Source organism: Streptomyces sp. NPDC052687, assembly GCF_040678395.1.
Lineage (GTDB): Bacteria > Actinomycetota > Actinomycetes > Streptomycetales > Streptomycetaceae > Streptomyces.
In genome coordinates, this window is the sequence record NZ_JBFATR010000058.1 from 1 (window position 1) to 41043 (window position 41043).

37 protein-coding genes are annotated in these 41043 nt (G+C 72.8%); 19 read left to right on the forward strand and 18 right to left on the reverse strand.

All coding sequences use genetic code 11. The features are described 5' to 3' along the window. Positions 1 to 86: 86 nt before the first annotated feature. Positions 87 to 254: a hypothetical protein gene (locus tag AB0K92_RS29840; RefSeq protein ID WP_165994956.1), complete on the reverse strand. Its 168-nt coding sequence runs from the start codon at positions 252 to 254 to the stop codon at positions 87 to 89. Between the two features lie 369 nt (positions 255 to 623). On the opposite strand from AB0K92_RS29840, the gene AB0K92_RS29845 reads away from it, so the two are divergent. Then, entirely contained in the window at positions 624 to 1391 is a 768-nt protein-coding gene (locus AB0K92_RS29845) for a DUF6585 family protein (protein ID WP_365928000.1), read from the forward strand. A gap of 343 nt (positions 1392 to 1734) precedes the next feature. On the opposite strand, the gene AB0K92_RS29850 is transcribed toward AB0K92_RS29845, so the two are convergent. From AB0K92_RS29850 to AB0K92_RS29900, 11 genes are all read right to left on the reverse strand, one after another. Beyond that, positions 1735 to 2427, reverse strand: coding sequence for a response regulator transcription factor (locus AB0K92_RS29850; RefSeq protein ID WP_365928002.1), 693 nt, complete (start codon positions 2425 to 2427; stop codon positions 1735 to 1737). Positions 2428 to 2431: 4 nt separating this feature from the next. Further along, positions 2432 to 3661: a histidine kinase gene (locus AB0K92_RS29855; protein WP_365928004.1), complete on the reverse strand. Its 1230-nt coding sequence runs from the start codon at positions 3659 to 3661 to the stop codon at positions 2432 to 2434. 15 nt (positions 3662 to 3676) lie between these two features. Further along, positions 3677 to 4630, reverse strand: a complete 954-nt coding sequence (locus AB0K92_RS29860) for a CPBP family intramembrane glutamic endopeptidase (RefSeq protein ID WP_365928006.1) — start codon at positions 4628 to 4630, stop codon at positions 3677 to 3679. Positions 4631 to 4822: 192 nt separating this feature from the next. Then, the gene (locus tag AB0K92_RS29865) at positions 4823 to 5656 is read right to left on the reverse strand and encodes a hypothetical protein (protein WP_365928008.1); all 834 of its coding nucleotides are present in this window, start codon (positions 5654 to 5656) and stop codon (positions 4823 to 4825) included. Further along, complete coding sequence (locus AB0K92_RS29870; protein ID WP_365928010.1) at positions 5653 to 5979, reverse strand: DUF1048 domain-containing protein; 327 nt, start codon at positions 5977 to 5979, stop codon at positions 5653 to 5655. The genes AB0K92_RS29865 and AB0K92_RS29870 overlap by 4 nt, the downstream gene beginning before the upstream one ends. 1 nt (position 5980) lies before the next feature. Further along, positions 5981 to 6337 (reverse strand): DUF1048 domain-containing protein, encoded by a 357-nt coding sequence (locus AB0K92_RS29875; RefSeq protein WP_365928012.1) that lies wholly within the window; start codon positions 6335 to 6337, stop codon positions 5981 to 5983. Beyond that, the gene (locus AB0K92_RS29880) at positions 6334 to 6660 is read right to left on the reverse strand and encodes a PadR family transcriptional regulator (RefSeq protein WP_365928014.1); all 327 of its coding nucleotides are present in this window, start codon (positions 6658 to 6660) and stop codon (positions 6334 to 6336) included. Before AB0K92_RS29880 ends, AB0K92_RS29875 begins: the two co-directional genes overlap by 4 nt. 457 nt (positions 6661 to 7117) lie before the next feature. Then, positions 7118 to 10672, reverse strand: a complete 3555-nt coding sequence (locus AB0K92_RS29885) for a tetratricopeptide repeat protein (protein WP_365928016.1) — start codon at positions 10670 to 10672, stop codon at positions 7118 to 7120. 1 nt (position 10673) lies between these two features. After that, positions 10674 to 11096, reverse strand: coding sequence for a trypco2 family protein (locus tag AB0K92_RS29890; protein ID WP_365928018.1), 423 nt, complete (start codon positions 11094 to 11096; stop codon positions 10674 to 10676). A gap of 1018 nt (positions 11097 to 12114) precedes the next feature. Continuing rightward, complete coding sequence (locus tag AB0K92_RS29895) at positions 12115 to 12285, reverse strand: hypothetical protein (protein ID WP_365928020.1); 171 nt, start codon at positions 12283 to 12285, stop codon at positions 12115 to 12117. 180 nt (positions 12286 to 12465) lie between these two features. Continuing rightward, positions 12466 to 13776, reverse strand: coding sequence for a SpoIIE family protein phosphatase (locus AB0K92_RS29900; RefSeq protein ID WP_365928022.1), 1311 nt, complete (start codon positions 13774 to 13776; stop codon positions 12466 to 12468). A 470-nt stretch (positions 13777 to 14246) separates the two neighbouring features. On the opposite strand from AB0K92_RS29900, the gene AB0K92_RS29905 reads away from it, so the two are divergent. Beyond that, the gene (locus tag AB0K92_RS29905; RefSeq protein ID WP_365928024.1) at positions 14247 to 14525 is read left to right on the forward strand and encodes a hypothetical protein; all 279 of its coding nucleotides are present in this window, start codon (positions 14247 to 14249) and stop codon (positions 14523 to 14525) included. A 447-nt stretch (positions 14526 to 14972) separates the two neighbouring features. Here AB0K92_RS29905 and AB0K92_RS29910 read toward each other — a convergent pair whose 3' ends face one another. The 4 genes from AB0K92_RS29910 to AB0K92_RS29925 all read right to left on the reverse strand — a co-directional run bounded on the left by AB0K92_RS29910 (position 14973) and on the right by AB0K92_RS29925 (position 19904). Further along, positions 14973 to 15581, reverse strand: coding sequence for a peptidoglycan-binding domain-containing protein (locus AB0K92_RS29910; protein ID WP_365928026.1), 609 nt, complete (start codon positions 15579 to 15581; stop codon positions 14973 to 14975). A 168-nt stretch (positions 15582 to 15749) separates the two neighbouring features. After that, positions 15750 to 16280, reverse strand: a complete 531-nt coding sequence (locus AB0K92_RS29915) for a peptidoglycan-binding domain-containing protein (protein WP_365928028.1) — start codon at positions 16278 to 16280, stop codon at positions 15750 to 15752. A 170-nt stretch (positions 16281 to 16450) separates the two neighbouring features. Next, positions 16451 to 18121, reverse strand: coding sequence for a HEAT repeat domain-containing protein (locus tag AB0K92_RS29920; protein ID WP_365928030.1), 1671 nt, complete (start codon positions 18119 to 18121; stop codon positions 16451 to 16453). A 250-nt stretch (positions 18122 to 18371) separates the two neighbouring features. Further along, positions 18372 to 19904 (reverse strand): HEAT repeat domain-containing protein, encoded by a 1533-nt coding sequence (locus AB0K92_RS29925; RefSeq protein WP_365928032.1) that lies wholly within the window; start codon positions 19902 to 19904, stop codon positions 18372 to 18374. A 337-nt stretch (positions 19905 to 20241) separates the two neighbouring features. On the opposite strand from AB0K92_RS29925, the gene AB0K92_RS29930 reads away from it, so the two are divergent. Next, positions 20242 to 21486 carry a serine hydrolase domain-containing protein gene (locus tag AB0K92_RS29930; protein WP_365928034.1) on the forward strand — a complete coding sequence of 415 codons (1245 nt, stop codon included), beginning with the start codon at positions 20242 to 20244 and terminating at the stop codon, positions 21484 to 21486. Positions 21487 to 21506: 20 nt separating this feature from the next. On the opposite strand, the gene AB0K92_RS29935 is transcribed toward AB0K92_RS29930, so the two are convergent. Next, positions 21507 to 21695, reverse strand: a complete 189-nt coding sequence (locus tag AB0K92_RS29935; RefSeq protein ID WP_365928036.1) for a hypothetical protein — start codon at positions 21693 to 21695, stop codon at positions 21507 to 21509. Then, positions 21692 to 21994 (reverse strand): hypothetical protein, encoded by a 303-nt coding sequence (locus AB0K92_RS29940; RefSeq protein ID WP_365928038.1) that lies wholly within the window; start codon positions 21992 to 21994, stop codon positions 21692 to 21694. The genes AB0K92_RS29935 and AB0K92_RS29940 overlap by 4 nt, the downstream gene beginning before the upstream one ends. A 429-nt stretch (positions 21995 to 22423) precedes the next feature. On the opposite strand from AB0K92_RS29940, the gene AB0K92_RS29945 reads away from it, so the two are divergent. The 16 genes from AB0K92_RS29945 (at position 22424) to AB0K92_RS30020 (ending at position 40959) form a co-directional block, all read left to right on the forward strand. Then, the gene (locus AB0K92_RS29945; RefSeq protein ID WP_365928040.1) at positions 22424 to 22915 is read left to right on the forward strand and encodes a hypothetical protein; all 492 of its coding nucleotides are present in this window, start codon (positions 22424 to 22426) and stop codon (positions 22913 to 22915) included. After that, positions 22912 to 23283, forward strand: a complete 372-nt coding sequence (locus AB0K92_RS29950) for a peptidase inhibitor family I36 protein (RefSeq protein WP_365928042.1) — start codon at positions 22912 to 22914, stop codon at positions 23281 to 23283. Before AB0K92_RS29945 ends, AB0K92_RS29950 begins: the two co-directional genes overlap by 4 nt. Before the next feature lie 335 nt (positions 23284 to 23618). Then, positions 23619 to 25529, forward strand: a complete 1911-nt coding sequence (locus AB0K92_RS29955) for an AfsR/SARP family transcriptional regulator (RefSeq protein WP_365928044.1) — start codon at positions 23619 to 23621, stop codon at positions 25527 to 25529. 581 nt (positions 25530 to 26110) lie between these two features. After that, positions 26111 to 27748: an acyl-CoA carboxylase subunit beta gene (locus tag AB0K92_RS29960; RefSeq protein WP_365928046.1), complete on the forward strand. Its 1638-nt coding sequence runs from the start codon at positions 26111 to 26113 to the stop codon at positions 27746 to 27748. Continuing rightward, a complete protein-coding gene (locus tag AB0K92_RS29965) occupies positions 27745 to 27993 on the forward strand; it encodes an acyl-CoA carboxylase subunit epsilon (RefSeq protein ID WP_365928048.1) in 249 nt (82 codons plus the stop codon). The genes AB0K92_RS29960 and AB0K92_RS29965 overlap by 4 nt, the downstream gene beginning before the upstream one ends. Beyond that, complete coding sequence (gene fabD / locus AB0K92_RS29970) at positions 27993 to 28997, forward strand: ACP S-malonyltransferase (RefSeq protein WP_365928050.1); 1005 nt, start codon at positions 27993 to 27995, stop codon at positions 28995 to 28997. Before AB0K92_RS29965 ends, fabD begins: the two co-directional genes overlap by 1 nt. Before the next feature lie 72 nt (positions 28998 to 29069). Beyond that, positions 29070 to 29483: a phosphopantetheine-binding protein gene (locus AB0K92_RS29975; protein WP_165994934.1), complete on the forward strand. Its 414-nt coding sequence runs from the start codon at positions 29070 to 29072 to the stop codon at positions 29481 to 29483. Then, on the forward strand, positions 29455 to 29961 hold the full coding sequence (acpS, locus tag AB0K92_RS29980) for a holo-ACP synthase (RefSeq protein ID WP_365928052.1): 507 nt from the start codon (positions 29455 to 29457) through the stop codon (positions 29959 to 29961). Before AB0K92_RS29975 ends, acpS begins: the two co-directional genes overlap by 29 nt. Before the next feature lie 18 nt (positions 29962 to 29979). Then, positions 29980 to 31251: a beta-ketoacyl-[acyl-carrier-protein] synthase family protein gene (locus tag AB0K92_RS29985; RefSeq protein WP_365928054.1), complete on the forward strand. Its 1272-nt coding sequence runs from the start codon at positions 29980 to 29982 to the stop codon at positions 31249 to 31251. Between the two features lie 29 nt (positions 31252 to 31280). After that, positions 31281 to 32579 (forward strand): beta-ketoacyl-[acyl-carrier-protein] synthase family protein, encoded by a 1299-nt coding sequence (locus tag AB0K92_RS29990; protein WP_365928056.1) that lies wholly within the window; start codon positions 31281 to 31283, stop codon positions 32577 to 32579. Positions 32580 to 32618: 39 nt separating this feature from the next. Next, on the forward strand, positions 32619 to 34976 hold the full coding sequence (locus tag AB0K92_RS29995; protein WP_365928058.1) for a beta-ketoacyl-[acyl-carrier-protein] synthase family protein: 2358 nt from the start codon (positions 32619 to 32621) through the stop codon (positions 34974 to 34976). Between the two features lie 5 nt (positions 34977 to 34981). Beyond that, complete coding sequence (locus AB0K92_RS30000; protein WP_365928060.1) at positions 34982 to 36097, forward strand: ketoacyl-ACP synthase III; 1116 nt, start codon at positions 34982 to 34984, stop codon at positions 36095 to 36097. A gap of 83 nt (positions 36098 to 36180) precedes the next feature. After that, positions 36181 to 37173: an aldo/keto reductase gene (locus AB0K92_RS30005; RefSeq protein ID WP_365928068.1), complete on the forward strand. Its 993-nt coding sequence runs from the start codon at positions 36181 to 36183 to the stop codon at positions 37171 to 37173. Positions 37174 to 37238: 65 nt separating this feature from the next. After that, positions 37239 to 38447, forward strand: coding sequence for an FAD-dependent monooxygenase (locus AB0K92_RS30010; protein ID WP_365928062.1), 1209 nt, complete (start codon positions 37239 to 37241; stop codon positions 38445 to 38447). A gap of 57 nt (positions 38448 to 38504) precedes the next feature. After that, complete coding sequence (locus AB0K92_RS30015) at positions 38505 to 39383, forward strand: ester cyclase (RefSeq protein WP_365928064.1); 879 nt, start codon at positions 38505 to 38507, stop codon at positions 39381 to 39383. Positions 39384 to 39714: 331 nt separating this feature from the next. Then, on the forward strand, positions 39715 to 40959 hold the full coding sequence (locus tag AB0K92_RS30020) for an acyltransferase (protein ID WP_365928066.1): 1245 nt from the start codon (positions 39715 to 39717) through the stop codon (positions 40957 to 40959). Positions 40960 to 41043: the final 84 nt, after the last annotated feature.

Below are 41043 nucleotides of genomic sequence, written 5' to 3' on the forward strand. Positions count from 1 at the left end.
GGGGGGGGGGGGGCGCCCGTTTTTTTTTTTGGTGGGGGGGGGGGGGGGGGCGGGGGGGGCGCCCCCCCCCCCGCCGAGGTGGAGGGTCAGCGTCTGCGGGCCCAGCCGGATCCGACGCCGGCCACATGCAGGGCGAGGGTCATCAGCCCCAGCAGCATCACATTCGTCGAGGAGAACACATCGTTGGTGCCGATCTCGGCCGCGTTGATCAAAAACGCGAAGAAGAACAGCACCGCAGCGATTATGCCGAGCATGAACAAGCTCCTCTCAGACAGGTGAACCCCGTATGCCCCGCCATCGCCTGTGCAGACATGCAGCGAAGGCTGTCCGTCGTCCCGGACCGTGCGGCTAAGTCGGTCGTCGTCTGCGGGGGCCCGTCCGCGGTCCGGAACCGCCGGCTCAGAGCCGGGGCTGCGAGCTGGTAGAGCCACTCGTGTCGTGACGTCGACTGTGCACGGGCACGAACATCCCGAGGGGCGCTGCTGGAAGGCAGGGCTGGAGGGGGGAGCCGTTTGTGGAGCGGCTAGATTCGGCACGCCGATCACGAGTTCCTGGGGGACGCCATGACAGATCAACCGCAGCAACACTCCGAGCCCGGGCCGCTGTTGAACTTGGGCTGCCTGATGTTGGTGGTGGTCTTCGGCGGCCTGGTGACGATGCTGTACGGCCTGGGAGTGCTGGTCTTCGGTGACACCCCGGCCTCGTCCGCCGTCACCGTCCTCCTCGCGGGCCTGGCCGCCTCGGTCCTGGGCGTCGCCGTCATCAAGCGGTTCCCCGGTGCCGTGCAGATGAAGGGATACGCTCCGTCGGCTCGCGTCATCCGCCTGGCGGCCGAGCGTTCGCTGGGCGATCACCTCTTCACCCGCAAGAACACCAGTCCGCTGGAGATCGTGGCCGGCACGGTGACCGCCGGCGCTGTGATCGTGGGAGCCCTGTGGGGCGTGAACTGGGTCCTCGGCCAGACCGGGACCGACATCCCCGGCCTGCGGAAACTGGTGACCACCGTGGTGCTCTGTCTGCTCGCGGCGCTCGTCCTGGTGATCATCGCGCTTCCGGTCCTGTTGTGGAGGATGCCCAAGGGATTCGTTCGCACCCATCTGTACGCGGGCGGGCTCGTGTACACCTCCTACGGCCGCCCGCGCGCCGTGGCCTGGGACGACATCGATCACCTGGTGCTCTCACGGCAGGCCCGCGGTGCCAGTCTCTTCGGTGGCAAGGTGGTCGCCTACCACGTGATCACCCGTGACGGGCACCGCCTGCGGATCGACGCCCATCCCCACCTGGATTCCGACCCGCTGGGTGAGCACCTGCTCGACGCCCTGCGACTGCGCGGGCGCCCGGTGCTGGAGGGCGGACCGGCGGCGGGCGACCCCGGTCACCGGCGAATCTAGGCCGTTTCCCGCGCCGTTGTGCGGTACTTGGGCGCGACCGCTCCGATCACCTGCCGGTGATCACGCCATCGCGCCGCGACCAGCGGGGTCGAGGTGTCGCGGTCGGGCGTGTGACGCCTCACCGTGTAGCGCGTCCCGCGCCACGGCGCGGGTTGGTCCTGCTCGCGTGGAGGAGTGGTCGTGCGGGGGGGGGCGCGTATGGCTGCGGTGGGCTCGGCCGCCGCGCGGGCCGGCTGTGCGAGGTCGGCCGGGCGGTGCGCGTCGTACCGGGCGGTGCGCGTCGTACCGGGCGGTGTGTGTCGTACCGGGCCAGCCCGGTGTCCGGGTGAACGAGTGGGTGGGGTCAGCCGGTGGAGGAGACCAGGCCGAGCCGGTAGGCGAGGACGACGGCCTGGACGCGGTCGCGCAGGCCGAGTTTGGCCAGGATCCTCGACACGTAGGTCTTGACCGTCTCGGGGGTGATGAAGAGCTGTGCGGCGATCTCCGCGTTCGACAGCCCCTCGGCGATCTGCCGGAGCACCTCCAGCTCGCGCGGGGTCAGTGCCCGTAGCACGTCCTGTCCGGCCGGCCGGGACGTATCGGCCGGGCGCAGGTGCTGGGCGAAGTGGCCGATGAGGTGGCGGGTGACGGCGGGGGCCAGCAGGGCCTCTCCCCGGGCGACCGTCCGGATGCCGTTGACCAGTTCCGCCGGGGGCGCGTCCTTCAGGAGGAAGCCGCTGGCCCCGGCGCGCAGCGCGTCGTAGACGTAGGCGTCGACGTTGAAGGTGGTGACGACCAGTACTTTCGGCGGTGCCTCGGCGTCGGGGCCGGCCAGTTGCCGGGTCGCCTGGATGCCGTCGAGCAGGGGCATGCGGATGTCCATCACCACCACGTCGGGGTGCAGGCGTCTGGCGGCCTGGACCGCTTCGTGGCCGTTCTCGGCTTCTGCGACGACCTCCATGTCGGGCTGGGCGGAGAAGATGGTGACGTAGCCGGTGCGCACCAGGGCCTGGTCGTCGCAGACGAGGACACGGATCGGTGGCGGTGCGTCGCTCACGGGGTCACTCCGATGCGGGCTTGGAGGGAAGGGTGGCGTGGACCTCGAATCCGCCGTCGGGGCGGGGTCCGGCCTTCAGTTCACCATCGACCGTCCGCGCCCGTGCACGCAGTCCCGCCAGTCCGCGCCCGCCGGCCGGGTGCGGTTCGCGTGCGGGGGTGGCCGGCGGCAGGGCGGTGGGTCCGTCGGTGGTCACCTTGATGTCGATGTGTTGCGCGCCGTAGCGGACCAGGACGTGTGTGGGCCGGCCGGGGGCGTGTTTCATCGCGTTGGTGAGCGCCTCCTGCACCACCCGGTAGGCGGCCAGCTCCACGTCCACGGGCTGCGCCTGCCGCTCGCCCTGTTCGTCGAACTCGACCGGCTGGCCCGACCTGCGGGCCTGTTCGACCAGGTCGGCGAGCCGGCCCAGGGTGGGTGCCCGGTCCGCGCGCGCCGGGTCGGCGGACGCCGACCGGCCGGTCGCCTCCAGTACGCCGAGCAGGTGGCGCAGCTCTGTCAGCGCCCGGCGGCCGATGTCGCTGACGGCGGCAAGTCCCTCGCGCGCTTTGTCCGGTGCGGTGGTGAGCAGGAACTGTGCGGCGTCCGCCTGGACCACCATGGCCGTGACATGGTGGGTGACCACGTCGTGCAGCTCGCCGGCGATGCGTGCGCGCTCCGCGGCCGCGGCCACTTCGGCGGCCAGTCGCCGCCGCTGCGCCTCCCCCGCCCGCCGTGTGCGCACGGTGCTGCCCACCAGATAGAACGCGGCCACCGTCAGGTAGAAGGCGAGATAGTCCGCGATGGTCTGCGGTGAGCCGAGGCGGTCCAGGGCGAGGGCCAGTACCCCATAGCCCGCGCTGACCACGCCCGCCAGATGGCGGCGGAAGCGGACTTGGTGGGCTCCGGCCGAGTACAGCGCGAGATACAGTCCCCAGCTTGCCAGCGTCGTCGCGAAGCCCAGTGCCTGGTAGGCGGCGAACGCGCCCGCGACGACAGCCAGACAGCCCGCGGGCCACCGCCGGCGGGCCGCCAGCGGCAGGGTCTGGGCCAGGATCAGCGCGACGCTCAGCGCGCTCGCCGGCCGCTCGGGCAGGTCCCCTATCTGCCCTCCGATGGTGGACAGGGTCGGGACGAACGCCGACAGGGCCAGCAGCAGGGCGAGGACGCCGTCCTTGAGGAAGGCGTCCTGCTTCTGCCACCGCTCCAGCGGTGCCCGCGGCAGCGTACGGCGGAAAGGGGCCTGGCGGGATGTCACTGGCGTCTCCTCCGGTCAGCCGGCCTGAAGGTGTCGTGCGGTTCGGCGGGGCAGCAGCCGGCCGCCGCGGCGGGCGAGGACGAACATGCGGACGGCGAGCAGTACGCCGATGACGACGGGGACCAGCGCCGCCTCCAGGCCGAAGTCGCCGCCGGTCAGCACGGCGGAGCCGTGCGCGTCGACGGTGAACAGGCCCGTGGAGGCGTGTCCGGAGACCGGGATGCCGAGCAGCTGCTCGGTGGTGTTCCAGGCGAAGTGCAGCCCGGCGACGAACCAGATGTTGCGCCGCCACAGGAACGCGGCGCCGAGCATCACGCCCGCCTCCGAGGCGATCGCCAGCGCACTCCACGCGCCGGCTCCCGGAGCGCCCAGGTGGGCGATGCCGAAGAAGAGCCCGGTGATGACGATGGCGGCCCGGCTGCCCCACAGCTGCTCCAGCGCCTGCAGCGCGAGAGCGCGGAACAGCAATTCCTCGGTGACCGCGGCGGCGGCCTGCACCATGACCGCGGACCAGAGGACCGCCATGACGTCACGGCCCGCCCAGGAGAACGAGTAGCCCCCCAGCGCCGTGATCAGCAGGGCGGACACCGCAACGAAGCCCAGGCCGATCGCGCCGCCGTACAGCGCCTCCCGGCCGGCTCCCCGCCGGGCGATCTCCGGCGTCGAGCGTCGCGCGACACGGCGCGTGACCAGCCAGTACACGCCCACCGCGGCCACCGCGCCCAGCACCGGGACCGGACCAGGGCCCGTGGCGGTGAGGGTGGAGACCAGGCCGATGCCGGTCAGGCCGGTGAGCATCCAGCCGAGCGGAGAACGCATGATCCGGCCGAGACGGGCGCCGTGAGCGTCGGGGGCGTGGGGGGCGTCGTCAGCGTCATGGGCGTCGGGGGCGTCGGGGGCGTCGGGGGCGTCGGGGGCCGTGTCCGGGCCGGGGCCGTTGGCGTGCCGTGCGGTGGACGTCGTCCTCATGTGGCCTCCCTTGCAGCGGCCGCACTGGCTGCGACCCGACAACCAGGCTAGGAAGCCGTCGCCGTCGGCGGATCACCCGCAGATGGACAAATGCTGTAGCTCTCGCGGGGGATGCGCCCGGAAAGCGGATCGGGCACGCGGGCGGGAGGCGGACACCATGACGGCCGGTGCTCGAGGGTCGGGGGCGCAGGCTCAGCAGGAAGAGACCGGAACCGCTGTGGTGGTCCTTTGGTCGTTGGCGCCGGCGATGCGCCAGGTGAAGCGGTAGCACTGGTCGGCCATGGGGTCTGAGCTGGAGAGCAGGATGGACAGGGTGATCGTGTCTGCTGTGCGCTTCACGCTCTTGACGTCGTAGGGGCGCAGTCGTCCCGTGGGGTCCAGGGCCTTGCGTACGTTGGCGTGGGTCAGGTCCTCGGCGTACATGCTGGAGAGGCGTGTGCGGGCCAGGCCTGCCAGGCCGCCGATCCGCATGGCCGGACGGCATACTGCGGGGTCGTGCTCGGAGAGCCGGGAGGTCCAGGTGTGGCCCGGGCGGTGGGCGTAGGTGTAGACGAAGCACCGCGTCACCCGCACCGGTCCACCGCCGAGGAGCAGGGCCTTTTCGTCGTAGAGGGCGGATTGGGCTGCGGTGGCGGTGAATGCGTGGCGTGCCGGGTCGTAGGTGATCACGGGGGCTTGTGTGTGCCGCCAGATCACGCTGATGAGGGCGTCGGTGTCGGTTGCGTCGCTCGTGTCGAGGGCGTGGGCGGTGTCGTCCGCCGTGGCACGGGCGTGTTCCAGGATGGATGCGAGCGTTGCGTCTTTGCGTGCGGTGTTGGCTTTCTCGTCGTGCCAAGAGCGGTACCACAGCCAGGAGACGGGGAGGCCGAGAGCGGTGATCAGTGCGATCAGCAGGGTCAGGCAGCCGGTGGTCACGAGGTGGTTCGTCTGCCTCGTGACCGCCTCGCTGCGCGGCTTCGGGGGCGGCGGCGACGCCGTGAACCCCGTCGTGGCGGGATTGCTGTCAGCCGGTTCGGGGGCTGTCATGTGCCGGGCGTGCCGGGTTCTGCGCTGATGGATTCCTGGTAGGTGTCCGCGTAGGTGGGTGAGTCTTTGATCAGGTCGTCGCAGAATGCGGCGACGTCGGTGCCGATGAGTTCCAGGACTCCCTTGCCGTCGGCGGCGCCCTCTTCGAAGAAGTCGACGATTCCGGGGAGGAGGGAGTCGTCGGACAGGCTGACCGGGCCGACCTTGAACAGGTACTTCTGCATCTCCTTGTAGACGATCTGGTAGTCCGGCGGGAGTGCCTTGATTCGGGCCAGGTGTGCCCGCCACTGTTTCTTGCCTTCGATGATGTCCTGGATGCTCACGTCAGTCCCCCAGTCGGCTCAGTTTCCTTGCGACGTTTCTGTTCAACTGCTCGCGCCACCGGTCGCGGTAGGTCCGGGCTCCCGCTCCGCCGGCCAGCGCCGTGCAGAAGCCCGGGATGTCGTCGCCGAGGACCTCGTGGGCGCTTTGCCCGTCCGCCGCCGACACTTCGAGCAGTCCCAGGGCGGAGTCGAGGATCGGTGTCAGGTTGCGGCCGGTGAAGTCTCCGTAGGGCAGGAGGTGGGCGGTGATCTGTCCCCACGCCGCCCGGTGGTCGTCCGGCAGGGCCTCGGCCCGGGCTTCGAACGTCTTCCATTCCCTGGTGAGATCGCTGCCTGTGACCTTTTCCCAGAAGTTCATCTCCCGCCCTTCTTGAGGCTGTTGATGCGCGATGAGACGTACTGCCATTTCGCCCAGAATCGTGCGAGTTCCTCGCGGCCGGCGTCGTTGAGTGCGTAGAACTTGCGCGGCGGACCGACTTCGGAGGGTCGTTTCGTCACGTGGACGAGTCCTTTTCTCTCCAGCCGCAGCAGGATCGTGTACACCGTCCCTTCGATGACGTCGGTGAAGCCGAGTTCGTTCAGCCGGCGGGTGATGGCGTACCCGTAGGTTTCCTCTCTGCCGATGATTTCGAGCACGCACCCTTCGAGGGTGCCCTTCAGCATCTCCGTCAGGTCGTCCATCGCCGGTGCTCCTCAACCCCGTTCGGTACTACGTGGTACCGAGTACCGCTATACGGTATCACCAAGTAGTGGTTGCGGTCGGTTCCCCGGGGTGCGGAAGGCGGTGCTCACACCGTCGCGATGACGACCGCGTGTCCTGGTGAGGCACCGGTGCGGGTCGTACCGGTCCGGAGGTCCTCGCGAGCCGCCGCGCGCCTGGTTGACGGCGGCCCGCAGCGGACGGCTTCCATAGCGGGCGGGCCTGTGAACGCCCGGCCGCGCGACGGATCAAGCCCTCCGTTTCCGTCGCCGAGGACCGGCCGGCAGCGTCACCGCGCGACCCGCACAGCCGTCTGCCTCTTGATCACACAGTGCGCGCCGCCCGGGGGCCGGCACCGCGCGCAAGAACGCGCGGGGCCGGCACCGCGCGCAAGAACGCGCTCATGAGGGCGGCGGCCCGGTGTGAAAGGCGTCGGACTCATTCGTCCAGGCGTTCAAGGTCCAGTCGTGAGAGCCAGTCGACCTGGAGTCCGCCGTGTCGCAGCCACCGCTCGTTGTGTGCCGCGGCCGCCTTGTGCTGTATCAGCTGAACACGGTCGTCGTCACCGGCCAGGCGGAGCTCCTCGTAGAGGCTTTCGAGCATGGCGCCGGCGTCGACGCCCCCCGTGTCGGCCGTGGCGGGACGGTTGGGGAGAGCGGTGCGTCGCGTGTCCTCAGCGCGTTGCGATGCGGTGAGGGACCACAGCCGGCTCAGCGCGCCCTGCTGGCCCGCGGCGGCAGCGTGCAGGTAGTAGGACATGGCCTCCCGGAGACGGCCGGTTTTCTCGTACAGCACGCCGAGGTTGAACACCGCGTTGGCGTCACCGCCGTCAGCAGCTTCTCGAAACAGGTCTTCTGCCTCTTGAGCACGCCCGGCCTCGGCGAGCAGCACGCCTAGGTTGACCTTGGCCTCAAGGTGCCCGGCGTCCGCGGCAGCGCGAAGGAACACCTCAGCCTGTCTCGTGAGACCGGCTGCGGCGTGCGATGAGGCTTGGCGGCACAGGGCGGCGGCAGCTCCGTTCCGTGCCGCGGTGCTCAGGACCGTCACGGCCTCATCCAGCCGCCCTGTCTGGACCAGCAAGGCACCCAAGCGGCAGACCGCGTCGGCGCTCTCAGGGCCGCCGGTGTCTTGCAGGATGTCCACGGCGGTGGTGTAGGTGCTGACCGCTTCTTCGAACCGGTCCAGCTCCACCAGGAGCGCTCCTTTGTTGACCAGTGCTTTGCCTTGGCTGAGGCGGTCCCCGGTGTTCTCCAGGATGTCCACGGCAGTGGTGTACGTGCTGAGCGCTTCTTCCGTCCGGCCGACCAGTCGCAGGGCGTATGCCAGGTTGGTCAGTGCGCTGCCTTCACTGTGGCGGTCGCCGGTGTGGTGGAAGATCTCCCCTGCGGCGGTGAGAGCTTCGACGGCCTCTTCCACCCGCCCCACTTCCCACAGGACCAGCGCTAGGTTGTTCCGTGCCTTGCCTGCGTTATGACGGTCACCGATGTCGTGGAAGATGCGCGCCGCAGCGGAATGGATGTCGATGGCTTCATCGAAGCGCCCTAGTTTGTCCAGGACGGCTCCGTGATTGGTCAAGGCGATGGCTTCACCTCGACGGTCGCCGGTGTCACGGAAGATGCCCGCCGCGTCGGTGTGGGCGGCGATTGCCTCGTCGAAGCGGCGCACCTGCGACAGGGCCAGCCCGAGGTTGGTCAGTGCCTGGCCCTTGCCTTGCCGGTCACCGCAGTCGTTCATGATGTCCATAGCTTGCCTGTGTGCGGCGACGGCCTCGTCGAACCGGTGCACCTCGGACAGGGCCAGCCCCAGGTTCGTCAGTGTCAGGCCTTCCCTGTGTCGGTCACCGGCGTCCTGATGGATGCGCACGGCAGTGGTGTTGAGGGTGATCGCGTCTTCGAAGTGGCGGCGGTGGTCGAGGAAACGGGTGAGGACTGAGGCCAGGACAGTGCATGCGCCGGTGTCGGCGGCCGCGGCGGCAAGCAGGTTGGGACGTTCGGCGTCCAGCCAGTCCAGGGCAGTGGCACGGTCGGGGAAGCGGTCGGAGACCGGCAGGCCGGCAACGGTCTCCAGATGGGTGTCTGCTGCGGCGGCGAGAGTGACGTAGTGGTCCAGCAGGCGGGCCAGCGCGGCGGCGCGCTGGTCGGTGTCGGCATGAACCCGGCCTCGCTCGTCGGCGAACACGCGGACGAGATCATGCATGGACCAGCGGTCTTGCCGTTCCGGGTCGGGGTGCAGCAGGTGGGCTCGGGCCAGCCCGTGCAGCAGGCGTTCAGCGCCGGGGTCTGCGAGCAAGGCGGCTGCGGCGTCGGTGGAGATGTCGGGGCCCGGGGCTGAGGCGAGCAGGCGAAACGCGCGGGCTTGGTCGGCGTTCAGGTGCTGGTAGGACAGTTCGAAGGTGACCCGCACAGCCAGCGGCCGGCCTTCACTGTCCTTGCCGTCGTAAGCCAGAGCGTCCAAGCGGGTGCGGACATCCTCCAGAGCCTTGACCTGGGCGGCCACGGACCGCGTGTGTACGTCGCGCAGCAGGGCCGCGGTGATGTGCAGGGCGAGGGGGAGGTGGCCGCACAAGGCGGCCAGGCGCAGGGCGTCCTCGCGCTGGGTGGCGATGCGGTCATCGTCGCGCTCTGCGCGCAGGGCGCGCTCCAGCAGATCGAGCGAGTCCTCCGGTTCGAGGGCCTCGAGGGTGATGCGGCGGACTCCGCGCAGCGCGGACATGGTCTGCCGGGACGTGACCAGGGCACGGTGCGGGGAGCCCGGGAGCAAGGGGTGCACCTGGTCGGCGGTGCGCGCGTTGTCCAGCACCACCAGGAGCGGGCGGCCTCGGCGAGCCAGGTCGTTGACGACTGTCCGCCAGGCGTCCAGCTTTTCCTCCGCGCTGGCGGGCAGGTCATCGTCTTTGACGCCCAGCGCGCGCAGGAAGCGGTCGGCCACCGCCGGCGGGCCGACTTCGGGGTCGGTGCTGTAGCCGCGCAGGTCCGCGAAGAGCACGCCGCCGGGGAAGCGCCCTTTTTGAGAAGCCTGGTGTGCGGCGTGCAGAGCCAATGCGGTTTTGCCGACCCCGCCCATCCCGGCCACCGCCGACACCACCACCGTCCCCGTCTGCAGGCCGGACTCCGCCTCTTGGCACTGGTCAGGGCTCAGCCACGCCAGTATTTGTTGCAGCGGTTCCTGCCGTCCGACCAGTTCGGCAGGGGCTGCGGGCAGCGTCACGGGGCCGGTGCCGCCCGCTGGCGGAGCGGAACCATATGGTCGTCCGTTGTGCGTGGGGGGCCAGACCGGTTCCTCGCCGTCCGACATGACCGCGTTCTGCGCGATCACTTCTTCCAGCGCGCTGGTGGTGCCGGGATGGCCGTGCCGGGAGATGAGGTCGGCGAACTCGGTCAGCTCAAGGGCTTCATGGATGGGGACGGCGTGCAGACGGCGCCAGCCCATGGTCGGGTTGTCCTCGACCGCCACGCCGACCAGTCGGCCATGGCAGAAGATGGCCGAGCCTGAGGCGCCTGCCCACGGCCGTTCTCCGCTGCCTCCGGGCGCCGGCCAGACGGGGCAGTCCAGTACCCAGCCCGACGAGGACGTCGAAACCACCGGTAACTCACCGCGCAGGTATTCGCACTGAGTCATGCTCCCGGCGTCAGCCGCGAAGGCGGGGAAGCCGGCACCTTCGAACGGCACGGGGACAACACCGCCGGGGCGGCCCCACCGCACCGGTCCCCCGCTGATCACCACCGGCTCATCCAGCCACAGAAGCGCCACGTCCACGCTGTGTGCAGGCGGGGAAGCCTTGTGCGGATCGGGCCAGCACACGCGCGCCGACCGCTGGACCGGATCGGTCCCGTAGCGCGGGTGTCCCACTTGGACCTCGATGTGCCCGGCCCACCGCTCGTCAGGACGCACGACATGCAGCGCCGTCAAGACCAGGTGAGGACCGACCAGGTACCCGGAGCCCGAACCGCGCGGTGCCCCCGTGCGTACCAAGGCGAGACGCTGCGGATCCATCTCATGCCTCCCACGGCCGCGGCTGAGCGCTCTTCCGGGAGGCATCCGATTCGCCGTCGGTTGACTTGCCCTGGGGTTGTTGTCCCGGCCCGTCGTCACCTGGGACGTCGAGGCCTCCGGCGCTACGGCGAATGCGGGCCCGCTGCCCGCCCAGTGCCTCGTCCCGGACCTGCAACGTGAGCGTCAGCATCTGCCGCCGGGTGCTGCCCGCGCCGCTGCCGGCCTCGCCACCGATCTTGGCTCCCGGCAGGCCGACTTCCACTTTGACACCGCCGTTGGCGTCCCGTCGGAATTCCACCTCCAGCGACAGCTCCGCCTGCTCCACCTCGAAGCGGAATTGTTGGTCGCTTCCCGCGGCCTGCGCCGCATACAGCTCCCGCCGTAGCTCTCCGAGCGCCTCAGAAAGCGATATCCCCATGTCCATGGTCCCCCCTGGTCTTCGCACGCCCGGCGCAGACAGTCCGACCGTCATTTTCCCGACACGTCCCGCTCTCCGCAGCGTTTTGCACCGCACCGGCACGGGTCCAACCGACGGCCGGCCCGTTTCTTCGTCGTAGCGACGGAATCAGCAGCTGCCGAAGGGACTTCTACGGCCAGGATTCACTTCCCGGCGTCCTGCGCCCGCCGATCGCCGCCGGCCGCCGAGCGGCGTGTACGGCAAGCGCGGTGCGAGTGTCTACCCGGATTCTCGTCGGCTTCGAAAGGGCTCGTGGTGGGCGGCTTCGGGGGCGGCGCGAGGATGGCGCCGGCGATCATCCCGGATCTGGTGCGTCGGCACAGCAGTGCCAACAGCAGGGCGAATTCCAGCACGCGGCTGCCGCACCGGTCGTCGACGTGGCCGACCGCGTCCACAACGACGGCCAGGTACCGCACGAGTGCGGGCAGGCCCGGTTCGTGAGGGCCGGCGGCGGCATTCAGTCGTGTTGCGGTGGGTCTCTCGCCGCCAGGGCAGAAAGCCGTCGCGCATGCGGCTGATCGGTGTGGCCCGCCCGCCGTGAGCGACGCCGTAAAAGTCGTCCGCCTCGGCGTTCTGCAGGATCGACGCGTTGTGCTCGTGGTAGCCGACGAGAACGACGTCGCGGCCCCGGCGGCGGATCGCTCAAAAGCGGGAACGGGCCGTGTTCCAGGAGATCCCAGGTGAGGCCGAGGTCGCTGGGGCCGGCGCTGAAGCCGTCCGCCATGACCACCGGGCGCATGAGCCGGCCGTTGCCCTCGCCGTGGTAGACCCAGGCGGTGCCGGAGGAGGTGCACCGGGGCTTGTGGCGGAGCGTCGCCGCCGGGCCGATCCGGGTGTGGGGGTCCGGGCGGCCCGGCGGTACGGCGGTCCGGTCTGTCCGGCGGTACGGTCTGTCCGGCCGGTGCTGCCGTCGCCGGGCGTGGTCAGCGCGTCGCGTGCCTTTTGCCGGCGTGCGCCTCGGCTGGGTCGTCCGGCGGCTTCGTCGCTACATCACGCCGGGGAGCAGAGTGCCGCCGAGCAGCCCTTTGACCTTCTTCGCGTTGCCGACCATGTTCTCGGTGACCTGCCGGCCGGGGCCGGCGTCGATGACCTCTTCGAGGAGTTGCTTGAGGGGCTCAGCGGCCTCGTCGGGCAGTTGCTGGGAGGAATCAGCCATGCCTGGTTCCTGTCGTTCGTGCCGCGCCGCGTCTCGGCGCGGCGGGATACCCGTCGTCTGTCCGGCTGCGGTGCCGACACGCGGCCAAAGGCCGGGATCCACCCGTTCTGGTGGATTTCGAGGGGGTGCGGGTCGCCCGTCAGGTGACGGGACGTCGGGTCGGTCGTCGGTGCGGTCGGGTTACTGCTGTGGTGAGTGGCGGTGGCCGGCCGGCCCGGGCAGGGGTGCGTGGACGGCGAGGACGGCCGCGTCGTCGTCCACGCCGGTGCCGAGGGCGGCCAGGAGGTCGCGCAGGGCCGCGACGGTGCGTCGCGCGGTGGTGGGGGCCAGCCGCCGGACGAAGTCGAGGAGGGCGTCGTCGCCGTAGCGGTCGCTGCCGCCGCCGGCGGCGGTGTGTGCTTCGGTGAGGCCGTCGGTGTAGAGGAGCAGGGTGTCGCCGGGTGCCAGGTGGAGGGTGGTGGTGGCGATGGTGGCGTCGGGCAGGACGCCGATGAGCTGGCCGCCGGGGGTGGGCAGGTGGTCGGCGGTTCCGTCGGCGCGCAGCAGCAGGGCGGGCGGGTGGCCGCCGCCGGCCAGGGTGATGCGGAAGCCGCCCTCGTCGTGGGGGGTGAGCAGGCCGAAGAGGACGGTGCAGAACCGGGGTTCGGCGGCGCCGGCGTACTCGTGGACGAGGACGGTGTTGAGGTTGCGCAGGACGGCGGCCGGGTCGGGGTCGTACACGGCCGCGGCGCGCAGGGTGTAGCGGGCCAGGGAGGTGACGGCTGCCGCGGTGGCGCCTTTGCCGCACACGTCGCCGAGGAAGAGGCCCCAGCCGCCGGAGGCGAGGGGGAAGAGGTCGTAGAAGTCGCCGCCGACCTCGTCGGCCGAGGCGATGTGGTAGTGGGCGGCCACGTCCAGTCCCGGTACGTTCTCCAGGGCGGGCGGCAGCAGCGATGCCTGCAGGGTGGCGGCGAGCTGTTTCAGCCGTTCGCGTTCGCGTTCGGACTCCTGGCGGGCGCGCAGCAGTTCCTCCTCGTAGGAGCGGCGCTCGCGGGCGTCGAAGACGGTGGTGCGGATCAGCTGGGGCTGTCCGTCCTCGCTTGTTTTGACCGTCGAGGTCACGAGGACCGGCAGGCGGCTGCCGTCGGCTCGTTGCAGTTCCAGCGCGATGCCGCTGATCTCCCCTTGCATGCGCAGCAGCGGTGCGTAGTGCGTCTCGTGGTAGAGGCGGCCGCCGGCGGTCAGCAGGTCGGAGAAGGTGCGGCGGCCGACCAGGTCCGCGCGGCGCCGGCCGAGCCAGTCCAGCAGGGTGGCGTTGACCTTGACGATCGTTCCGTCCAGGGCGGTGGACAGGAAACCGCAGGGCGCGTTCTCGTAGAGGTCCTCGGTGCTGTCCTCCAGCAGGGCGGAGGGGGGCGGGGTGTCGTCCGGGGGCGGTGCGGGGGGTGGTGCGTCGTCCGGGGGCGGTGCGGGGGGCGGGCCGACGCCCTCGTCGCCGGTCCCGCTCACCATCGGAGGGCTCCGGACGGGGTGGTGATCGCTTGGGAGGGCGTGGCCTTTCCCGAGACCGGCTCGCGGCAGAGGTCCAGCACGTCCTCCACGGTAACCGTCGGGGCCGGGGGTGCGCTTCTCGGATATGGCGTCTTTGTCGTACACCGGCGGCACGCCGGCAGCCGTATCTCCATGCATACCGTCTCGGATCCGGGGCACCAGCACGTTCGAACAGCTCGGCTCCCCCTTCCGAGTACGGCGGCCCCGTCACCTTTCCCCCCGGTGGCGGGGCCGCCGCCCGTTCGGGCCCGTGTCGAGGTCGGGAAAGGGAGAGCACAGGTGGCTGCGTGCGGCAAGCGGTGAGCGGCGGGGGTGTGTGCCGCGGTGCCGCGCCTCGTGGGCCGCTTCGTGGACTGCGGCGTCGCCGTGTTCCTCCTCACGGGCCGGGGCAGCGGTGTGACCAGCGGCGGGCGGACACCGTCTGGCAGGGCATGAACGACTTGACCGATGAAGAGATCGTCCGTGCGGTGCGCGGCATCGTCGCCATGGAGGCGTCACGGGAGGCGCTGGCCGCCCGGGTGACCGCGCTGCGCACCGCCACGGCCGCCGAGGAGCTGGCCGAACGCGACCGTTGCGGCAACGCCATGGCCGACGCCGACACCCGGATCCTGCTGGAGTCCATCGACGTGCTCGACCGGCTGGGTATGACGGCTGCGGCCATGGCCTGCTCCCACGTCGCTCAGCAGGAGGGCATCCTGCCGCCGCCCTGACGCCGCACGGACGTGGCGCCGGGCCGCGTGAGCCCTGTGCGGTGGCGGGGTTCGCGCGGCCGGCGTTTACGCAGGTGAGATGAGGGATGTCACGGTGCGGTGGGTGTAGTTGCCGTTCAGGGCGCAGCTCGGCGATCCGTGGGGTCGGCGCGCGTCGGGGGCCGGCGGGCCTTCGGTGGGCGCGGTGCCGGCATCGCCCGGCCGGCCAGGCCGTCGGTCGTGCGGGCGGGTTCGCTGGGGCGCGGAGGTGAGCGGGGTGGTGTCGCAGGCCGGGTGAGGGCTGGTGTGCCTGAGCGCCGCGGCCCCGACCGGCCGGCCGGATGACGGGGGCCGGTCGGGCGGTGTGCCCCCCAGGCGCACGCTCAGGGGTTTCCTCCGGGATGTTCCGTGCGTTGCCTCGCGTCGCGGAACGCGCGGGCCGCGACGGGCCAGGCGGACGGGTCCCGATCAGGGGCACACGGTGAAGGTGGCGTTGTTGTACCACAGCGGCCGGAGGTCGCTGCTGATCCACATGCCCCAGCGTCCGTCGTCCTGCCGGGTCATGGTGATCTTGCGGTTGTCGTAGCGGCCGTTGTAGATGATGCGGTTGCTGGTGCCCGCCGCTCCGCTCAGGTGCAGTGCGGCGCGGTTCAGCGTGTTCTGGCCCACGATTCCGTCCGCGCCGCCCGGGACCTGGTACTTGGTCTGCCAGTTCCTGGTGGCGGCCGTGGTGGCGGGCCCGAACCGGCAGTCGATGTCGGACCAGGACAGGAGTCCGTCCGCCCACAGGATCTGCTGCCACATCGCGGTCACGTTGCTGGTGGCGTAGCTCGTGGCGGAGATCGGGCCCTCGTCGTCCCAGTCGTCCCATGGAATGTCGGCGCCCGCGACGACTCCCTGGCTCGCGCTCGCATAGGCGGGCGTGCCGGAGAGTGCGAGGCCGCCGACGAGCCCGGCTGTCAGGGCGAGTATCGCGGTTTTCTTGCGCAGGCCCGTTCCGGGAAGACGCTTTGTCGCCTTGTCCGTCACCTCGGGTCCCTTCGTCGTCGTGGCGCCCTGCCGGGAGGCCGGCCGCATGGTGCCCGCCAGGGTGGGTGGAAGCGTCGGCGTCGCGCGCCGGTTCCTTGGCGCCGCGTGCCGGAATCCGGCCGGATGGGGTCATGGGCCGGGGCTTGCCGTCCCGCGGGGAAAGGCCCCGGAAAGGGGCTGTGCTCGCTGTGCGGCGCCGCTGCCGCACCGTGTGGGTCAGCTGCAGGTCAGGTAGTTGTAGCCGGCGACCCGCTGGTTTCCCTTGCGGTCGTAGAAGGCGTAGTCGTTGTCGCCGTCACGGCTGACCAGGAAACTGTTCGTACTTCCGACGTACCGGTCAGGGCGGTTGTCGCCGGTCTCGTCGACGAGCCCGTATCCGGCCCGGCCGAACGTGTGTTTCCCCACGATCCCGTCTGCCGGTTGGTCGGCGGCGTAGGCCTTCTGCCACCTCACGGTCGCGGCCCTGGTGTCGTCACCGAAGACGCCGTCGATGTCGTCCCAGGCCAGGAGGTCGTACGACCACAGCACCTTCTGCCACAGGCACGTCGCGTTCGAGGAGGCGTGACGGGACGTGGACAGATAACCCTCGTCAGTCCAGTCGTCGACATATATGTCGCCGCCGCCGTGGACGAACGCCCGCCCGCTGAAGTCCCCGCTGGCCGATGCCGGCGAGGCGGACAGGATCAGTGCGGCGGTCACCGCGCCGGCCGTGCAACCGATGAAGCGGGCGGACGTCGACAGTCCCATGCGTTTCCTCCATGACTGCGGGCGGGCACACGGACCCGCGGTTCGCCCGGGTTTCCCGTGCGCGGCCCGGGACTTGACGCCGACGACTCTGCCACCCGCTGATCGGGCCGGTCATGCGCAAGGAGCGCCGGACCGTGCGCAAGGGGTGCCGGCTCGGTGGACCGGGTCCGTCAGGTCCTGCGCCGGAAGGCCGGCGGCAGCTCGGGGGGTTTGCGGGCGGGTTCTGCAGAGCCGGCGGGGACCGGGGCGGGGCCGGCCGCGAGCTTCGCCCGTGGTGATCGCCCCGGTGGCGGCGGGGGCGGGCAGCAGCGGCAGGGGGCCTGGACGCGGTGGCGGTGCAGGAGGGTCTCCGCTCGTGTCCGGACGTCGTCCCGTGTGCTGTCGAGCAGGGCCCGCAGGAGGCGGGGGGTGTGGCGCAGGGCGGTGAGGGCGGTGGCGCGTACGCCGGGGTCCGGGTCGTCGGCGAACGGCGGGAGCGCGTCGTCGGGCAGCGCCTTGAGCATGCGCAGCGCGGACAGGGCGCGGGCGCGGACCCTGGCGTGCGGGTGGTGGAGGAGGGGGTGCAGCAGGGCGGCGTCCTCGGGGTGTCCTTGTTCGGCGAGGCCGAGGACCGCGGTGGGGACGACGGTGGCCGGGTCGGCGCACAGGTCCTGGTAGTGGGTGCGCGGGTCGTGCCCCTGCGCGCGCAGGTGCCGGCACGCCGTCGCGCGCACGGTGTGGGAGAGGTCCGTCAGGTGGCGGGGCAGTTCGCCGCCGCGGCCTGCGGGGCGCAGGTGTCCCACGGCGGCGGCGCGCACGTAGGTGTCCCGGGCGCACAGCAGGCGGTCGAGGGCCGCGTGCGCTTTTGGGTGGGCGAGGGCGGCCGCGCAGGCGTGGCGCCGGATCTTGCGGTAGCGGTGGGTGGCGGCGAGCGTGGCGAGGTCGTCGACGCGCAGGAAGCCGGTCGTCACGGCGGTGGCGAGGGTGCCCAGGCGCAGGCCGTAGGCGGGGTCGGTCTCGAGGTGGGCGAGGAAGCGGGTTCGGGAGTCGTCGAGGACCGTCTGCCGGTTGGAGGCGAGCGCGAGGCGTATCGCGGTGCGTACGGCCAGCTCTCGCACGCCCTCGTCGCGGTCCTGCTCGGCCAGTGCCCACACCCGCTGCATGGCCGGCGTTCCGTACAGGGTGGCGGCCTCCAGGCCGGCCCGCCGGGACTGGCGGTCGCGGTGGGTCAGCAAGTGGGTGAGGGTCGTCTCGGGCAGGGCGTCGAGGCGCCCCAGGACGGCCTGGCGTGCCCGGGTTCCGTAGCGCCTGCGTGTGGCCACCAGGACGGCCAGGGTGGCCAGGTTCGCCAGCCGGGGCGGCGCTGGGGTGTCGGCGTCGCCGAGTACGCGGTCGAGGACGGTGCGGGCGAGGGTCCGCACCCGCTCGTCGGTGTCCGCGCTGCGGATCAGGACGAGCGGCAGGACGGAGTCGGGCAGCTGCCCCGCGTTGCCGAGGGCCAGCGCCGCCGCACGGACGCGGGGGTCGGCGTGACACAGGCACAGGGCGATCTCGGACTCGGTGGGCGGCAGGCTCCAGGACACGGCTGCGCTCCCGTCGGGGTTCTCCCGCCAGTACGGGGCCCGGCGCCAGTCCGCGATCTCCTGTGTGCTCACCGGCCACGGGCCGACGCGGGTCCGGGAGGCGGAGGCCGTCGTGCGGCCGCCGGACGCGTGGTCGTGGGTGGCCCGGTGGACGCGCCTGTCGAGCCGGATCCAGTCTTCGGCCTCCCCCGCCCCGATCGCGCACGTGACGCCCTTGCCGTGGAGCAGTCGCTCGCAGGGGGCGTAGAGCGCGGTGGGGCCGAGGTCGTACGTGGTCATGCGCGACTGTAGCCCGGTCGCCTGCCCCTCCCACCATTGGTTTTCCCCGGCAGGCGGGGCGGAGGGAGGGGAACGGCGGCCCCCGCCGGGGGATGTGGTTTTCCCCGGCAGGCGGGCGGAGGGAGGGGAACGGCGGCCCCCGCCCTTTTCCCCGGCAGGCGGGGCGGAGGGAGGGGAACGGCGGCCCCCGCCGGGGGATGGGCGGGGTGCGGGTTCGTGCACGGCAACGGGTGTGCCGGTCGCGGGCGGCTCAGCCGCAGGGCGGGGTCTCGCGGGTGGTGACAGTGGTGAGGGCGGCGAGGGTGGTGAGGGCTTCGGTGGCGGCGTGCCGTGTGCGTGGGGAGGTGTCGGTGGTGGCGAGCCGGGACAGGCGCTCGTGGGCGGGGCCGCTGTCAGGGGGGAGCTCGCCGGTGGCTTCCATCCAGGCGTGCAGGGCGGTCGCCGCCTGGTAGCGGACGGCCTCGTCCGGGTCGTCCAGGCCCGTGACGAAGCGCCGCAGGTCCTGCGGGGCGGTGTCGCCGTCGGCGTCCAGGAGCGACAGCGCGGCGGCCCGCACCTCCCCGTCCGGTGCCCTGTCGGCCAGCCGGCGCAGGCCGGGCAGCGCCTGGCCGAGGCCGCGGAGCGCGTTGCGGGTGGGCCAGGTGTCCTGCCCGGACTCCAGGTGCGCGGTCAGGGCCCAGGCCACCGTGTGGCGCTCCCACAGCCGCAGTCCGCGCTCCACCAGGACGCCCAGGGCGTCGAGCGCCCCGGTGCGCAGCGCCGGGTCCTCGTCGTCGAGGAGCGGCAGCAGCAGCCATACGGCGTCCCAGCCGCCGCCCTCCGCCACGGCCACGGCGGCGGCCGCCCGGACCGGGGCGGGCAGGGTGCCGTCGTCCAGCGCCGACCGCAGCCGCTCGGCCGCCCCTGGGGTGTCCAGGCGGCCCAGGGCGTGCGCGGCAGCCGGTCCGGCCACGGGGTCGGTCAGCCAGCGCAGCGCGGCAGCGGCCGCGCGCGGATCGCCGCGCCGGGCGGCGCCGCGGAGCAGGACCGCCGCGGTGTGCGGGTCGGGTTCGTCGTCCAGGGCCGCGGCCAGCGCGTCGCGGGCGGTGGCGGTGTCCACGCTCGCCAGGCGGGCGGCCACCGCGGTCCGCACCCGCGCCGAGGGATCCCGCAGCCCGGTGAGCAGGGAGTCGAGCAGGGCCCCGGTGCAGCGGGCGGGCACCATGGCCATGGCCTCGACGCGGGCGGCGCCCTCGCCTTCCCTGGCGGTGCGCAGCACGTGCGCTGCCACGGCCGGGTCGTCGGCGCACCGGTACAGCAGGGCGCGGGCAAGGCCGCGGACGGTGGGGTCCGGGTCGCCCAGCAGTCCGGCCACGGCCGCCGCGTCGCCGGGGACGCCCCGGGCGTGCAGGGCGGTCAGGGCGTTGATCCGCACGTGCCGGTCGGGATCGGTCAGCAGCCGCGCGAACGCGTCCGTGATCCGGGGTCCGTCGAGGCCGAGGCGTAGCGCGGCCAGCGACGCGCGGCGCCGCACCTGCGGGTCGCCGTCCGCCAGCAGCGCCGGCAGTGCCTCGGCGGCGGCCCCTCGCACCCGCGGCGAGCCGTCACCGCCCGCCAGCCGGGCCAGTCCCGCGGCGGCCGCCGCCCGCACCGCGGGTTCCGGGTCGCCGGCCGCCCGGGCGAGGACGGCGGCGTGCTCCGGGCGCCCGGTGCGTCCCAGGCCTTTGGCCGCCGCCGCGCGTCTGGCCGGGTCCGCCGCGCCGTGCAGCTCCCGCAGGAAGTACGCGATCTGATGCTCCGCCATGCCTGCCACCCCCTGTCGGGTAAGACGCGTCAGCCGCCGGAAGGTTGGCCTGCGGGCCGAGGCTCGGGGGCGGGTGGCTCGAGAACTCGGGGACTCGGGGACTCGGGGACTCGGGGACTCGGGGACTCGGGGGCCGAAGGCTGGGGATTGGGGGTTGGGGGTTGGGGAGGGCTGGGGGTGTGGCGCGGCCTCGGGGTGATGCCCGCCGCGCCGGCCGGGGGCGTACGGGGTGGGCGGGCGTGGGTGGGCGTGGGTGGGCGGGTCCTGGGGGCGGCCCCACCGCCGGTGCGGAGGCTGCCGCCATGGGCGGCGGCACGCCCCGGCAGAGTGTGCGGGCATGAAGAAGGCAACCAGGAAGACCTCGCGGGCCCGCCTTGCCACCGCCGCCGTGCTCGCTGCCGCGGTCGCCGCCACGACGCTCGCGCCGGGTGCCGCGGACGCCGGCCGGCGGGCGGCCGCGGCACCCGGGGACGGCCCGCTCGCCTCCCGGCAGCTCCAGCACGAGACGGACCGCGTCCTTGCCGAGGGCGGGTTCGTCGGCATCACGGTGCGGGTGCGCGACGGCGCCCGCACGGTGCACGCCCGAGCGGGCGAGGCGCAGTGGCGCACCGGCCGCCCCGTGCCGCGCGGGGCGCGGTTCAGGGTCGGCAGCGTCACCAAGACGTTCGTGGCCACCGTGGTGCTGCAACTCGTCGCCGAGGGCCGCCTGTCGCTGGACGACACCGTCGAGCGCCTGCTGCCGGGTGTGGTGCGCGGCAACGGCAACGACGGCCGCCTCATCACCGTCAGGAACCTGCTGCAGCACACCAGCAGCCTGCACGACTACGGCCCCGAGGAGGACAGCGGGGCCACCGCGGCCGACTTCGAGCGCACGAGGTTCGACCACTGGGAGCCCGGGCAGCTGGTCGCCGGCGCGCTGCGCCACCGGCCGGACTTCCCGCCCGCGCCGGCCGATGACCGCGAGCCCGACTGGAACTACTCCAACACCGGCTACGTCCTCGCCGGGATGATCATCGAAAAGGTCACCGGGCGGACCTGGGCCGAGGAGGTATGCGACCGCATCGTCCGCCCGCTCGGCCTGACCGGCACCTACGCCCCCGGCGACGACCCGTATCTGAAGCCGCCGTACGCCCGCACCTACCATCTGTTCCCCGGCTCGGACACCTGGACGGACACCACGGCCAGGAACCCCTCGCAGGTGGACGCGGCCGCTGCCCTGGTCAGCACCGAGCGCGACGCGGACCGTTTCTTCGCCGCCCTCCTCGGCGGGCGCCTGCTGCCTCCCGCCCAGCTCGCGCAGATGCGCCGGACCGTGTCCGTCGGCGAGGCCTTCCAACTCGGTTTCCCCGGCCTGCGCTACGGCCTGGGAGTGATGCGGCAGCCGCTGACGTGCGGCGGCGACACGTGGGGCCACGGGGGCGACCTGGAGGGGTTCACGGTGCGCACCGCTCTCACCGCGGACGGGCGCCGCTCGGTCGTCGTCGCCGCCAGCGGCACCGGCGGCGGCGAGGAGCGGCTGCTCGCCGCCGAGCGGGCCGTCCGCGGGCTCGTGGACCGCGTGCTGTGCACCCGTAGCGAATGACACCGCCGTGACCGGCCCCGTCAGCGGCCCCCGTCGCACGGGTCGCCGCCCGCGGGCACCGGCAGGGTGTCGGCCGCCAGGCAGGAGGAGTACACCCGCGACGGTGCGGGCCGCGGCTCGGCTGTCGTCGCGGCGTCCACGGCGATGAGCGCCGCGGCCGCGGCACACGTCAGCGCCGCCGCCACGGCAATCCCCGCGGCGCGGTTCACCGGTAGCCGTCCAAGTGGTCGCGCAGCTCGTCGTCGCAGTCCTCCGCGCCGGTGCGGACGCGCGTGAAGGCCAGCACGCCGCCCTCCTCCCCTGCCCGCTCGGCGGCCTTGGCCAGCTCCCTTTCGACGGCCGCGATGTAGGCGGCGCACTCGGCGCTGACAGGCTCGTGGGATGTGCCGGGGCTCGGACCGGGTGCCGGGGAGGCGTTCAGGGCGGCGGTGGCGGCCGTGCCGGCCGCGCACAGGACCGCCCACGCGGCCACCCACGTGCGGCGGATTCGGGGTAAGGGCTTGGGCATTGCGGCATCCTACGAGCGCCCCGGCGCGCTGCCGGAGGAAGGGTCCGCTCCCCCAGCCGCCGCCCCCAGCCGCCGCCCCCAGCCGCCGCCTCCCCCGCCCGCACCACTGAACCGCCGCACCGCGCGAACCGGGCGCACCGCGTGAACCGGGCGCACCGCGTGAACCGGGCGCACGTGCGCGGTCGGGCCCCGGCTCCCCCGATCCGGCTCACGCCCTGTCAGCCCGCGCGCCGTCGCAGTCAGTTGGCCGGGTGGTGTCCGCGCGCCGGGTGACGGCTCCCGGGCGCCGCTCTCCGGAGTGAACGGCCGGCCCTCGCCGTGTCCTTCCGGCCCGCCGCGACCGTTGAGCCGAATATGCGAAAGATCGTCCCTGTGCTGTCCGGGATGTCCGGCGGCGCGGCGGGCCGGCGGACGGGCTGAGCCGCTTCCATGTCCACGCATCCGCGCCGCGCGCTGGCCCTCGCGCTCCTTCTCCCGTGGTGTGCGGTGGCCGCCTGCACACGACCCGGGCCCCCGTCGCTGAGTGACGACGACACGGTCAGGGCCGCCCAGTTGCTGCTCACCGACCGCTGTCTGATCCGTCAGGGGCTCACCCCGCCGCGCCCTCACCGGCGTCCGTCCGACGCCGGGGAGCAGCGCCGGGTCAGTGACGCGTTGTTCGGGTCCGGACGGGCCGAGCTGTCCCTGACGCTGCCCGGCGGCCCCGAGGTCCGCCAGCACTCCGACGGCTGCCTGGCCCGCGCCCAGCAGCGCCTGTACGGCGACCAGGAGCGCTGGTTCCGCGCCTCGACCCTCGTCAACAACCTCAAGAGCAGGGCCCCGGAAGGCGAACGGACCGCCTACCGGGAGATGCGGGCGCATGCCGTCCGCACCGCCCGGACCATCCTCGAGTCCGCACACGAGAAAGGCACCGCACGATGAAGAAGCCCGCCCTCCTGGCCGCCGCGCTGCTGCTGGCCGCCGGCTCTGCCCTGGCCACCACCGCCACGGCCTCGGCCGCCGACTGCCCCAGCGGCCATTTCTGCGCCTGGGAGCACTCCGACTATCAGGGCCAGCGCGCCAACTGGCACGGTGACGACGGCTGGTGGGAGGGCCACATCGCCGACGCCGACTCCTCCTGGGCCAACCACGGCATCGAGGGCCCGGGCGTCCCCGCCTTCGTCCAGGTCTACGAAGACGCCTGGCAGGGCGGTGACATGACCATCTGTCTCGCCCCCGGCCAGGAGGTCCACTGGAACGGTGTCGCCAACGACCGCGGTGACTCCCACCGGTGGGCCATGGGCTGCTGAGGGCCCTTTTCGAGCGGCGGCCGGGGGCCGGCGGGTGGTGGCCCGCCGGCCCCCGCCCTCGTGTGCGGGCGGCCGGGGCGGTACGGGAATGCGCCATCGGGCGTGCCGGTCCTGTGGCGCGGCGCGGGGGGCCGGGGCGGTCCGGGGGGCGGCGTGGGGGTTCGGGCGCGGGACGCGGCGCCGGTGGCCCGGCGTCGCGGAGTTGCCTGTTGAACCGGGGGGTGGGAGGTGTGTGCGGGGCGGGGGCGGTGCGGCAGAGCGGAAATCAAGGGGCGCTGCACCGGCGGGAGTTAGTTTCCGGACACTGAAGGGGAACGGGGAACGGGTGATCTTCGATGGAGCTCCGGATATTAGGATCGATAGAACTCTGGACAGGCGACGCCCTGGCCGATCTCGGCCCCGCGCGGCAACGCAGCATCCTCGGTGTCCTGCTGGTCGATCCGGAACGTCCGGTGCCGTTGGAGTCCCTCGTCGACCGTGTGTGGGGGGACCGGCCGCCCGCGGGGGTCCGCAATGTCGTGCACACCTACATCACGCGGCTGCGGCGGGCGCTGGCCCGGGCGTCGGCGGGGCCGGGTGAGCCGATCGGCCTGGTGCGCACGCCGGCCGGTTACCGGGTCTCGGCCGATCCGGGTTCGGTGGACCTGGTGCGGTTTCGCCGGCTGCTCAAGAGCGCCCAGCGTGAGGGGCTGGGCGACCATGAGCGCAGCGCGCTGCTGCAGCAGGCGTTGCACATGTGGCGGGGGGACGCGCTCGGCGGTATGCAGAGCGACTGGGCGGCGCGGCTGCGGGAGACGCTGCGGCAGCTGCACCACGAGGCGCTCAGTCAGTGGGCGGACGCCGAGATCCGGCTGGAGCGTCCCGGTGCCGTCCTCGCGGAGCTGCGGGCGGCGCTGCTGACCGATCCGCTCTCCGAGCAGCTGTGTGAGCGTTTGATGCTCGCGCTGTATCTGGAGGGGCGCAGCGTCGACGCGCTGGAGTACTACCAGTCGATGCGCCGGCTGATCGCCAAGGAGCTGGGCACGGATCCGTCGCGGCGGCTTCAGCGGCTGTACGAAACGATTCTGCGCGGTGAGGAGGCCGATCCCGCGCCGCCGCCGGAGCGCGGGGGCGGCGAGCCGCACGGGGCGGTCACGCACGGCGTGGGCACGTTCCAGGTCACGGCTCCCGCCCGGTCCGCTGCGCCCGCCGTGCAGGTTCCGCCAGTTCCGCAGATGCTGCCGCTGGACCTGCCGGACTTCACGGGGCGGGCGCGGGAGATGGAGGTGGTGCAGCGGTCGCTGACGCAGCCCAGTGGTGCGCAGCCGCCCGCGGTGGTGCTGGTCGGCGGTGGCGGTGTCGGAAAGACCGCGCTGGCCGTGCGTCTGGGGCACCGGCTGCGGTCGGCCTTCCCCGACGGGCAGCTGTACGCTGCGCTGCGCGGCAGCGGTGCCCGGCCGGCGGATCCGCACGCGGTGCTGGGCCGGCTGCTGCGGGTGCTGGGGACGGATCCCGACCGGCTGCCGGCCGATCCGGACGAGCGGGCCGAGGTGTACCGGCTGGCGCTGGCGGGGCGTCAGCTGCTGCTCACGCTCGACGACGCGGTCGACGACGAGCAGGTGCAGCCGCTGCTGCCGGGCAGTGCGGACACTGCGGTGCTGATCACGAGCAGGGGACGGCTCAGTACGCCGCTGGGTGCGCGGGTGCTGCAGCTGCCGGATCTGCCGCACAGTCACAGTGTGCGGCTGCTGGCCCGGATGCTGGGTGCGGAGCGGGTCAGCCGGGAGCCGGCCGCGGCGGCCGCGATCGCGCGGTACTGCGGTGGGCTGCCGCTGGCTCTGCGGGCCGCGGCGGTGCGGCTGAACACCCGTCCGCACTGGTCGCTGAGCCGGTACGCGGAGCGGCTGAGCGACGAGGGGCGGCGGCTGGACGAGCTGGCGCACAGCTCGCTGAGTGTGCGGGCCAGTTTCGCGGTGTCGTACAACGCACTGCCCGAGGACGCCCGTGAGGCGCTGCGGTGCCTGGCCCATCTGCCGGCGGCCGAGTTCGACGCCCATCTGGCCTGTCCGGTGCTGGGCAAGGACTTCGCGACCGTGGAGGACGCCTGCGAGCAGCTGGTGGAGGCGCATTTCCTGAGCGTGGCCGCGCCCGCGGTGGGTGATCTTCCCACGCGTTACCGCCTGGACGGGCTGCAGCGCGCTTTCGCGCAGGAGCTGGGTTCGGGCCGGGCGGGTGCGCTCGGCGACGCGGTGCAGCTGTCGTCGTGAGGCGGCCGGCACACGGCCGGGTGCGGGCCCGCAAAGGGCCGCTGATCGCGTCGGTGTGCACGCCGCCGCCCGCGTGACCGTCTTCTCGCCGCCGTCGTCCGGCCTGGGTCGTGGCGTGCCGGTGCCGCCGGCGGTGGCGGGCTGCCCGGAGCCTGGGTGCCGGCGGCGGCCGTCGCCGGATGCGGACCGGCCGGGCGGGCGGTGACCGTGGGTGTGCGTGCCCGCCGTAGCGCGGGGGGTCGCGGCCGTGCCGGCGGCGGTTGTCGCGGGATGCGGGCCGGCCTCGCGGGCGGTGACCGTGGGTGTGCATGCCCGCCGTAGCGCGGGGGTCGCGGCCGTGCCGGCTGCGGTTGTCGCGGGATGCGGGCCGGCCTCGCGGGCGGTGACCGTGGGTGTGCGTGCCCGCCGTAGCGCGGGTGGTCGCGGCCGTGCGGGCGGTGGCCGCCGCGGGCCTGCTCGGCGGGTGCGACCTGGGAATACACCCGCGGTCAAGAAGCCCTCCAGTCCCGCGCCCATGGGGGTGCCGGAGAGTCATGGGCGAAGCCACTTGAAGCGAGAGGGCAGGAAGGAGTGAGACCGTCATGACGCCTCCGGACACTCCCCAGGCCGTACTGCCGGACCTCGGCAGGACCGACACGGAACTGCGGCCGCCGGCACCGGCGCGCGCACCCACGATGGCCGAACTGGCCAGCGAGCTCACCACCCGCAGGGCGCAGGCCCACTTCGGGCACGACCCGGACGCCGAGACCCGTCACCTCTCCAAGGGCAAGCTGCTGGCCCGCCAGCGCATCGAGATGCTGCTCGACCCGGGCACGTTCACCGAGCTGGGGCTGTTCGCCGAGCACCGTGCGGTGGGCTTCGGCATGGAGGACTCGCATCCCGAGGGCGACGGTGTGATCACGGGCTGGGGTGAGGTCGACGGCCGTACGGTCTTCGTCTTCGCGCATGACGCCCGGGTGCGCGGCGGGGCGCTCGGTGCGACGTTCGCCGCGAAGATCCACCAGCTGCTCGATTTCGCCGACTCCGTCGGTGCCCCGGTCATCGGTCTCAACGACGGCGGCGGCGCCCGGATCCAGGAGGGCATCGACGCGCTGGCCGGGTTCGGCAAGCTGTTCGCCCGTAACGTGCGGGCCTCGGGTGTGGTGCCGCAGATCAGTGTCGTGCTCGGCTCGTGCGCGGGCGGCGCCGTCTACTCGCCGGCGCTGACCGACTTCACGTTCATGGTCGAGGGCATGGCCAACATGTTCATCACCGGGCCGGACGTGGTGCAGGCGGTGACCGGCGAGAAGGTCACGCAGGAGGAGCTGGGCGGCGCGTACACGCACGGCACCCGTACCGGGGTGGCGAGTTTCGTGGCCGCGGACGAGGAGTCCTGCTTCGAGGGCGTGCGCGAGCTGCTGTCGTATCTGCCGTCGAACAACGCCGAGACGGCGCCGTACAGCAGGCCGCTGGACGATCCGGACCGGCGGTGCGAGGAGCTGCTGCGGCTGGTGCCGGTCGACGACCGCACGCCGTACGACATCAGGACGGTCATCGACCACATCGTCGACGACGGCGACTACCTGGAGATCCAGGAGGGGTGGGCGCCCAACATCGTGTGTGTGCTGGCCCGGCTGGACGGTCATCCGGTGGGCATCGTGGGCAACCAGCCCGCCGCGATGGCGGGGGTGCTGGACATCGACTCCTCGGAGAAGGCCGCCCGGTTCGTGCGCACCTGCGACGCGTTCAACATTCCGCTGGTGACGCTGGTGGACGTGCCGGGGTTCATGCCCGGCACCGACCAGGAGCACAACGCGATCATCCGGCGCGGCGCGAAGCTGCTGTACGCCTACTGTGAGGCGACCGTGCCGCGGGTGCAGGTCATCCTGCGCAAGGCGTTCGGCGGCGCGTACATCGTGATGGACTCCAAGTCGATCGGGTCGGACCTGTCGTTCGCCTGGCCGTCGAACCAGACGGCCGTGATGGGCGCGGACGGGGCGGCCAACATCATCTTCCGCCGGCAGCTGCGGGCGGCGGCGGAGCCGGAGAAGCTGCGCCGGGAGCTGATCGCCGAGTACACCGAGCAGCTGATGAATCCCTTCGTGGCCGCGCAGCGCGGGCACGTCGACGACGTGATCGATCCGGCGGACACGCGGCGGGTGCTGATCAAGTCGCTGGAGATGCTGCGCACCAAGCGGGCCCGGCAGCCCGTCCGCAAGCACGGGAACGAGCCGCTGTGAGCGCGCCCGGGGCCGCGGTGCTCAGGGTGGTGCGGGGGGATCCCACACCGGAGGAACTGGCCGGGCTGCTGGCCGTGTTCGCCGCGCTGCGCGCCGTGGGTGAGGCGCAGCCGGACGCGGCGCCGCCGGCCGGGCGGCGCGGGTGGGGGCGGCCGGGCGGCTGGCAGCGCCTGGAGCCCGCCGTCGCACCGGACGCGGCCGGCTGGCAGCGCTCCGGCGCACGAACCGACGAGAGGACTGGCTGATGACCGGTTGGACCGGGTCTGGCAGCGGTGGTACGACGGCCGGCTGTCTGGCCATGTTTCCCGGGCAGGGCTCGCAGCGGGCGGGCATGGCCCGGCATCTGCTGGACGCCCACGCCCCGGCGCGGCGGGTGTTCGCGCGGGCCGACGAGATCCTTGGTCTGCCGCTGTCGCGGATCTGTGTGAGCGGCACCGCCGGGGAGCTCGCCCGCACCGAGATCACCCAGCCCGCGATCGTCACCACCAGTCTCGCCGTCTGGGAGGTGCTGCGGTCGGCCGGCTACCGGCCGGCGGCGGCCGCGGGCCACAGTCTGGGCGAGTTCGCGGCGCTGGTGGCCGCCGGCGTGCTGTCCCTGGAGTCGGCGCTCCAGCTGGTGCGGCTGCGCGGCCGGCTGATGGGTGAGGTGGCGCGCGAGGTGCCCGGCGCGATGGCGGCCGTGCTCGGTCTTGCCGCGCAGGAGGTGGCGGCCGTCTGCGACAGCGCCCAGGCTCTCGGGCTGGGGCTGGTGCAGGTCGCCAACTACAACGAGCCGCTGCAGACGGTCGTCTCGGGTCACGCGGACGCTGTCGAGGTGGCCGGCAAGGCGGCGCTGGCCGCCGGCGCCGACCAGGTCGTGCCGCTGGACGTGGGGGCGCCGTTCCACTGCTCGCTGATGTCGGCGGTGGAGGAGGAGTTCACCGAGGCGCTCGCCGCCCACCGGTTCGCCGATCCCGTCCTGCCGGTGATCAGTTCGGTCACCGGCGGCTATGTCACCACCGGTGAGGAGGCGCGGCGGCTGCTGCGGCGTCAGCTCACCGGGCCGGTGCGCTGGGTTCAGGTGCTGCGCACGGCCGCCCGGCATCCGGTGGACGCCTACACCGAGATCGGGCCCGGCCGGGTGCTCAGCGGGCTGGCCCGCCGCACGCTCGGGGAGGTCGGCACCCGCTCCACCGGAGACCCGCGCCGGCTCGCGGCGCTGCTGGGCGGACCGGCGCCGCGACAGCGGCCGGAGCCGGTGGCGTCCTGACACCGCGCGGACCGGCCCGTACTCCTTGGTCCGCGCATCTGGCAGCAATTTCAACGAAAGGGTTAAGGACACATGTCGTACGACGGTAAAGACTTCGGCACCATCGTCCAGGAGGCGGTCGCGGACGCGCTCGGCATCGACATCGAGGAGGCCGTGCCCGAGGCGACGCTGCTGGGCGATCTGGACGCGGAGTCGATCGACCTGCTCGACGTCCTGTTCCGCATCGAGAAGGCGGCGGACGTGAAGATCAAGGTGTCGGACATCGCGGAGCTGCTCCAGGGCGGGATACCCGACGAGGAGTTCGCCGACGAGAACGACATCATCAACGAGGTCGGCCTGGCGCAGCTGAAGAGGTCGCTGCCGCAGATCGACGTGCAGGAGCTGGCCGGCAAGCTCACGGCGGACGATGTGCTGTCCCTGTTCACCGTGCAGAACCTGACCGACCTGGTGACCGAGCGTGCCGCCCTCGCCGCGGCCGCTGCGTGAGCGGGGCGCGGGGCGGTCACCGGACGGCTCCGCCCCGCCGCCGCTGCGGGTGCGGACCGGCATGGACCTGGCCGAGGTGTCGCGGGTCGAGGAGCTGATGGACTCCCAGCCCGAGCTGCGCGAGCGGGTGTTCACCGCTCGTGAGCTGGCCTACTGCTACCGGCGCAAGCGGGCCGGTGAGCATCTGGCCGGCCGCTGGGCGGCCAAGGAGGCCGTGCTCAAGAGCCTGGGGACCGGGATGGGCGCGGGCATGGAGTGGACGGACATCGAGGTCGTCAACGACCGCGCCGGACGTCCCCGGGTGCGGCTGTACGGCGAGGTGGAGAGGGTCGCGCGGTCTCTCGGGATGCACTACATCGACCTGTCCCTGAGCCACAGCGCCGGTCTCGCCGTCGCCCACGCCGTCATGGTGTGCCAGCCCGCCGCACCCGCCCCCACCACCTACACGACAGAAGGAGACGAACGGCATGAGGCCTGACGAGACGGCGGTGTCGCGATGAGCCGCAGGGTGGTCGTCACCGGCGTGGGCGCCGTCACGCCGCTGGGCAACGACGCGCCGAGCACCTGGCGGGGACTGGTCGAGGGGCGCAGCGGGGTGGGCCGGCTGACCACGATCGACACCACCGGCTTCGACGTGACGATCGCCGGCGAGGTCAAGGGGTTCCGGCTGCAGGACGCGGTGCCCGGCTCGGTGGGGCTGCGTCATCTGCTGCGGCCGGGCACCTTCGGTGTGGGCGCGGCGTGGGAGGCGCTGCGCGACGCGGGGGTGGATGAGGACACCTACGACGGCGCGGACATGGGTGTGGCCATGGGCGCGTGTGTGGACCGGCCGGATCTGCAGTGGCTGGTGGATGTCGGCGCGCTGCGCGATCGCACGGGCCGGGCCGACGCGTTCTCGGCGTACGCGCCGTCGGACGCGCTGGCCTACAGCCAGAACATCGCCTCGGCGGCGATGGCGCGGATGGTCGACGCGACCGGTCCGATGCTGGGTGTGTCCACCGCCTGCTCGGCTTCCGGGCACGCGGTCGGTGAGGCGTTCCGCACGCTGCAGGAGGGTGATGCCACGCTCATGCTCGCGGGTGGCTACGACTCGCTGACGACCTGGCTGGACGTGCTGTGCTTCGGCCTGCTGGGGGCGCTGACGAAGGAGTACAACGACGATCCGCAGCGGGCCAGCCGTCCCTTCGACGACAAGCGCTCCGGGTTCGTCCTGGGCGAGGGCGGTGTCGTGCTCGTGCTGGAGGAGCTGGAGGCGGCCCGCGCCCGCGGGGCGCGGATTCTCGCCGAGGTCATGGGTTACGGCACCAGTCTGAACGCGTGGCGGATGACGGACTCGCCGCCGGACGGCAGCGGTGCCATCGAGTCCATCGAGGCGTCGATCGCGGACGCCGGCCTGGAGCCGGGTGACATCGACTATGTGGTGGCGCACGGCACCAGCACCCCGGGCAACGACCTGTCGGAGACCACGGCGATCAAGAAGGTGTTCGGTGATGCCGCCGAGCGGCTGGTGATCAGTTCGCCGAAGTCGATGACCGGTCATCTCACGGCGGCGTCCGCGGCGCTGAGCCTGCTCACCGCGATCGGGGCGATCAACCACGGTGTGGTGCCGCCGACCATCAACCAGGAGACGCCCGACCGGCGGCTGGGCCTCGACTTCGTGCCGAACACGGCGCGCCGGCGCGAGGTGCGTCACGCCCTCGTCAACGCGTTCGCTTTCGGCGGCACCAACGTCGGGCTGGTCGTGGGCCGTTACGAGGAGGCGCGATGACGACCGGGCAGCGACACGAAGGAGCGCCGGTGAGCGGTGGACGTCAGGTCGTCGTCAGCGGCATCGGTCTGCTGACCGCGCTGGGCGAGGGCGCGGAGGCCAACTGGAAGGCGCTGGTGGCCGGCGAGTGCGGCATCGGCCCGATCCGGGCATACGATCCGGCGCCGCTGCAGACCCGGCTGGGCGGGGAGATCGCCGAGTTCGACGCCACGCGGTTCGCCACCAGGCGCCAGCTGCGCACCGTCAACCGCGGTGACCGTCTGGCGCTGGCCGCCGCCCGGCTCGCCCTCGACGACGCGGGCCTGCCGCACAAGCAGGCCGGTGGCGACGAGCTCGGGCACCGGGCGGGCCTGTATCTGGGCGGCAACAAGTCGCTGGGCCGCATGGAGCAGCTGATCGAGGAACTGAAGGTGATCCGCCGCCCGGACGGCACGGCCGACCTGGCACACCTGGCCCGGCACGGTGACGCGATCATGCCGCCGCTGTTCTTCGTCGAGGGGCTGCCGGCCGGTGCGGTGTTCAACATCTCGCAGACGTACGGCATCAGGGGTTCGAGCACCTTCTTCGCGGGTTACGCGGACGCCGGTGCCAGCGCGATCGGCCGGGCCATGCGCGCGGTGCGCCGCGGGGACGCGGACGTGGCGATCGCGGGCGGCTACGACGACGCCACCAGCTGGTGGTCGATGACGCTGCTGGACCGGCTCGGCATCCTGACCACCCGCAACGAGCGCGGGCAGGAGGCGTACCGGCCCTATGACCGTGAGCGCAGCGGCGGGCTGCCCGGTGAGGGGGCCGCGCTGCTGGTGCTGGAGGAGAAGCAGGCGGCGCTGCGCCGTGGTGCCCGTATCTACGCCGAGCTGACCGGCTACGGCGCCGGCCATGACGCCCGTACGCCGCCGGCGGCGGATGCCGAGGGCCGTGGTCTGGCGCGGGCGGTGCGGCGTTCGCTGCAGGACGCCCGGCTGGCCGCCGGTGACCTCGGGTATGTCGCGTCGGACGGTTCGGGGACGCGGTCGGGGGACGCGGGTGAGGCGATCGCGTTGCGCGGGGTGCTGGGCGGGGCCGTGTCGTCGGTGGCGGTCAGCACGCCCAAGCCGCAGACCGGGCATCTGGTGGGCGGGGCGGGGGCGCTGAACGCCGCCGTGTGCGCGCTGGCGCTGCACCACGGGGTGGTGCCCGCGACCCTCAATCTGGACCGGCCCGATCCGGTGTGCGCTTTGGACCATGTCCGCGGTGGTGCCCGCGAGAGCAGGCCGTCGCATGCGATGGCGCTGGCCCGGGGCATCGAGGGGCAGGCCGTGGCGCTGACTTTGTCCAGGCCCGTGTGAGCGGCCGAGGGGCCCTGTCGAACAGAAGGAAGCAGACGCATGAGTGACGTTCGCAGCCAGGGGGCCGGTGTGGTGATCGCCGCGGTGGGTGCGATCACCCCGCACGGCACCTCGGCCGAGGCCCTGTGGGAGGGGGTGCGCGCCGGGCGGGTGGCGATCGCGCCCGTGCGCCGCCTGTCCATGGACCACTACCAGACCACCCTGGGCGGTGAGGTGGCCGAGGCGCCCCGGCCCGGGTACGCGTACGCCGCGCCGGGCGGCAGCCGTGACTTCTCCATCGACTTCGCGCTGGCCGCCGCCGAGGAGGCCATGGCCGGTTCGGGTCTGCGGGTCGGCACCGACATCCCGGCCGAGCGCTGGGGGGTCGCCTACGGCACCTGCCACGGCGGCTGGCGCAGTGCCGAGCTGGCTTTGCGGGAGGTGCACGAGGGCCGCAGTCCCGACTGGCGCCGCTACACGTTCGTGCCGCCGCAGGCGGGCGCGGAGGCGCTGTCGGCGGCGTTCGGCCTCAAGGGGCCGGTGTTCAGTGTGAACACGGCCTGTGCCGCCAGCGCGCACGCGCTCGCCCACGCCCTGGAGGTGATCCGCTCGGGTGCGGCCGACGCGATGCTCGTCGGCGGCAGCGACGCGTTCACCGAGTCGGCGTTCGCCGGGTTCAGCAGTCTGTGGTCGCTCTCCCCGCAGCCGGCGGCTCCGTATTCCAAGGACCGTTCGGGTCTGACCCTGGGTGAGGGCAGCGGGATGCTGGTGCTTTTGTCGCGGCGGGTGGCCGAGCGCACCGGCGCCCCGGTCGTCGCCGAGGTGCTGGGCTACGGCCTGTCCGCCGACGGCCACCACCCCACCGCGCCGCACCCCGAGGGTGAGGGCGCGGCGCGGGCGATCCGGGCGGCCCTGGACTCCTCGGGGCTGGTCGCGGACGACATCCGGTACGTCAACGGGCACGGTACGGGCACGCAGAAGAACGACTCGGCGGAGAGCAACGCCGTGCGCGCGGCGCTGGGTGCGGCGGCCGAGAAGATCTCGCTGTCCAGCACCAAGTCGATGATCGGTCATCTGCTCGGCGCGGCCGGGGCGGTGGAGGGGATCGTCACGGCGCTGGCCCTGCGCGACCAGGTGGCGCCGCCGACGGCGTCCTTCACCGGGGCGGACCCGCAGTGCGGTCTGGACCCGGTGGCGGGGACGGGCCGTCCGATGGTGCTGGAGACGGCGCTGTCCAACAACTTCGGGTTCGCCGGCGCCAACGCCACCATCGCCTTCGCCCGGCCGGGCGGGCGGGGTGCGCCGCCGCCGGCCGCCGGCCCGGACGATGTCGTGGTGACCGGGCTGGGGGTGATCACCTCGGCCGGTGAGGGGCCGGAGGCGCTGTGGGAGGCGTACGCGGCAGGGCGCCGGCAGGGTGTGCCGGAGAACAGCTTGCGCGTGGCGCGGGTGGAGTTCGACCGTTCGGTGGCGGGCACGCCCCGGGAGCGGCGGCGCATGGACAAGGTGTCCCAGCTCGCCATCGCCTCGTGCCGGGCCGCCCTGGACGCCGCGGGGGCGGACAGGGACGCGGCGGCCGTCGCCGCGACCGGTGTGGTGCTCGGCACCGCGATCGGGCCGATGGAGAGCGGTGAGCGGTTCACCGTGCCGGTGCTGCGCGAGGGCGTGCAGGAAGCGAACCCGGCGGTGTTCACGAACACCGTGTACAACGGTGCGGCCGGTCATGTGGCCATGGCTCTGGGCACGAAGGGGCCGACGTCGACGCTGACGTCGGGGCACGCGGCCGGTGCCGCCGCCCTGTCGGTGGCCTACGACATGCTGCGTGCCGGGCGCGTGGAGCGGGTGCTGGTGCCGGCGGTCGAGGCGTTCTCCGCCGCCACGCTGGCCGCCTACGAGAGTATCCCGCTGTTCGGTTCGGCGTCCGGGCGCCGCTACACGCTCGCGGAGGCGGGCATCGCGCTGCTGCTGGAGCGGCGGTCGAGTGCCGAGCGGCGCGGCGCGCCGGTCCACGCCGTGGTGCTGGGGCATGCGACCGCGTCGGACGCGTGCGGCATCGGCCGCTGGGATGCGGCGGGTGAGGGCGTGGAGCGGGCGATGCGCGGGGCGCTGCGCGCTGCCGGGCTGCGGCCGCGGCAGGTGGCGGCGGTCTGGGCGAGCGCGGCGGGTCTGGCTGCCGCCGACCGTCCCGAACAGGCCGCTCTTGCCCGGGTGTTCGGTGCGGGCGGGGTGCGCGTCGAGGCTCCCAAGCGGGTGCTCGGCGAGCCGGCCGGTGCGGGCGCCCAGCTGGCGGCGGTGCTCGCGGTCGGCGCCTGGCGCGCGGGCGGGGACCTGCGCCCGGTCCTGGTGAACAGCTCGTCCCTGGGCGGCACGCACACCTCGCTGGTGCTGTCCCCTGTCCCTGTGCCCGTAACGGAGTGAGGCCGATGACCACCGCCTATGACGTGAAGATCCTTTCGACCGGTGCGTATGTGCCCGGTGAGCCGCTGGACAACGCCACGCTGGAGAAGTTCGTCGGGCCGCTGCCGGACGATGTGCTGGAGGGCATCCAGGTCAAGACCCGGTACTGGATGATCGACCCGGTCACGGGTGAGCACCGCATCAACAACAGCCGGATGGCCGAGCGTGCCTCCCGGCAGGCGCTGGAGCGGGCCGGTGTGGAGGTCGGTGAGCTGGACCTGATCGTGGTGTGCACGGCGACGCCGGAGTACACGCTGCCCAACGTGGCCACCACGCTGCAGCATTACCTGGGTCTGGAGAGCGTCGCCGCGGTCGAGATCCGCGGGGCGTGCGCGGGCTGGGTGCAGGCGCTGGACGTGGCGCGGCGGCAGCTGGCCGACGGGACGGCGCGTACCGCCCTGGTGGTGGGCAGCGAGGCCGGGTCGCCGGTGCTGGCGCCGCATTTCCTGGGCAAGGACCCGGCGCGGGTGCGGATGCGGGACCGGCTGATGCTGTACACGTTCGGGGACGGTGCGGGGGCCGTGGTGATGCGGGCGGAGCCCGCGGGCGACAGCTCCGGCGGTGCGGGCAATCCGGGGGGCGGGTTCGCTTTCGTCAACGCGTGCGTGGGCGGGCTGCGCAAGCCCGGTATGGAGATCATCGGGGGCGGTACGGATGTGCCGCAGGCGGAGCAGCTGCGGCGGCGCCAGCTGATCCAGATGAAGATCGACGTGCCCGGCACCTCGACGTTCGGTCCGCAGGTGTTCGTCCGGGCGATCAGGGAGATGGCCCGCAAGGACGGCCGGGCGCTCGGGGAGTTCGACGCGATCGTGCTGCCGGAGGGCAACGCGGAGTACTTCGCCGACGAGTTCGCCTCCGCCGGGCTGTCGCAGGAGGACATCGAGGCGCTCGACGGGCTGATCGTGGAGAACCTGGCCGAGGTGGGGGCGACCGGTTCGGCCGCGGTGCCGCTGTCGCTGGACGCGGGCTGGACGTCGGGGCGGATCGGGCCCGGCGACCGGATCGTGCTGCTCGGCATCGAGGCCAGCCGGTATGTGTACACCGGGCTGTCGCTGACCTGGCAGGCGCCGCTGCCGGCCTGAACGGCCGTCTGTTTTTTCCCCCTTTTTTCCGCTCGCCGCCCCGGCTTCGGGGCCGCGGCTTCTCGAAAGGCATTGACGTGGCAATCAAGCACCGCAAGCTGGGCACGGCCGCGCTGGAGGTCTCCGCGCAGGGCCTGGGCTGCATGGGCATGACGTTCGGGTACGGCGACGTGGACGAGGCCGAGGCCCGGGCCACCATCGACCGGGCGCTGGAGCTCGGCGTGACGTTGCTGGACACCGCCGACATGTACGGCCCGTACACCAACGAGGAGCTGATCGGGCGGGCCGTGGCCGGGCGGCGCGAGAAGGTGGTCCTGGCCTCCAAGGTGGGCAACGAGGTCGTCGACGGCCGGCTCACCTGGCGGATCAACGGCCGCCCGGAGTACATCCGCCGCTCCATCGAGGGCACGCTGCGCCGTCTGGGCACCGACCACCTCGACCTGTACTACCTGCACCGCGTCGACCCGGACGTGCCGGTGGAGGAGAGCTTCGGGGCGCTCGCCGAGCTCGTCCAGGCCGGGCTCGTGCGGCATCTGGGGATCTCCGAGGCGGGGCCGGCGACCATCCGGCGCGCGCACGCGGTGCATCCGCTGACGGCCGTGCAGACCGAGTACTCGCTGTTCACCCGGGATGTCGAGGTCAACGGCGTGCTGGAGACGGTGCGGGAGCTGGGGATCGGCTTCGTGGCCTACAGCCCGCTGGGCCGCGGCTTCCTCACCGGCACGATCCGTGACACCGCCGACATTCCCGCGGGCCTGGACTTCCGGCGTATCGCCCCGCGTTTCAAGGACGAGAACATCCGCCGCAACCTGCCGGTCGTCGACCAGCTCAGTGATCTGGCGGCCGCGGCCGGCACCACGGTCACGCGCCTGGCGCTGGCCTGGGTGCTCTCCCGCGGCGAGGACGTCGTCGCCATCCCCGGCACCAAGCGGCGCACCTACCTGGAGGAGAACCTGTCCGCGTCCGACGTGCGCCTCTCCCCCGACGTGCTGGCCGCGATCGACACCATCGCCCCTTACGGCGTGACCGCCGGCAACCGGTACCCGGACGCCGAGATGGCCTCGCTGAGCCGCTGAAGCCCCCCCCCCGCTCCCCTGCCCTGCCCTCGGCCGTCCGACCTCGACCCTTTGGGAGAACCGACATGTCCGCCCCCACGCCTCGCCCCGTACGCCGCGTTCTCATCGCCGGCGGCGGGATCGGCGGCATCGCCACCGCGCTGGCCCTGCAGCAGCAGGGCATCGACTGCGTCGTCTTCGAACGCGCGCCCCAGCTGCGCGACGGCGGCGCCGGACTGCACATCTGGACCAACGGCATGCTCGCCCTGGCCCGTCTGGGGGTGGCCGACCAGGTCGCCCGGATCGCGCCCGCCCAGTCCGCGTGCCACTTCGCGACCTCGGCCGGCCGGCCCATCGGCACCTGGCCGGTGGGCGAGTTCGTCGAGCGCTACGGGCAGGCCACGGTCGCCATCGGCCGCTCCGACCTGCACGGCATCCTGCGTGACGCCGTGAGCGCGCCGGTCGTCACCGGCGCGGAGGTCACCGGCTACACCGAGCACGAGGACGGTGTCAGCCTGCACTTCGCCGACGGCACCAGCGCGGAGGGCGACCTGCTGATCGGCGCCGACGGCATCCGCTCCGCGGTGCGCGCCCAGCTGCTGGGCCCGCAGCCTCCCGACTACACCGGCTACATCGCCTGGCGCGGCCACGCCCGGATGAGTGCCGAGGAGATCCCGCCGGGCACGTTCACGGCCCTGTTCGGCCAGGGCACCCGCTTCACGTACTACGACATCGCGCCCGGCGTCGTGCACTGGATGAGTGTCGCCGACGGGCCCGCCGGCGGCCGCGACGAGGGCACGCCCGAGCAGACCCTGCAGATGCTGCGTGAGCGGCACGCCGGCTGGACCGGGCCGGTGCGGCGCATCCTGGACGCCACCGTGCCGGAGAGCATCCTGCGCGGCGACGTCATGGACCGCAAGCCCGACGCCGTCTGGGGGCGGGGCCGGGTCACCCTGCTCGGCGACGCCGCCCACGCCATGAGCTTCAACATCGGGCAGGGCGCCTGCCAGGCCATCGAGGACGCCCTCGTCCTGGCCGGGCACCTCGCCGCGCCCGGCACCGACGCCGTGCGGGCCCTGCGCGTCTACGAGGCCGAACGCCAGGAGCGCACCCGGCCGATGCAGCTGCTGGCACACCGCATCGGCGTGCTCGGCTCGCTGCACAACCCGGCCGCGGTCTGGCTGCGCGACCGGGTGATGGGACTGGCCTGGAACCGCATCTTCCACTCCACCGAACGTGATCACGTCGCCTACGGCACGCGGTGGACGTCCGGCGCCGGCGCCACCGCCGCCTGACCGGGCCGCACCCGCCCGCACCCGCCCGTACTCGCCCATGATGAGAGGACTGCTGTTGTGACCACTGCGCCCACCAACCCGGCACAAGCACTGTGGGAAAGCGCCGGGGAACGGAACAAGGCGACCATCCGGCGCGTCTTCACCGAGTTCGTCAACCAGGGCGACGCCTCGGTCGTGGACGAGTGCTACCGGCCCGACATCGTCGACCACGCGGGCCTGCCCGGCGCGCCCGAGGGCGCCGAAGGCGTGAAGTACACCATCGCCGGGCTGCGTGAGGCGTTCCCCGACTTCCACGTCACCATCGAGGACATCAGCGCCCACGACGACATGGTCGTCATCCACAACACCTGGCGCGGCACCCACCTGGGCGAACTGCTCGGCATGGCGCCCACCGGCCGTTCGTTCCTGTCCGTCGGCATCGTCATCTGGCGGTTCGACGAGGAGGGCCGGATCGCCGAACGCTGGGAGCACGGCGTGTCGTCCAACATGTTCGCCGCGCTCGGCATGCGGATGCTGGCGCCGCGCAAGGGCCGCCGGCGCACCGCGGAAGGGGTGCGGTCGGTGACGCGGACCGTGCCGCTGAAGTCCGGCAAGCCGGCGGCCTGGCAGCGGCTGACCGCCGAGCTGGAGGGGCCGCGCCGGCGCGAGTACGAGGCCTCCAGGCGCCGGCTGGGCATCACCAGCGAGGTGCTGCGCATCGACCCGCGGCCCGACCAGGACCATGTGATCGTGCACTTCGAGACCGCCGACCCGGAGCGCACCAGGAAGCGCTGGCTGGAGTCGACGGACCCCTTCGACCGGTGGCTGCGCGAGCAGATCCTCGACATCCACGGCGAGGACCCCTGGGCCGGGCCCGCCACCTCCTGCGAGCAGGCCGGCTGGGCCTGGACGGCACCGCCGCGGCTCACCGCCGGCCGGCCCGACGGATCGAACTGAGCGGCACGCGGTCTGCCGACCCGGACTCGAGCCGTCTTCCAGACGCGGTCGGCAGACTCAGGTCATCCCCCCACCGCCCCGACCGACGGGCCCGCGCCGTACTTCCCCCGGCGGCGCGGGCCCGTCCTCTCTCCCGCTCATTGCCCGTCGACCGGCGACCGCGCACCGCCGGCGGCGTACTCGCCACAGCGGACCCGCTCGTGCTCGTGCCACGCATCCGGCCCGGCCTCGGCTGAAAGGGGCCCGTTGCCGCAGACGTCCTTGAGCGGGCCGCGAGCACGCGACGCCACGAGAAGCGGTCTCAAGGACCTCACCCGAGAACGGATGCCCCATGGCCACTGACCACGTACTGACCGGCTCCGCACCCCCCGGACCCAGCGACACGGACGCCCCGCCCGCCCCCGCCCCCGCGTCCGCGACCGAGACGCCCGCGGCCGGCGCAGCCGGTGAGGCCAAGCGCGCCGGGATCTCCCGGCTGCCGTCCCTGACGGGCCTGCGCTTCCTCGCCGCGCTGACCGTGTTCGTCTATCACCTCTCCATCCCCATCCCGTCGCTGCGGCTGCTGGCGGACGACCGTACCGAGTTCCGGCTGTACCGCTGGTTCGACCAGGCCGGCGGGCTCGGCGTGTCGTTCTTCTTCGTGCTCAGCGGGTTCGTGCTGACCTGGTCGGCGCGCGGCAACGACACCCCGGCCGGGTTCTGGCGGCGCAGGTTCGTCAAGGTGTACCCGAACTACGTGGTGGCCTGGGTGCTGGCGATGGCGCTGTTCGCCAGTGACATCACCTCCGACGGGGTCGCCCTGGCCAACCTCTTCATGGTGCAGGTGTGGGTGCCGGAGTACTACACCAACTTCAGCGTGGACCCGCCGAGCTGGTCGCTGGGCGTGGAGGTGGTCTTCTACCTGTGCTTCCCGCTGCTGCTGGCCGCCTTCCGGCGTATCGACCCCCGCCACCTGAAGTACTGGATCGGCGGGGCGGTCGCCGCGGTGTGGGCCACCCCGGCGGTGGCGTACGCGCTGTTCCCCGCCACCCCGCTGGTGCCCAGCGGGCAGAACCTGCCCGCCACCGCGTACTGGTTCACCTATGTGCTGCCGCCCGTGCGGATGGTCGACTTCGCGCTGGGCATCCTGGTCGCGCTCGCGGTCAAGCACGGGCGCTGGCGCAACATCGGCATGATCCCCTCGTTCGTGCTGCTGGGCGCCGGGTACTGGCTCACGTTCCACATGCCCTACTTCTACGGGCAGCGCGCCACCATGATCATCCCGATCGTGCTGCTGATCGCGGCCGCGGCGACCGCCGACGTGGAGGGCCGCTTCAGTCTGTTCCGCAACCGCGTGATGGTGTGGCTGGGCGAGATCTCCTTCGCGTTCTACCTGCTGCACTACATCGTGCTCGTGTGGCTGCGCGAGCAGCTCGGCACGCGGATGTTCTCCGACACGGCAGGCTTCGCGATCATGGCGGGCGCGGCCGTGGGCACGGTGGCGCTGTCCTGGGTGCTCTACCGGCTGGTGGAGGTTCCGCTCGTACGCCGCTTCAGCCGCTCGCGGCGCGCCGAGCACCCCGACACCGTCACCTGACGATCCGTCACAGGTGAGGGCCGGCCGGCTGCTTGACGGCCGGCCGGGCCGGTACGACGGCGGCGCGCTGCCTGTGGGGGCAGC

What these genes read in the sequence shown, in the direction of transcription:
- AB0K92_RS29985 (WP_365928054.1), top strand. Translation starts at nt 29,980, where the DNA reads ATGAGCCGCAGGGTGGTCGTCACCGGCGTGGGCGCCGTCACGCCGCTG.
- AB0K92_RS29955 (WP_365928044.1), top strand. Translation starts at nt 23,619, where the DNA reads ATGGAGCTCCGGATATTAGGATCGATAGAACTCTGGACAGGCGACGCC.
- AB0K92_RS29930 (WP_365928034.1), top strand. Translation starts at nt 20,242, where the DNA reads ATGAAGAAGGCAACCAGGAAGACCTCGCGGGCCCGCCTTGCCACCGCC.
- AB0K92_RS29840 (WP_165994956.1), bottom strand. Translation starts at nt 254, where the DNA reads ATGCTCGGCATAATCGCTGCGGTGCTGTTCTTCTTCGCGTTTTTGATC.
- AB0K92_RS29950 (WP_365928042.1), top strand. Translation starts at nt 22,912, where the DNA reads ATGAAGAAGCCCGCCCTCCTGGCCGCCGCGCTGCTGCTGGCCGCCGGC.
- AB0K92_RS29940 (WP_365928038.1), bottom strand. Translation starts at nt 21,994, where the DNA reads ATGCCCAAGCCCTTACCCCGAATCCGCCGCACGTGGGTGGCCGCGTGG.
- AB0K92_RS29845 (WP_365928000.1), top strand. Translation starts at nt 624, where the DNA reads ATGTTGGTGGTGGTCTTCGGCGGCCTGGTGACGATGCTGTACGGCCTG.
- AB0K92_RS30010 (WP_365928062.1), top strand. Translation starts at nt 37,239, where the DNA reads ATGTCCGCCCCCACGCCTCGCCCCGTACGCCGCGTTCTCATCGCCGGC.
- fabD (WP_365928050.1), top strand. Translation starts at nt 27,993, where the DNA reads ATGACCGGTTGGACCGGGTCTGGCAGCGGTGGTACGACGGCCGGCTGT.
- AB0K92_RS29895 (WP_365928020.1), bottom strand. Translation starts at nt 12,285, where the DNA reads ATGGCTGATTCCTCCCAGCAACTGCCCGACGAGGCCGCTGAGCCCCTC.
- AB0K92_RS29860 (WP_365928006.1), bottom strand. Translation starts at nt 4,630, where the DNA reads ATGAGGACGACGTCCACCGCACGGCACGCCAACGGCCCCGGCCCGGAC.
- AB0K92_RS29880 (WP_365928014.1), bottom strand. Translation starts at nt 6,660, where the DNA reads ATGGACGACCTGACGGAGATGCTGAAGGGCACCCTCGAAGGGTGCGTG.
- AB0K92_RS30020 (WP_365928066.1), top strand. Translation starts at nt 39,715, where the DNA reads ATGGCCACTGACCACGTACTGACCGGCTCCGCACCCCCCGGACCCAGC.
- AB0K92_RS29890 (WP_365928018.1), bottom strand. Translation starts at nt 11,096, where the DNA reads ATGGACATGGGGATATCGCTTTCTGAGGCGCTCGGAGAGCTACGGCGG.
- AB0K92_RS29885 (WP_365928016.1), bottom strand. Translation starts at nt 10,672, where the DNA reads ATGGATCCGCAGCGTCTCGCCTTGGTACGCACGGGGGCACCGCGCGGT.
- AB0K92_RS29915 (WP_365928028.1), bottom strand. Translation starts at nt 16,280, where the DNA reads ATGGGACTGTCGACGTCCGCCCGCTTCATCGGTTGCACGGCCGGCGCG.
- AB0K92_RS29925 (WP_365928032.1), bottom strand. Translation starts at nt 19,904, where the DNA reads ATGGCGGAGCATCAGATCGCGTACTTCCTGCGGGAGCTGCACGGCGCG.
- AB0K92_RS29875 (WP_365928012.1), bottom strand. Translation starts at nt 6,337, where the DNA reads ATGAACTTCTGGGAAAAGGTCACAGGCAGCGATCTCACCAGGGAATGG.
- AB0K92_RS30000 (WP_365928060.1), top strand. Translation starts at nt 34,982, where the DNA reads ATGACCACCGCCTATGACGTGAAGATCCTTTCGACCGGTGCGTATGTG.
- AB0K92_RS29900 (WP_365928022.1), bottom strand. Translation starts at nt 13,776, where the DNA reads ATGGTGAGCGGGACCGGCGACGAGGGCGTCGGCCCGCCCCCCGCACCG.
- AB0K92_RS29865 (WP_365928008.1), bottom strand. Translation starts at nt 5,656, where the DNA reads ATGACAGCCCCCGAACCGGCTGACAGCAATCCCGCCACGACGGGGTTC.
- AB0K92_RS29920 (WP_365928030.1), bottom strand. Translation starts at nt 18,121, where the DNA reads ATGACCACGTACGACCTCGGCCCCACCGCGCTCTACGCCCCCTGCGAG.
- AB0K92_RS29995 (WP_365928058.1), top strand. Translation starts at nt 32,619, where the DNA reads ATGAGTGACGTTCGCAGCCAGGGGGCCGGTGTGGTGATCGCCGCGGTG.
- AB0K92_RS29945 (WP_365928040.1), top strand. Translation starts at nt 22,424, where the DNA reads ATGTCCACGCATCCGCGCCGCGCGCTGGCCCTCGCGCTCCTTCTCCCG.
- AB0K92_RS29975 (WP_165994934.1), top strand. Translation starts at nt 29,070, where the DNA reads ATGTCGTACGACGGTAAAGACTTCGGCACCATCGTCCAGGAGGCGGTC.
- AB0K92_RS29960 (WP_365928046.1), top strand. Translation starts at nt 26,111, where the DNA reads ATGACGCCTCCGGACACTCCCCAGGCCGTACTGCCGGACCTCGGCAGG.
- AB0K92_RS29910 (WP_365928026.1), bottom strand. Translation starts at nt 15,581, where the DNA reads ATGCGGCCGGCCTCCCGGCAGGGCGCCACGACGACGAAGGGACCCGAG.
- AB0K92_RS29905 (WP_365928024.1), top strand. Translation starts at nt 14,247, where the DNA reads ATGAACGACTTGACCGATGAAGAGATCGTCCGTGCGGTGCGCGGCATC.